Origin of the sequence: Streptomyces sp. NPDC004609 (assembly GCF_042873655.1) — a bacterium.
Taxonomy (GTDB): domain Bacteria; phylum Actinomycetota; class Actinomycetes; order Streptomycetales; family Streptomycetaceae; genus Streptomyces.
The window spans coordinates 55,563-110,887 of sequence record NZ_JBIALS010000015.1 but is presented as its reverse complement, the minus strand read 5'-3'; the positions used below and the strand labels follow the sequence as shown (position 1 = coordinate 110,887).

Genomic DNA, 55,325 nt, shown 5'->3' with positions numbered 1-55,325 from the left:
GCCCCCGCAATGGGCGCCGCGGCGCTGCAAGCTCTGGAAAGCGGACGGGGCGCAGGAGCGAAGGTGCTCCTGCGCCCCGTCGACGGCGAGCGCTTCCGCGTGTACCTGGAGGGGGCTGCCGGTGAAGGCCGACCCCTGATCCCTACACCTCTTGGACTGCCCGGATTTCCCGAGCCCCGGTAGCTCCCGCCTCGAGAAGTCCTGCCGTACCCAACCAACCCGACCAGCCAGGATCTATCCTGCCCGCGCGCCCGAAGGACAGAGCGACGCCACCCGGGCGGAGTTCACACCGTGAGTGCCAGCGGGGCCTCAAGCCGTTCCCAGGCGCCGAGGACGGCTTTGTGGGCGTCGGGCTGGAGGTGGGCGTAGCGCTGGGTGGTCTGGAAGCTTTCGTGTCCGAGGAGGTGCTGGACTTCGTAGAGGGAGACCCCGCTTTGGACGAGCCAGGAGGCGCAGGTGTGTCGCATGGAGTGGGGCGGATAGTGCGGCACGAGTTGCTGGTCGCCGTCGGTGTCGAAGTAGTAGGCGTACTCGACTGCGGGCCACCAGGTCTGTCGTCGCCAGTTGCCGTCGTCGAGGAGTCGGCCGACGCGCCCCTTGGTGAGGGTGGTGAAGATCACGGAGTCGCGTTCGAGTCGGTGGATGTGCCGTTCCAGGGCCTCCAGGACGTGAGGCGGGAGCGGGACCTCGCGTCGGCTCTTGGAGCTCTTGGGGTACTCCTTGATGCCGCTCTTGGTGTTGACCTCGACGACGAAGAGGCGGGAGCGGCGGCGGTCGATGCGGTGGTGGTGGAGTCCGGAGAGTTCGCCCCAGCGGAGCCCGGTGTAGAAGCCGAGCAGGCACATGGTGCGCCATGCGGCGGGGAGTTCGTCCAGGATGCTCTGCGCGTGGTCCGGGGCGAACCACTGCGGGGGTTTGGTGGCGATGGTGGGCAGGTCGATGCTGCGGCAGGGGCTTACCGCGATGATGTCGTCGTCGACGGCCGCGCGCATGACCGAGGACATGAGGTTGTAGGCGCGCTGAATCGCCGAGGCCCCTGTCCCCTTCTCCATGAGGGTGCGTATCCAGCTCTGGATGTCCATGCGGGAGATGGCCCGCATTTCCCAGTGGTCCCAGTGCGGCGTGATGTGGTTCCTGATGCTGGAGGCGTCACCGCGCAGCGTGTGCGGCTCGACGACCCGGGCGTCCCACCACTTCTGGTACCACTCGGCGAACTTCATCCGGCCGACATGGGGATCGTGCAGCGCCCCGCGCCTGAGCTTGGTTTCCATCTCCAGGCCCCAGGCACGGGCCTTCTCTTTCAGTGGAAAGGATTCGCTGAATCGATCGCCTGCTGTGTTACGTACCGTGCACTGCCAATTGCCGGACTTCAACTTTCGGAGGTACGAGGGAACCCACTCCAATTTCGGCTCACGGAGACGTCCGGGCGTTCGTGGTCAGCGGCTGGGCAACGGTCCGGCGGCCATCCTGTTGGCGATGAACGCGTCAAGGCTGGCGGCGGGGACGCGCACGCGGGAGCGCCCCTGGCCTGTACGAAGGTCGACGATGTCCAGTTCGCCAGCGGCGATGAAGCGGTAGACGGTACGCCGGTCGACGTCCAGAGTGGCGGCAACGGCAGGGATGGACAGCAAACGGGAAGACACAAAAGGCCCTTCGGTGACAGAATGGACAAACAGCCAGCCCGGCACCTCTGTTTGCGGTGCAGCGCTGCCCTTTTCGTTCGCCGCAGCTCCACCGCCAAGCGGGTCCGGGCGAACGACATCAAGGATCCGGACGATCGCCGATTTCGCGAACCGGGGATCGTCGGCTAAATATCCGCCTCCCGGACGACCGCTCGGCACGCACTTCGGTGCCGACTGTCCGCAGGCACCGTCAAGGGCAGGTCGGTCTTTGACAGGGCATCGGCTCACCTTAATGAGAATTCGGCGATTGCTAACGGGTGTTGTACGTTGACATAGCTTTCGACCGATATCCAGTCGGCAGGGCGACTTCCCTGTCTGCCGTGAGCGGATCTCCGAACCACCCCACGAGACGTCTACCTCGATTGTTTCCTTGATGACATTTCCGCGCCAGTAGCCGACTTTCGAGCTGACGGACACGGTGCTGTTGCGCCGGGGCAGTGCTCTCGGCAGTGGCGCTGACGCTGTTCTGGTCAGCGCAAGCGGGTGGCGGTGACGACCTGGCGGCGGGTGGTGCCCCCCAGGACGTCGCCGGTGAGTTCGGCGACCCAGGAGCCGTCGCGGATCGCGCCGTCCGCCTCGACGGCCGGCGTCCAGGCCGATGCCAGAACCTTCAGCACATGCTGGTGGACCTGCTCGGTGATCGCCATGCCGACGGAGTAGGACAGCCACCGCCCGCGCTGGGCGATCCAGGCGACGAAGTCGTGGGTGCCGCCCGCGGAGTCGGTGCGGATCAGGGTCCGGCGCCCGCGCCGGTACTTCTTCGGCAGCTGGGCCAGGGCCAGGCGGGCGGCGGTGATGTGGTCGGTGGCCGTGTTCGATCCCGCGTTGCCCGGTCTGAGCAGGGCCGCGACCGGTTCACCCGTGCCGCCCGGTCCGTGGTCGACGAACCCCATCAGCGGGTGGTGGCCGTAGTCCGCTTCCACGTGGGTGCGGCGCCCTCCTTGTCCGAGTGCGCGGTCACCAGCACCCCGTCGAGGTCCACGGTCACCGTCTCGCCCGCGTCAGGCGCATCCCGGTCGGCCAACCGCCAGACGTGCTCACGTACTCCGGCCCGAGCAGCGCGGATCGCCGTCGGCGCCTTCTCTCCCGACATGGCGGGGGTGTCGATGAGGCGGGAGACCGTCGGGTCGGAGGCCACCGGCCCGAACACGGCCGGCTCGGCCCGCAGCATGGCGACATCCGCGAGGCAGTCCCCGCCCAACGCGACCGCCAGGGCCACGTCCGGCAGGATCTTGCCCGGATCGTGCACTGCCCGAGCCTTCCGCCACGGCGTCAGCGCCGCCGATATCGCGGTGTCCAGGCCGGCCTTGCGGACCGTCTCGACCAGCAGCACGCCCCCGGCCTGCGAGACCACCGCCCCGCAGCCGCCCTCGATGCGGACACGCGGGTACGACCCGATGGCGGTCACCGCGGCCGTGATGTTCGGCCGTGGACTGCTCCGTCCTCCACCACTGCTACGACCACCGAACAAATGGCTGAATCGTCCACACGAAAATGCCCAACGCCTTACGTCACCGGAGATAGACTCATCAATGTCCGGCAGCGGGCCCCCGAGCGCCGCGGTCACAGACGGCATTGGACAGGATTCGTCGCCCCCTGGGAGCGCCGCCTCGTGACGCACACGCCCACGTATATGCCAGAGCCGACTCGCCGACGAACTCACCCGTGCTGGCGTCGAGCACCTTGGCGCGGTTCCAGGCCGACTGGAGGCCACCGTATACCAACCACTGGCCTTGGCCTGTTCCGTCTCACTGAGCACTCTGCTGCACGGCCCGACACCGGGGCCGCGACCCGCAGTCGACGAGCTGGAGCCCCAACCACTCCTGCGGGGGAAGCAGATCTGGTTCCGGATCAGCGGCACCGCCGCCGAGGAGAGGCGTTACCGACACACCGCAAGGGCTGTTCTTACAGTCCATCTCGCCAATTCCGTAAGCCAGTTCGACCACTCTCGGGCTGTCTTGATGTGCGGTCGCGCGGCCTAGACTCAAGGTCGTTTGCCCGGCGTCGGCCGCCCGTCATCATGGGGTGCCGGCCGTGCACCCCGGCTTTGGGCGCCGCCGGATGCGCGACCGATTCCATCGAATGAAGAAGGGTGTTGTCGTGCCCGCAAAGGTCGCAAGGAGGCCCCGGGTGGAGTGGACGCCGATGCCGGCGGCGCGTATTTCCATTGCCGCCGATGTGGCGCATGCCGATGACGACGGAGTCCAGCGCGACGTTCACGCGTCGGCACTCGCCCACGAACCGCCTGGCCCATGGCGACGGCGGTACGTCGGCCAGGGGCACCACCCGTTAATGCCCCCTGAGCAGTTGCCCGACCCTGGCCCGTTTGCCACACGACGTTCTGGGCCAGGTCTCCTGCCAGCCGCTTCCTGCTCTCACCGGAGGCACGGGGAGCGGCTTTGAGTGACGGGGTCACGACAGGAAGGAGGGTCATTGATGACTACGCACCACGACGTGCACGCCCGGTCTGCCGCCCGTGCGCCCGGCGGTTAGCCAAGCGGGCATCGACCAGTGCGGGCCCTCGCGGTGAATTGTCATGAAATCGCCAAACTCATCACAGAATCTTGGCCAGTATCGACATCGACTGGGAGTTCTCGCATGTCCAATGTGGTGCAGACAAATCCGCTCGCTCCGTTCGTCCGCAGTGACCTGCCCGGTCGCTTCAATGAACTCGACGTGCTTAGGCGGCACTGGGCGCGGTTCGCTGCTGTGTCCCAGGGTGCGATTGTTCCCCCGTACGAGGTCTTGATTCATCCGACGAGCGGATGCAATCTGCGCTGCGCCTGGTGCATCGGAGACCACGTCCCCCTTGAGCTGTGGGACGAGCAGCGGGAGCAGTTGGTGATGCTGGACGCAGCCAAGGACGCACCGGACCGGCTCCCGGACCATCTGGCGAGCCTGGAGAACATGCTCAAGCTGATCGGCGGCATCGTCGACTACGAGGTTAAGGCTCCCTACCGGCAGGGCAGCGAGGACCGCTCTGGTGTCTTCAAAGTGGAAGCGGTGTCGTTCTCCGGACTGATCGGCGAACCGCTTGTCGCCCGCAAGGCACTGATCCCGGCATTCACCCTCCTAGCCGAGCGCGGGATCCGCTACGGGATCTTCACCAACGCCGTGCTGATGGATGACGCCTGCATAGAAGCTCTGCTCCCGGCGGGATACGTGCATATCAGCATCGACGCCGGCACGCCGGAGACCTACGCCGAGCTGAAGTACGGCGGCCGCAAGGCCGGCAAGGTCATGTTCGAGCGCGCGATGGCCAACCTGACGCGGCTCGTGCAGCGCCGAGCCGAAACCGGATCGGACGTGGAGATCAACACCTCGTTCGTCATGTATCCCGAGAACTACCACGAGGTCTACACGGCTGCCCGTCTGATCCGCCAAGCAGGCGCCGACAGCTTGCGCTTGAAGCAGGACAACTCCGGCGAGCGTCCGCTGACCCCCGAGCAGGCGAGCCATGCGTCCCGGCTGGTCGAACAGATCCGCAGTGACCTGACGACCGAGACGTTCCGGCTGCTTGAAATCCACAGGATCGGCCAGACCGGCGAGATGGCGCGGACGTGTTCTACGTGCTCGATCACCGACCTGATGGCCGCAGTGGGCTCGGACGGATGCCTGTACCCGTGCAACTACCACCCCCGGCCCGGCGGCTTCAGCTACGGCAGCGCGCTGGAGGAGTCCTTCGCGACGGTCTGGGAAGGCGCGCTGCGCCGACAGCTGCGCAGCCAGCTCCCGGTGATCTGCCCCAAGGTATGCGACCCGTTCAAGAACCGGTCGAACCGTCTTCTGGCAGAAGCGAAGCAGGTCGCGGCGACCAGCGGGATCGATCATTTGGAGGGGCAGGTGGCCGACTTGGTCAACGGCGGCGCCTACCTGATCGAGAGGTGACATCCGTGCAGAACAGCCTGTCGGTCAACGATCTGGACGGCTGGGCACGACGCCCCTCCACTTCCCTTCGCCGAGACCGTTTCGGCCTCAAGAGGGCTGGGGTTGAAATCCTCGCTCCGTCACCGGTCGTCGACTACGTGGCGTGGTACACCGAAGGCTTCTTCGCACGAGGAGATTCCCCGGCCAGAGCACGGCTTGTCATTCATGACGCGCACCCGGAACGGATCGGCTCGGTCAAGGACGCCCGGCTCACACCTCCCCTGCGCCGAGCAGTTCTGCCCACATCGCCGGACACGGTCTGCTTCGTGGATGACACGCACTCGACGGTCCATCTGTTCCTGGCGGCAGCCACCACGGACGAGCCCATGCTGGTGGCGGTCCGGATACTGCGCGCGCTCGTACTTCGCGCACTCCTCGGGGACGGCTGCCCGTTCTTCCACGCGACGTGTTTCACGCTGCACGGGGTGGGCGTGGCCTTGGTCGGGAGGCGGACAGCCGGCAAGACGACGCTGCTACTGCACTGCCTGGACAGCCTCGGGGCGGTTCTTGTAGGCAACGACAAGTTCGCCCTCGTCCAGGACGCCGACTCGGACGCCGACGACGCTCTCGGCTTCCCCATTCAGATCGGGATCCGTGCGGGCAGCGTGCTGGCCCTGGGCAACGGCCCACTGCGGACCTCTCTCACGCGCCGGTGGTCGCAGCGGTTCGGCGGCGTCGAAGCCCACCGCGATGACCTGGAGACGCGTCTGAGGATACGCCCGCAGGAGTTGGCCGCCGCGGCAGACAGCACGGTGACGCCTCGATGCCGTCTCGGCCTGGCCATCGAACCGTACGTTGATCCACTCGCGGTCACACCGAGTCTGGAGAGGCTCAGCGATGACGAACGCCGGACGCTGTGGACGCACAACCTGCTGCCCCGTGCAGCCGACGTCTTCCCCCAGCAGGCTGCCTTGGCCGGCCCGGCGAGCGAGACCGAGCTGCGGATTCCGCAGGTTCCGGCGTACCGGCTGGTCCAACCGCCGGCCGCGGGCCCGCTGACGAGCCGAGTGATCGAAGACCTGGTGTGCCGCGTGTCGGTGGAGGGATGAGGAAAATGCGCATTCTCGGAATCGCCAGCGATCTGCACATCTCCTCGGCCGCGCTGATCGAGGACGGACACGTGGTGGCGGCAGCGCCGGAGGAACGCTTCACCCGGCGCAAGCACGCGCGCGACTTCCCCGCCCGCGCGATCGAGTACTGCCTGTCCACCGTCCCAGACGGTCTGCGTGGCGTGGACCGGATCGCGGTGAGCACGAACCCGACAATCGACTTGAGCGTGCCCGACGGCCGCTATGCCGGACGCGCCCGCTGGCATCCCGAAGGGCTCTACTCGATCCCGAACAACCTCGCCGCTCTGCTGGACGCGCCGTATCAAGGGTGTGCCACGCAGATCCTGCAGACCGCCGGTGAGCCGCTGACCATCGACTACGTCTACCACCATGATGCGCACGCGGCGAACGCCTTCTTCCTCTCCCCCTTCGAGTCGGCCGCGGTCCTGACCGTCGATGGCCGGGGCGAGGACTGCACCGCGTTGCGCGCCGTCGGGAACCGCAACTCCTTCACCACGATGGACACCATCCCCTACCCCCACTCGGTGGGGCTGCTGTACGGAGCGGTCACCCAGTATCTGGGCTTTAGGATCGACCGGGACGAGTGGAAGGTGATGGGGCTGGCCGCCTACGGAGACCCCAGCAGCAGCGCCTACAAGCTGCTCCGGGACCTCGTCGACTTCAAGGACGGCACGATCCGCCTCGACCTCAACTACTTCGGCTACTACCTTCGTCCCTCGCGCGGTGCCGTGAGCGAGGCGTTCGTCCACCGCTTCGGGCCGCCGCGCCGGCCGGACGAACCCATCACCGCCCGGCACCATGACATCGCCGCGGCCGTCCAGCATGTGCTGGAGGACGCCCTCCAGTACCTTCTCGCCGACCTGCACCAGAAGACGGGGATGAGGAGGGTTGCCTTGGGCGGAGGGACATTCATGAATTCCGTCTTCAACGGGAAGATCACGTCCTCGACGCCGTTCGACGAGGTCTTCATCTCAAGCTGCCCCGACGACAGCGGCACCTCTATTGGCGCGGCCCTGTACGCGCACTGCGTCCTGTCTGAGGGCGAGCGCGGTCCGGCTATGGAGCACAACTACTACGGCCCCTCCTTTGAGCAGACCGCGATCGACGAGGCACTGACCCTAGCCAAGCTGCGCGCACTGCCTGTGGACGATCCGGCCGATGCCGCTGCGCACGCTCTGGCCGAGGGGAAGATCACCGGCTGGTTCCAGGGAAGCATGGAACTCGGGCAGCGGGCGCTGGGGAACCGCTCCATCCTCGCTGATCCCCGCAGCGTGGGCATGCGTGACCAGGTGAACAACGCGGTGAAGTTCCGTGAGCCATGGCGGCCCTTCGCCCCGGCCTTGCTCGCCGAGGATTTCGCCATCTACTTCGGCCCGGAACCGGCGGTGTACTTCATGGAGCGCACGCTGCCGGTGCGGGACGAGGCTCGGAACCTCATCCCGGCCGCGGTCCACGTCGACGGCACCGCCAGGCCGCAGACCGTGGCCGTGGACACCAATCCGCTCTTCCACCGGCTGATCACGAGATTCCGTGACCGCACGGGCGTTGGCGCGGTCCTCAACACCTCGTTCAACCTGGCAGAGGAACCGATCGTGTGCAGCCCGCAGGACGCGATCCGCACCTTCTATTCTTCGGGACTGGACGTCCTCGTCATAGGGAATCGGGTGCTGACGAAGTGACGACGACGATGGGCGCGACGGAGCTGTCCGCGTGCCTGAGCCAGTACGGATTACAGGCGAGCGGACCTGCCCGGCTGCTTCCCGGTGGGCATGTCGGACAGTCCGTCGTGGTTCCCACGGCCCAGGGGCCGCTCGTCGTCAAACGGTTCAATCGGCGGTTCGACCCGGCACGCGTTCAACTCGCGGCTCAGGCACACCAGCACGCGGCCCGGGCCGGCCTCGCCCCGCCCCTGCGGCTCACTCGCGATGGCCGACGGACCGCCCAGGTCGCCGACGCCACGTACACCGTGGCCGAGTACGTCGATCAGGCGGAGCGGGCTGGGCCAGCCGCCTTTGCCTCCGCGCTCGCCACACTGCACAACCATCTCGAGAGCTTCAGCCCGCAGAGCCCCTGCGCGGACTTCCTCCAACTGCCTGACCCTCCCGCTGCAGACCTGGAGCGGGTCCGGCGGCAGACTGACGATGCAGCCAGCCGGGAAGCGATCGACTGGCGCATCAAGATCCTCGCGGAGTTCGGGCTCGACACGCAGTCGCTGGCTGCCGTGCCCCGAAACTGGGTACACGGCGACGCACGCCCCGACAACCTGCTCATCACGCGCAGCCCGGACCGTCGCCTGTTCATCGACTTCGATCAAGTCTCCCGCTTTCCGCGACCCTATGAGATCGTCCGGGCCTTCATGGCCTGCATCAGCCCACGCCTGTCCGCGCACCTGCTGGGCTCGACGTTCCGGGACTATCTGAACGCGTACCAGGCCGTCGCCCCGATCCCCGCAACGGACCGCGCAATCATGATCGATCTGTACCTCACCATTCAGGCGGCGGAGACGCGCACCTTCACCACGCCCGAGGGCGAGATCCGCGGCATGCCGGATTTCGCGCGGGCCCGCCACGAGCAGTTGACCTGGATCGTCGAGCACAGCGGCCTCCTGCGCGGGGTCGCCAAGGAGGCTCAGCCGTGACCACCCTCGCCCTCTACGGTGGGACGCCTATACGGACCCGTTCCTTCCAAGCCTGGCCGCATTCCGACCAGGCAGAACTCGGTGCGCTTGCCGGTGTCCTCGCCAGCCGCCGCTGGGGCGGGATCCACAGTGGATCACAGGGTGCGGCGTTCGAAAGGGCGCTCGGCGAGTACCTTGACGTGCCGCACGCGACGGTAGTCTCGAGCGGCACTGCTGGACTGATGATCGCTCTGAGAGCACTGGGCGTCCGGGCCGGTGACGAGGTCGTCGTCCCCGCCATGGCCTATGTGGCGACGGCCACCGCAGTGTCCGTGCTTGGCGGTGTGCCGGTGTTCGCGGACATCGACCCTGACACCCACACGATCGACCCCTCGTCCGTGGAAGCCGCGATCAGCGAGAAGACGAAGGCAATCACCGCCGTTCACCTGGGCGGTCACCCGGCCGACATGGATCGCCTTGGGCTCATCTCCGCCGAACACGGTGTCCCAATCGTTGAGGACTGCGCCCAGTCTCTCGGCGCGACCTGGAACGGCGCTCACACCGGATCGCTGGGCAGGGTCGGCGTGTTCAGCTTCGCCAGTACGAAGAACATCTCCGCCGGAGAGGGCGGAGCGGTCGTCACACAGGATGGTGAACTCGCAGCACGTATCACATCGCTACGCGATCACGGCCGCCCCCTCGGCATCACCGGTCACCACCCCGAACTTGGCTGGAACCTGCGGCTCAGCGAGTTTCAGTCCGCCATACTGGGCGTCCAGCTCGAACGCCTGGACCCCCAGCTCGCAGCGAAAACGAAGGGCGCAGCCTTCCTTACGAGCGCGCTGTCCAGCGTGCCAGGATTGCGGCCTGTGCCCGCCGATCTCGACCCGCGGGTGACCAGACACGGACGGTTCTCCCTCGCGTTCACTTTCGCTTCTGAAGCATTCGGCAACATCCCGACCAGCTCCTTCCGCGCCGCGCTGAGAGCGGAAGGCATCCCTGCCGGTCTCCGCGACCTCATCGCCTGTCCCGACGAGCCGGTCTACGCCGACGCCACATCCCAGGACTACACGCACTCACGGACCGTGTCGTGTGCGCGGGCCCGTGCCGCCTGTACCAGGCTGGTGCTGTTCGGACAAGCAGCCGGGTCGGGCATGCTGCTCGACGACCCGACGGAACTCACCGATGTCGTACGTGCAGTGGAGAAGATCCACGACAACTGCGACCAACTCCGCGAAGCGGAGCGTCAGCGCACAACGACCCGTGTTCCATCCGATTTCTAGCCAAGGAGAAGAGCCACATGCCCCGTGCGCCATTCCAGATCCTCGTCGTACCGTTCCGCCGGGTCGGTGAGCAGATCGAATTCGCCGTTCTGCGCCGCCAGGACATGGACGTCTGGCAGGCAGTCGCCGGCGGCGGTGAGTCAGGCGAGAGCCCGCAGCAGGCCGCCGTACGCGAGGCGCGTGAAGAGCTCGGCCTCGACCGGACCGTCGCGCTCTACCCGCTGCAGACCACCGCCAGCATCCCCGCACGATTCTTCGCCGATCGAGACAGCTGGCCGGCAGGAACCTACGTTGTGCCTGAGCACTCGTTCGCCGCGGACCTGACCGACGTCGAGATCAAGCTCTCCGACGAACACACCGCCGTCCAGTGGCTGGACTACAAAGCGGCCAGCAACCTGCTGCGATTCGACAGCAACCGCACAGCTCTGGGGGAGCTCCACGAGCGTCTGCTGGCCGCCGACCTGCCCCGACCGGTCGAGTGACAGTGGCCGACGCACGCTCCGAGCCGCTGCGCACCGTGATATTCGGCCAGGACTACGTCGGCCTGCCGCGAGCCATCCGGGCAGCGCAAGCCGGCGCCACCAGGTCGTCGGATTCGACACGGATGCAGACCGCGTGAAACGACTGCGAAACTCCTGGAGAACACCTTCCGCCAAGTCCACATCGCCATGGTCAACGAACTCGCTGTCCACTCCCGACAGCTCGGCACCGATATCTGGGCGGCACTCGATGCCGCATCCACCAAACCGTTCGGCTTCATGCGCTTCACACCCAGCCCTGGCACCGGCGGGCACTGCCTGCCGGTCGAACCCACCTACTTGTCCTGGAAAGTCCGGAGGCAGACAGGCCGGGCACTGCGGCTCGTCGAGGCGGCCGACGAGGTCAACTCCGCGATGCCCGCGTGTATCGTGCAGCGCCTAACCAGCAGCCTCCGACGCGTTCGTTCCGCTGACCGACCACGATGCATTTGATCTCCGGCTCGCCGAGGACTACACGCGGTACGTCTTCGACTGCCCAGCACGCCTGAGCGGCGCGAACGTCGAACGCCTGTGACCTGCCTATCCGACTGCCTCTTACCCCGAGGACATAGCCATGCCCCACGCCCCCTCAACGACGAGGGATCTCGCTTCGAGTGACCGCGGGCTGGCGAACCTGCCGAAAGCCGACCTTCACCTCCATCTCGAAGGTGCCATGCGGCCCGGGACCCTCGCGGATCTGGCAAGCACCTATGCCGAGCCGCCGCAGGTTGGTTGCTACCGCTCGTTTGACGAGTTCCAGCACTGCTATCGAGCGGTCGTCAAGCTGATTCGAACACAAAGCGATATTCGGCGCCTGGTACGAGAGGTCGTCGAGGACGCGGCAGCTTCAGGCGCTGTCTGGATCGAACCACATTTCAATCCGACGACCTACGCTCCCGCGCTCGGCTCAGCCGAAGACGTGCTTGACCTCGTCTTGGACACCGGAACCGCAGCGGGCAGGTCCATCGGCGTCGGCTTCGGACTCACGCTCAGCGCAAGTCGCAACCGCGATCCGCGAGATGCCACTGTCCTCGCGAGACTCGCCGTCGACTACGCCGACCGCGGCGTTGTGGCCTTCGGCCTTACCGGTGATGAGGCCGCCACTCCTCCGGAGGCGTTCAGTGAAGCCTTCGCGATCGCCCGGGACGCAGGACTGATCACCGCGCCGCATGCAGGCGAACTCATGGGCGGACCGAGCATCCTCAGCACACTCGACGCATTGTCCCCCGACCGGATCGCCCATGGAATCCGAGCCGTCGAACACCCGGCACTCATGGAACGCCTTGCCGACGAACGGATCACCTTGGACGTGTGCCTGACATCCAACCGCGTTCTGGGAGTCGTCAAGCACATCGAAGAACATCCCCTACTGCACCTCCTCAAAAGCGGGGTGCCCTGTTCCCTGGGTTCCGACGACCCACTGCTGCTGAAAACCAGCCTGCTCACGGAGTACCAGATCGCCCGGACCCAACTGTCGATGACGGACCGACAACTGGCTGCAATGGCCAGCACATCAATCCAATCGTCCGGAGCACCCGCCGATTTCATCGCACACGCCTTGACCGGAATCGAGACTTGGATGAAACGAGATATCCCAGGTCCATCCGAAGAACATCCCCACCGGGCCTGGGACAACTGCGATACGCGTTGAATTCACGGAACCTCCAGCGACGTCAGTACGGGGTGCCGGCATCGAGCAGTACGCGAACATGCCCGTCACCGACGTCGCGTACGGCCTCCATCACGGGCCGCAGCCCCCGACAGCTCCCGCCCGCCGACTCCCACGCGAATAGGGTTGGAATCTGTGACGACGAAATACAGTATCGAGTGCTGGATCACCAACCCTGACCAGGACGTCCTCCTCCAGGTACCGGCCCGGCAAGCACGTAGCTTTCTGGCAGCCGATCACCGGCGGCATCGAGGACTGCGAGGCTGCGCGCCGTACGTCGACCGGCTGCTGGATGAGGTTGCGGCCGATCCGGTCACTTGGGGCGCCTGGTGGTGGTGTCCCGGCAGGTTGCGCTCCGTGTGTACCGGGGGAGCTTCCCGGCCACATGACCGACGAGGCGGACCGCTTCGGCCTGGCCGCGCTGCAGTTCAAGCCCCTGCTGCGGGCCGTGGACGACCTCTGAACCGGTGGCCGAGGTGTGCGAGCAGCTGACGCCCACGAGCGGCGGGATGCGGCCCGCCACGCCCTGGAGACGCTCACACACCGGAATACTGGTCATCGCCGACGAGGAAGGAATCGCCCCGTGCCAGCCCGCCCCGGCAGGGACTTCTTGTACTGCGAGTTCGTCGTGGAGACCGAGACAGTCAAGGGCAGCTTCCCCGTCTATGTGACGTCCGATGACCTCGATCACTGGCAAGAGGCTCTGGGGGTGCTCGCGGGGAATCGGTTCGTGTCGTGGTTGAACTCGGGACGGACGGTGCAGTTCAAGATCAAGCCGGTGAGCCCTGGTGTGATCGCGGTGTTAGTCCATGACGGTCCGTCGTCACAGGTGACGGTCAGCCTGCCTCTCTTTCCGGCGACTGGCTGGATCGATGATCAGCGTGCGCGCCTCGAATAGGTGCGGCGGTTGCTCTCTGGCTGACCGTCCTGTGCGGTGCTGCTCGGCGTATTCGTCAGCCGGCTGCCTGCTGTTCGGCTCGGGCCCTGGTAGTGGCCAGGCGGTAGGAGTCGGTTCCGGTCTCGATGATGTTGCCGCCGATGGTGGGGACGCCGCTGTGCGCGGCGGCCTGGTGGGGGCACACGGAAGCAGCCCGTGAACTCCTGGAATCCGGTGCCGATCCCGGTCGGCGGGAAGACGCTGGAGAGGGCCGGTCGCCGCAGGAATGGGCGACGGCAGGCGACCACCCGGAGATCGCAGCCCTCCTCCAAGGCTCCGCTCGCCCCCCGCCGAACGGCCTGACGGGGCCGACCCGTTGTCGTACAAGCCGAATCTCCTGGTCACTGTAGAGAGGCAAGGTCCGGCGTGCGCAGGGCATCAGCCGGGTCGGCGGGGATGCGGCTGCGCCGGCTCGTGTGTCATGTCGACCGTGAGTACCGCAGTGTGGGCGCTGAGCGTTTCGAAAGCACGGCGGTAGGCGTCGGTGATCGCGGCGCAAGTGCAGGGGTTGCACTGGTCGGGGCGAGGGTCGGGGCAGGACGGGGCCGTGGTGACGACGTGGATGAGGACGCCGTTGCCTCGGGCGACGGTCTCGGCGAGGTCGAGAGCCTGGCTCCAGGTGAGCCGGCTGCTTCCGGTGAGGAGGGGCTCGAGTACGAGGTCGCTGACGAAGCTGCCGTCCAGGATCAAGGGGCCGGGCCGGTCCAGAAGGTTCCGGTAGTAGTCGTGGAGGTTCCAGTGGTCCGCGATCCGTGACAAGCGGACGAGGGGATGTCCGTGTCGCTCGGCGAGGGCACTGGTTCCGGCGGCGGAAGCGCCGTCCAGGAACATGAGCGGCGGGCAGCTTTGGGCCAGGGGGGAGACGTGGCTCAGAACTTGCCCGTCTGGGGAGCCCTGACGGGGCGGCTGACTTGCCTGTCCGCCCTCGATACGGGATTGCAGCGGCCTCTTCGGCCACGCCACGCGGGCCGCTGAGGCCGCCCTTCGGCGGGGCTCCTCATCAGCAGATGGTCGGCCTTTCATTCCGGGTACCGGGCTCCCTTGGTGATCGCGCGGTTCACTGTCGCCTTCCGTTCTGCGCCCTGCTGTCGCGGATCTGTGAGGACACCGTGGTGCGCCCAGTGTCTGCGGCGGGTCCTCAACCCGGATAGATGCAGCAGGGGTTGGACGGTTTCACACAGGTTGCAAACTGCCGCTCTCATTGCCGAAGGGTGGTACGCGGTGTGAGGGAGCGGGCATCATCGGGTGATGAACGGTGACACGGGGGCGTCGCGGGCCGGGGCGGCTCTGCAGCGTCTGATCGCGGAGGCGGGCTGCTCGAATGCCAAGCTGGCCGGGCGGGTGAACGATTTAGGGGCCCGGCAGGGTGTGCTCACCCGCTATACCAAGGCGTCGGTGACTCACTGGGTTCAGGGGATGGTGCCGCGGGGCCGGGCGCCGGAGTTCATCGCGGCCGCGCTGTCGGAGTTCCTTGGCCGGGCAGTGACGCCCGCGGACGCCGGGTATACGAGTGAGCCGGAGAAGCCGGTGGTGTCCCGTGCGATCGCCTATCGCGACGATGTGGGTGAGACCTTGCATACCTTGGCGGAGTTCGGCTCCACTGATGTGTCCCGGCGCAGTCTGCTGGGGGCAGTCCCGTTCCTGGCGGCCGGTCTGCTGGATCCCCAGCGGAAGTGGCTGCTGTGGCTGCTGGAAGACGAGGACCGCGGTGCCCGTCTGGCCGCAGTGGCGGACGGCGGCCCGGTCGAGCAGGTGCAGGCGATGATCGGCATGTTCGACGAGATGGACAACCGTTTCGGCGGCGGTTCGGTGCGCGCCAGCATCGTCCAGTATCTGAGCAGCACGGTGGTGCCGATGCTTCAGCGGCTGGACACACCGGCCGGGCAGCGGCGGCAGCTCTTCACCGCCGGGGCGAAACTGGCCGCGATGGCGGGCTGGAGTTCGTACGACTCGGCCGAGTACGGTCTCGCCCAGCGGTACATGGTCCAGGGGCTGCGGTTGTGCGCGGAGGGCGGCGACCGGGTTCTCGGCGGGCAGATCCTGGCCGGCCTCTCTCACCTGTCCACGAGCCTCGGGCACCCGGGCGAAGGAGTTGCGCTCGCGCGGGCCGGGATCGCGACCGCGCGCAGCGCGGGCAGCCCCATGGGGCTGATGAGGCTGCACGCGATGGCCGCCCGCGGGTACGCGGCCCTGGGCCGCGCCCGGGAAACGACCGCAGCCCTGAAGAATGCGGACGGTGCTCTCAACGCCAGTCGGGGTGTCGAGCAGGAGTCGCCGTGGGTCCGGTTCTTGGACCATCACTATCTGGAGGCGGAGTCGGCGCTGTGTCACCGGGATCTCGGGGAGGCCGCGGCGACGGAGCGGCTCGCGTCTGCCTCGGTGACCGCGAACGCGGACCGGCGGCGCCGGCAGGCCATCAGCCGGTCCGTTCTCGCCACCTCCCAGCTTCAGCAGGCCCGGCTCGATGAGGCCCTGACCTCGGCGGGCCATGCCCTGGACCAGCTCGGCGGGGTGCACTCGGAGCGGTCGGTGCAGGCGTTGCGCGACTTCCGGGCCCGGCTCGGCGCCCACCGTGGTGAACCCCTGGTCCGGGAGTTCGAGCGCCGGGCTCTGCCGGTTCTGGGGCCCGCCGCGTAGCCGACAGGAGGCGGTGAATCAGTAGCCGTCCGGGGTCGGCGCGTTCTGCCCCTTGTCGACGGGGATGTGAGCACCGGAGATGCCGCTGGCGGCATCGGAGAGCAGGAACGCGACGACCCGGGCGACCTCGGCGGGATCGACCAGGGACCGGTCGGGGAACTCGCGGGTGAACCGGTCGAACGCGTCGGGGTCCTCGTGGCGCATCCGGTCCCACCGTTTCCCGGGGATCAGCATCGACCCGGGAGAGACGGCGTTCACGCGGATGCCATCGGGCCCCAGTTCCCGGGCGAGCGATGCGGCGAGGTGGATCTGAGCGGCCTTCGCCACGCCGTACTGCGCCTGCGGGGCGGGTTTCCATCCGCTGATCGAGGAGATGAAGACCAGCGACCCGCCGCCCGCCGCCCGCAGATGGGGCGCGACGGCCGTGGTGAGGCGGACGCTGTGGCCGAGGTTCATCTCCCAGGTCGCTGACCAGTCGGCCGGGCTCGCTTGTGCCAGGCCGCGTCCGCGGGCACCGCCCGCACAGGCCACCGCGCCGTCCAGCCCTCCGAACGGGGCGGCCGCACGGGCGACGAACGCCTCCAGCTCGCCTTCCGCGGTCACATCCGCCACGCCGGTCATCAGGCGTGACCCGGCGCCGGCCGAGGCGGCGAGGTCGTCCAGGCCGCCGGGGGTGCGCGCGCAGGTCGCCACCCGTGCGCCTTGGGCGAGCAGTTCACGGACGATCGCGGCTCCCAGTCCCCGGGAGCCGCCCGTCACCAGATACCTGGGCCTCCTCCGTGATGCGGAGGGGGCGTCATTCGGATGCGTCACAACGGAACCGAGTCCTCTCTCGCAGCCGGGCGCCCCGGCTGCTCGGGGCGGTTGAACGCCCCGCGAATGTACCGCGTCGGCGTCCCCGGTCCGGGGGTGTGCCGTCGCGCCCGGGTGCCCGGAGGGCGGGGTTCCCCGCGGGGTTTGCGGCCGGGTGGTCGTTACCGTTGAGGTCGTGGGGCCGCTTGCGAGGTGGCGGGGGCCGGGACGATCACCATATGTCTGAGAGTGCGCTCGTGAAAGGTCAAGATGCGGCGGACGCCAGCCCGGTAGGCGGCCGGACAGCGATGTGGCGTGCTCATCGGCAGCTGGCGGCGCGGGAGGTGGCGGCGCGCGCCGGAGTCTGTGAGGAACTGGTGGCGCGTTTGGAGGCGGGCGGTGACTGGGTGGACCGGTGGGGTGTCCTCGGCGGCCTCGCGCGGGCGCTGGGTGTCGATGCCGGTGCGCTGACGGGTCAGCCGTATCCCCCAACGGGCAGTGGGCACGTCGTGATCCACGGGTTCGCCTTCGCTGCCCGGCAGCTGCTCATGCGGCCTCACGTGTCCGGCGGCAACGCCAGCCGGGGGCGGCTGGCCGCAGCGCGTGAGGCTGAGGACGCCGGGGACGAGGAAGCGCTCGCCCGTGCCCTGCCCGGGGTCCTCGCCGGGTCAGGCACGCTTCCGAGCCATGAGGGGGGCGAATCCCCCTGTGCTGGGCTGGTGATGGCGGCCGGGCTGCTGCGGCGACTGGGGTACCGGGATCTGGCGTGGGCGGCTCTGGAGCGGGCACGTGCCGTGTCCTCTCCGGTCACGGCGGACGTCGTCGCTGAGGAGGTACGGCTGCTGAGCGAGTGGGGGCTTGGGGAGCAGGCGTTGTCCCGGGCCGGTTTCCATCCGGGATCCGATGTGGAGCGGGAGATGGCCGGTCCGGTGGCGCTGGCCCTGGCGGGGTTGGGGCGGGGGGATGAAGCGGACCGACTGTTGACCCGTTCCAACGGGGAGACGCTGGTGGCGCGGGCCGAGGTCGCGCTGGAGGCCGGCCGTCCCGAAAGGGCGGCGTCCCTCGCCGCCCGCGCTCCCGCAGGCGGTGTGGGGCCGTCGGGATGCGTGCGTCTGCTGGTGGTGGACGCGTTGGCCCAGGCCCGGTTGGGGAATGCGGCCGGGGCGACGGCCCGGCTGGTCGAGGCGGAAGCCGTGGCGCCGCTGCGGATGCGCCTGCACCCCTTCGTCCGGGACCTGGTGGCCGTCCTGCCCCACCGCGGAGGCCCGGCGGCCCACCACGAGGCTCTGTCGGGGATTGCCCGGCGCGCCGGGTTGATCTGAAACCCGCACGGGTTCCGTGAAGATCATCCGGTCAGGGTGCATCGGGCCCTAGTGTGGTTGCTCTGAGTGAGCGCGCGGGGACGGGGATGCGGGATGGATGAGTGGAAGCGCGAGGCGGCCGCGGTGATCGGAGCGCGGCTTCGGTCCTTACGGCTGCGGCGCGGGATGAGCCAGCGGGCCCTGGCGGACCGGTCGGGTCTGTCCGCCGGCTATCTGTCGATGGTCGAGAACGGGCACCGGCTCCTGGACCGGGCCAGCTACATCACCGCTCTCGCGGACGCGCTGCGGGTGGCCCCCTCGGAACTGGCGGGCGCCAGCGGGTCACTGGACCAGCCCGGCCGGGCTACCGTCCACGACCACATCCCAGCTCTCCGCCTCGTCCTCATGGGATTCCCCCCTTCCGGCCGGCCCCTCCAGAGGCGGCTGGAAATCGAGCCGCCCGCCCGGCTCTCCCAGCGCGTCCGAACGGCGAACGCCCGCTACCACGCCGCCGAGTTCGACACCCTCGCGGCAACACTGCCCGACCTGGTTCACGACCTCCGTGAAGCGTCCGGTACCAGCCGCGGCAAGAACCGGATCCGCCTGCTGCGGCTGCTGGCCGACGCCTACCACCCTGCCTGCGCTCTGCTGCTCAAATCCCTGGGCTACGTCGACCTGGCGTATCTTGCCGTGACCCGCGCCGCCGAGGCGATCGCCGAACTCGACGACCCCGTACGCGCGGCAGTGTCCGACTTCTTCCACGCCCACGTGCTGCTGTCCGCAGGCAGTCCGTCCCAGGCCCTGGCCCGCGCGGGCACGGCGGCCGACGGCCTCCAGGGCCGCCTCGGGCACCGCGGGGCCAAGGCGCTGCTGGGCGAGCTCCACCTGATCTCGGCGACCTCCCTCACCCAGACCGGCCAGCGCAGCACCGAGGAGGTCGAGGGCCATCTCGCGGAAGCATCGCGGCTGGCCGTCCGGACCGGTGAGACAAAGGCGTGGCACCTCAACTTCGGACCGGCCAACGTCGCCGTCCACCAGGTCAGCCTGAACACCGCGCTGGGCCGCCACGGAGAAGCGGTCCACGCCGGACATGGCGTTCACCCAGCAGGGATCGCCACGGCCGGGCGCCGTGCGGCATTCCACGGCGATCTCGGACGGGCGCTGACCCAGCTGCCCCACCGGCAGGCGCGCGCCGTGGAGGCGTTCCTCGACGCCGAGGAAGCCGCCCCGCAGCGCGTCCACGCGGACCCGCTCATCCGGGACTCGGTGGGCCACCTCCTCGGCAAGACCCTGCCGTCCTCCACCCGCCGCTCCCTCGCGGGACTCGCCCACCGTATGGGTCTGCCGGTGTAGGAGTCGGGGCCGTAGCGCATCGCGTGGCGGGCCCGGCGGGGAGCCGAGGGGCGGCCGACCGGGTTCGGGGCAGACGATAGGGTCCGCACGGCGCGAATCGTCCTGCCCCACGGCGCGGCCAGTCTCTCGGGCTGGTTGCCGTCAGTGTCAATGCCGTCCCCAGCGGGCGGTATGTCGGCCGATCTACAGAGTGTGCAGGCGGTGGCTGAGTCCATTGTGGCGTTGCTGTCGCTGCGGTCTGCTCGGCGGATGACGGTGACGACCCGGCCTGGCTGGCTTACTTCGCCTCTGCCGAACTCAAGGGCGAACTGTCGCACTGCTTCCGCGACCTCGGCCAGCATCGCGGAGCCGTCCTCCACGCTCAGAGCGCCGTCAGCGCAACGGACCCTCAGTACGCGCGCACCCTCGGCTTCTGCCGGATGGTCCTCGCCCAGAGCCAGCTGCTCCACGGGAAGCTGGAGGCCGCCGTCAGTACGGCAACGCTCGCCATCGACGAGTGGGGCTCGCTCCAGTCCGCCCGACCAGCGGCCCGGGCAAAGACATCACCGTCGTTCTGCTCAGCCCTGCCCCGGTCGAGGTCTCCTCCCTCCAGTCCCGTCTCCACCAAGCCGCCTGACCGGATACGCACCTGGAATGTCCTGAAGCCACCCGTCCCCGGGCAAGGTTCACAACGGTGAACATTCCAGTGCCTCCGGTCTCTAACCTCCGATGGCTCAGGGCCCTCTTCCCTAACTCTGAGCTGAGACGTCGCCGATTCCGCAGGACTCTCACAAGGCTGTGATCCCATGACGCGACTTCTGCGGCGTCCGACCCCGCCGACGTCCACCGTCCGGCGCGTCCTGCTCCCCTGCGGACGACGCGGGACGGTGGGTGACACGGGTACCGAACCGGCTTCCTGGGCGAAGCCGCGGCCCTGGCTCGCGTCGGGTGATCTTCATGGCAACGGTCGTGCTCACGAACAACCCCCGTGCCCTCTGCCCCACCGTGAAGAAGCGCGGTTGGGTAGGGCCTCCGAAACCGACGGCAACGACCAACGGCCGCCCGACTCGGGCACCGGCTTCTGAGACCAGGCTCCCCGTTCCCCTTCTCTGACCCGCGCTGTATCCGTCCGCCGGAGGCCGACGATGCCCACCAGTCTGACCAACACCGCGCTCGTCTACACCTGTACCCCCGCCCCGGCCTGCGCGATGGCATCCCTGCGGGAGCTGACGGCCGAGACGGAGAACGAGCTCGGCTACACCGTCCGCGCGACCGTCGCCGACACCGCACCCCCCGCCATCGCCCTCGCGGACCGGGCCGGCTGGAGCGAGGTCGTCGTCCCGCTCGTCACCGCCGGAAGGGTCGGTGCCCTGGTTGTTGCCTCCGTCGGGGACCTGGCTTCTGAGCCCTTTGAGCGCGCGTCCGGGATGGCCTGGCTGGACCAGCACGATGTCACCGTCACAGCGCTGCGGCCCCGCGCGTGGGAGATGCGGGCGTGGCTGGAGCTGTGGAGCGGCACCGCGCCGACGGGAAGTGAGGCTCCCCGGAGAACCGCGCGCACGCGCAGTCGCGACCGGGTGTGCCGGTTCGCGTTCCCCGCCGACCGGCAGGGCATCGGTCCCGCCCGGGCGGTGATCGCGGACCGGCTGCTGGCCTGGTGCCCCGCCCGGGCGGACGACGCCATCACGGCCGCGAACGAGCTGGTCGCCAACGCGGTCGTCCACGGCTCCACGCAACCGGACCAGTCGGTGACTGTGACCCTGGAGCGCCGCGGCCGGGAGCTGCGCATCAGTGTGGCGGACACCTCACCGCGCCCACTCCCGCCCGCGCCCCGCGACGACTCCGTGTCAGCGGAGGCGGAGTCGGGGCGGGGTCTGCTCATCGTCGACGCGTTCACCGACCGGTGGGGCTGCGACCTCCTCCCGGACGGCACGGGGAAACAGGTCTGGGCCTCGATGAGCCTCCCGGCCTCCGCCCGCTGCCCCCGCGGCACGCGGTCCTCATTAGCCCTGTCCCACGGGCCCGATGCCCGTGCCGGTCCCGCGCACCCCGCGGAGACGGCCTGACGGTACCGCCGCGCCGGGCACCGGCCCCGTTCCCCACGGTTGTCCACCCTTCCTCACTGATCTGTTCCTGCAGCCGGAGCCTGTTGATGACCGAGACCCTCACCCCACCCCTGGCTCACCCCCTCACCAACCCGATCCCCGATGTCGTCTTCCGTCCTCATCCGGCCGGGGCGGGCCGGGAGTTAGACGACGTGATCGGAGACCCCTCGGGACTGTCACCCCGGGTGCAGCCTCCTACCCGGCCCCGGCGTGCCCGTGCCGGGTCGGATGCCCGTGACGGGGCCGGGCACGGGGGCGACGCCCGAGCCCTTCTCTCCCACGATGCGTGCCAGCCACCCGGCCCACCACCACATCCCAATCACCCGTTACTTCCCCATGGCGGATCTGATCACGCTCCGGAGACGCTGATGACCGAGACGCTGTCATCTCCCTTGCTGCTGAACACCTCTGTGGCACCGGCGCTGGGTCTGCCCGTCGCCCTGCGTACGCCCGCGGAGCGGGACGCCCGGCCGCGGCCGGGCGCGGGTGGGATACACGGCCCGGCACGGGACGGGTCGGCGCCCGCGGTTTCGGATGCCCGCTCGACGGCTCCGGAACGGCCGGATCTTCGCCAGGAGTTGCTGGATCGGGCCTTCTCGGTCCGGCAGCGACACCGCCACTGGGCCCCCTCCGATTCCGAATGTCCCGATGGGCCTGCGTGCTTCTACGCGCGCCTTGACCGGGCAGACGCCCGTATGCTCCGTGGGATCGTTCTGCGGCACGGCTGGCCCGGCTACCGTCTCGTCGGCCGGGATGGTGCCGAGGCCGCGGTGGACATAGCGGCCAACGGAAGCGACCCTCCCCTGCTGCGCAGGCTCCTGCGGCTCCTCGCTCAGGCTGTGTACGAGGACGACGCCCCCTGGTCGGGCCTCCCCCGGCTCTCCAACAGGCTCACAACCCTGGAACGCGGCTTCCCTCCCCTGGGCAGCCTGCCTGCCCGCGTCGATCTGTCGTGGGGTTTGGAGTCTTCCGCGTCTCGTGCGAGGCCGCATACCGAGGAGGTCGCCGAGGAGGTCCTGTCCGCGCACGACCCGCCACTCCTACCGGGCTCGTTCTTCGGTGCCGTTGTCGCCCTGTCCCGCAACGACAGGCACGGCTGGTGACGGCAGCCCCTCCCCCACCAGCTGTGTCAAGGGCGCCCGCCTCCCCCCGTTCGTCCGGCCGCCCCACGACCCGGCGTGCTGCCGCACCGAGCAGCCCGCGCCTTCCCCCGCCCGCCGCCACGGACACAAGCTCCGGGCCGGGGCAGGCACCACCTACCGCCACGGCACGAAAGAACATGACGAACCATCGACAGCGTACGCAGGGAGCGGTGAAGGATGCGCGGGAGCGCATGCTCGGCCTGAGAATGAGTGTCGAGCAGATCGCCGGAATGCTCGTGCTCCATCACGGCCTGCGGCCCCGGGCAGCGTTCCGGCATGCCCTGGGCTGGACTCAGGAAGAGGCCGCCGAGCACATCAACAAACACCTGCCGGACGCCGGCGCCTTGTGGGCGACGCATATCTCCCGGTATGAGACATGGCCCCGGGGCGGCCGCAAACCGAGCCGACGGCATCTGCGCGCGCTGGCCCTCGCCTACGGAACCTCGGCCGGGGACCTGCTGGACGACCTGGACCGCGCGGAACTCACCCCGGCGGAGGCCAGTCAGCTCACCCGGGACATCCCGGGAACACCAACGGAGGCTCTGGCGCGCGGGCGCGGCACTGCCCCGGACAGGCTTGACAGCGGGTCTGGAGAGAGACCGGATGTATCGAGCACACTGGATGTCCTGGAGGATTGGGACATGCTGATGCGACGACGCTCTCTCCTGGCCGCGGGCGGAACGGTGTCAGCCGCCTTGTTGATGCCCCCGCTCACCGGGTTCCTGCCAAACACGCGTGGGAGCACGGAGGTGTACCGGGCGTGGGCGGAGCTGACGGATGCCTATCGCCGGCTGGACAACCTGCTGGGTTCGGCGGCCGTGGTGGAACAGGCGCGGGAGCATCATCGTCAGCTGACGGACCGGATGAACCAGGTTCCGGGGGCGGAGCGTGCGCGGGTGGCGGTGCTGGTCGCCGATTCGGGGTCGCTGATGGGCTGGCTGAGTGTGGATCTGGAGCGGTACGGCGAGGCGGGTGCCTACTACCGGCAGGCGGCCGGAGCCGCGCGGGAGGCCGGCGACGAGGGCCTGTACGCGTATACGGTCAGCCGATGGAGCCGGGTGCTGGCCGAATGCGGTGCCCACACGGACGCGCTGCGCATCGCGGACGCGGCGTGCACCGCGGCCATGGGTGCACATCCGGTGGTGCGGTCCTGGACGGCGGTCACCCGGGGATACGCCCACGCTTGTCTGCGGAACGAGCGCTTGTGCCAGAAGGACCTGCAGACGGCGCGCCGGCTGCTGGAATCGGCCGCCGGACATGAACCACCGCCGACGTGTGTGCGGTTCTTCGACGCGGCGCATCTGGAGAAATGGGTGGGGTACGCGCTGATGGAACTCGGCTCGGTGCACTGGACCCCGGCCGCGCGGCACGCGCTGGACGCGGCGGCGGCCAGCTGGTCGGAGAAGATGGTGCGGGGGGAGGCGGAGGTCAGTGCGGCATGCGCCGCAGCCCGGATCGCCCAGGGGGAGATCGAGGAGGCCGCCCAACTGACCCGCCGGGCCTACGACGTCGCCGCCCGGGCAGGCTCGCCGCGGAGTCTGCGGCGCATCGCCCGGGTACGGTCCCAGCTGGTTCCGTATGCCGGTACCTGGGCGGTGCGGGAACTGGACGCGTATCTGCTGACCGGGGCGGGTAGCCTGCCCCGGTGACGCGCCGGGACACGGCCCTGCTCCTGATGCTCGGCGCTGTCTGGGGCGCCGTGTTCCCCCTGGCGTCGATGGTTCTGGAGGAACTGGCGCCGGTCACGGTGGCCGTCGCCCGCACCGGCCTGTCCGCGCTTCTCCTGATCCCCCTGGCCGTCCGGGGCGGGGCGTTCCGGCGTGAACTGCGCCGCCGGCCCGGCCCGCTGCTGATCGCGTCCGTGCTGCAGATGACCGTTCCCGTCCTGCTCCTCACCTCCGGCCAGGCACAGGTGACGGCGGGACTGGCGGGCATCCTGCTGGGGACCCAGCCGGTGTGGGCGGCGGTCCTCGCCGCCGGGCTGGACCGGCGGCTGGAGGCCGGGACCGCGTCCGGGGTCCTCGTCGGCGCCGCGGGCACCGTGCTGCTGTTCTGGAAGGACCTCGACGGCACCTCCACCGTGTCGGGCGGTGTCCTGCTGGTCACCGCCGCTGCCTGCTACGCCGCCGGAGCCCTCTACATCCACCGCGTGATGCCGGACGCGCCACCCGTCACGGTGGCGGCCACGGTGTGCACCGTGAGCTGTCTCCTCCTCGCCCCCTTGCTGATCGTCACCCCTGTCCGGGTACCGGGCTGGCCGGTCGCGGTCTGGCTCGTCGTCCTCGGAACCCTGGCGACCGGCGGAGCCCTGGTCCTCTTCTACTTCCTCATCGGACGCATCGGCGCCGTGCGGGCCAACCTCGCCGCCTACCTGGCACCCGGGTTCGCCGTGCTCTACGACATACCGCTGGGACACCGACCGACCGCCACCGCCCTGACCGGCCTCACACTCGTCCTCGCCGGGTCCGCCCTCGCCACCCGCTCCCGCCCCACCCCCCAACACCCGGACCCCTGACACCTGACACCGCAGGCAGGGCGGACCAGCGGTGGTCCCGCTTCGCCGCCAGAAGGCAGAGGCGACACCTGGCCACGGCCAAAGCGCGGACCAGCGGTGGCCCGCACCGATGCTGTCAGCAGCCCCGCGCCGCAGCTCGCCTTGTCCCTGGCACCGGGACACGAATTCCGGTAGCCCTCGAGACCAGCCGCGGCCTGCCCATCGCAACCCTGCGGATGCCCCGTCGTGCTGCGCCCAGGGGTACACGCGGACCCTGGGAAACGGCATGCGCGGACCAGGGCCTCGACGGCCGGATGCAGCTGGTCCTCGTCCAGCCGGACGCCGTGCTGCCCGACGATGTCGCAGCCGACCTCCAAGTACCCTCCGGGGCCCGCGGAGTTCATCGCCGCCAGCTCGCCGTGATCGGCACCGCCGACGTCGTCCAGGTACAGGACGCCTGGTACCCGGCGGATCTCGCGGCCGGCACACCCCTCGAACAGGACGGGAAGATCAAAGGCGGGATCTACGGCGCTCTCACCGCACTCGGCCGCACACCCACCTCAGCACGAGAGCGCATCACCTCCCGTACGCCCACCGCACCCGAGGCAAGCCAGCTGAACATCGGGGGGAAGGTGCCCGTCATCGCCGTGGACCGCATCACCAAGGACCAGGCTGGGCAACCCGTAGAAGTCCTGCGCGTCATCGCCCCCGCTGACCGGGTGGAACTCGTCTACGACGACCTGCCGCTGGGATAGCCGAAGCGGACGGCGGCGAAGCCAGCGACTCCATATGAGGACTACGGATACGCAACGGAGTTCAGAGGCGGTCGTCGTGGCGCTGCTAAGCACAAAACGCAGCATCTAACCGTTCGGAAGCGGAGGCGTCTGCGGCAACAAGCGCGATCTCGAACCAGACCACCTTCCCTCCCACCAGTTGACTGGCTCCCCACCGCTCGGCAAGCCGGTTCACGACCAGCAGTCCGCGTCCGCTTTCGTCCATGTCCTGGACAGGGCGCAAGCGCGGCATGTCAGTCGAGTTGTCCTTCACCTCGCAGCGCAGGACGTGGGTGCGCAGGAAGCGCACCTCAACCGGCCCACCCGCCTTCGCATTCACGGCATTGGTCACCAACTCACCGACGAGCAACTGCATGTCGTCGGACAGATGGGCGAGACCCCATTGTTCAAGTGTCTGATGGGTAAGTCGCCGCGCCTGTCTCGGTGCGATGGCCGTGGTTCCGACCAACCACCCCGCTGCATCGCTTGCGGTGATCCCCTCGAAGCGGGCTGCAAGCAGGGCGGTATCGTCCTCCCGGTCGCCGGGACCGAGCATGCCGAGCACGTCGTCGCAGAGCTCCTCCAGCGGAGGCGACTGGTCCGGCCCGGTGAGTTGGGCCGTCGCCGCGAGCCGCTCCCGAAGCTGCTCAATGCCCATCCACACGTCCCTCATCCTCGACTCCACCAGACCGTCTGTGTAAAGCAGCAGCGTCGCGCCTGTCGGGGCGCCCAGTTCCACGCCCTCGAAGTCGATTCGTGCGCCCGTTCCGATGGGCGCGCCCGGCGGTACACGCAGTACCTCGGCCCGGCCGTCGGGGTGCAGCATGATCGGCGGCGGGTGGCCGGCGTTGGCGATGGTGATCCGGTGCGACACGGGGTCGTACACCGCGTACATGCAGGTCGAGATGCGGTCCCCGCCGAGCCACTGGGCCTGCTCGTCCAGTTGGCGGAGCACCTCCTGCGGCGGCAGATCGAGCCCCGCCAGCGTTCGCACGACAGTGCGCAGCTGGCCCATGATCGCCGCCGAGGTCATGGAGTGGCCCATGACGTCGCCGACCACCAGCGCGACCCGGCTGCCGGGCAGCGGGATGGCGTCGTACCAGTCGCCGCCGACCCGCGCGGTCTCGTCCGCGGGCAGATAGCGCGAGGCCAGCCGCACACCGGTCGGCTGCGGCAGCGAGTCCGGCAGCATGGTGCGCTGCAGATGGTCCGCAATGTACGCCTCTCGCCCGTACAGCACTGCCTTGTCGATGCCGAGGGCGGTCTGGGTTGTCAGCTGGGCGGCAACCGGCAGATCGTTCGGCTCGAAGGCGGTCCGGTCGGACCGCCGCAGGAAGACGGCCGCACCGAGAACTCGGCGGCGCCCCTGAAGCGGGGCCAGAATCGTCCGGCTCCTCTCAGGGCTCCCGTACCGGCCGCCGAGCAGCTCGTCCAGTGCGGCGCGGGTCGGCGCGAGGTCGCCGAAGACTGGTCGTACCCCGCGCAGCACCTCCGAGAGCGCACCTCCCGAGCGCACCTCGCACGTCTCTGCAGCCGGAGTCAGTTCGTCGTGCTGGTCGATGACCGGAAGCACACTCAGACCGCCGAACCCCATGCCGTCCTCAGCTAAACGCATCCTCTCCGTGCGGCGCAGCCTCAACAGGAACGGCGAGACGGGACGCTCGTCGCCCACCGGCAACGGATCACGCAGATAGACGAGGATCGCGTCGCAGAACGTCGGCACCGTCGACCGGCACAGCGCCTGCACGATCTCGTTCAGGTCCATGGCCCGTGAGATGCGGCGGGTAGCTGAGCCCACGAACCGCATGCGGTCGCTCTGTCGATGCAGAACGATGTCGGTTCCCGGGCCGTCAATGTTGTGCGGGGTTGTTCCGAACAACCCCTCGTCGGAGTCGGCTGTGCCAGCCGCAGGCCTGCCGAAACGCAAGACGCGGGAGAAGGGCGCCGTGCCGTCGTGTTCCTCGGTGGTGCCATCGGCGCCGAGGACGCTGGCGATCTCGGTGACGGTGTCATGTTCGCGGTCGAGGACCTCGCGCGCCTTCCGAAGCGTTGCGTCCACCTCGTCGAGCTCGATGTCCTCGTCTCGGTGACCAGCAAGCTGCTGCGGCAGAGCCACGGCGCCGGGCGCGCCGGGCGCGGCGGAGCTGCCCACGTCGCGGACATCACGGAGCTCGGACTCCAGCATCTGGATGCGCCGCGCAGCCAGATCGGCCACGGCCTGGGCCCGATTCCGTTCAGCTTCCGCGCGGGCGAGCTGTGTCCGCAGATCGTCCTGCTGTGTCGCGGCGCGCACCAGTCGCATCTGCGCCGATTCGATGTCCCCGCTCAGCGCGTCAGGGGCAGCCTGGAGGGATTCCAGGCGACGGGACAGTTCGGCGACTTGCGCCTGGGCCTGGCCCAGCAGCGCGAACAGCACCGTAGCCACCTGCAGCGACTGGTTACGGGCCCGTTCACTCGCCTCGTACGCCTTGCGGACCTGGTTGAGTTCTTCGAGCGCACCGATGGCGCGTTCCTGGGCGTGAAGCAGTTCCCGGGCAGGAACGGCGGGCTCGCCGTCGGGTCCGACGACCGTGGGATGTTCCTCGGCGGCCTTCCAGAGCGCCCTCGGCTGCTGAAGGCGTTGCCCCGTCACGGCCTGGGGCTCGTCACGGAAGCAGATGTCGGCGACTGCTTCAACCGTGTCCCACGTCAGGTCCACGCCGGCGAGCCGCTCACGCAGCTTCCGCTCGTCAGGCACCATCGCGTCAGCGAAGTGATCCGGCGTGAGCGCAGCATGAAGCCCTCTGACGCTGATACCGGCCTCGTCCAGCCAGCCGCGCACGATACCGACAAGGTCGTTGATCTCCTGGCAAGGCCCCTTGGGCGCGCTCCACGGACGCCCTGGACGTTTCCCCCCTGACACTGGACACCCTTTCGGAGTTATCACGGACAACCCAGCGTTGTCGGCCGTACAACATCCAACCGGCACAAGGCGCGCCGCCGCAGGGGATCCTCGAATCTCCCGCCCCGGGCGCGCCCGGCAGGGAAGCCCGCGTACGCGCACGTGTGAGGAGTACACCGTCCATGAACGTCTTCGTCGAATCCCTGCCGGAGCTGATCGGCGCGCTGGGCTCGGCCGGAGCGGTCGGCATCGTGGTCTGGTGCGCCCGCCGCTGGCGCCGCAGCCGCGACCGCCCCGACCCGGCGGTCCTGGAGCAGCGCGCGCGGTCGGAGCTGGTGACGGATTACCAGACGGTCCGCCGGTACACCCTGCTGGGCACGACAGGCCGGGACGGAGGGCCGATACAGGTGATCAGCACCCGTCCGGTAGGAACGTTCCTCATCTGGCCCGTCGGGCGCCAGCAGGAGCGGTTCGAACTGACCGACGTCCGGCTCTACGACGGCACGTTCGCGGCCGAACCCGTCGACCGGTACGAGACGGTCCGCTGAAGCGCGACATGGTGGTGGGCGGCACCGCGCCTGGTGCCGCCCACACCGTGATCAGGCATGTGCCCGACGATCCGCGTACCGGACTCGATACGGTCGATGTCGACCAGCCACTTCTACACGGCAGCTGCGACGTCACCGCCAGCGGCAGCGAGCTTGTCCGCCAGGGTCTGTGCGCGGGGTTCCTTCCACTCCTCGGTGGAGGCGGGAAGGTCGTCCTCACGGCCGTCCAGGAGCCGGGGCGGGAGAGTGCGGATCGCGGGGCGGCCAGGCGCGGCACCGGCAGGGGGTCCCAGTGGTCCCCCACGGTGCTGAACTCGTCCTCCAGCGGCGCGTAGGCCCATCCGTCGACGCCGTCCCAGTTGAGCGCGAGGCCGTGCGGCCACGCCCACCCGTTGACGACCGGGTCCAGGGTGCGCTCGACGCCGTGGTGGTCCTTAACGGTCATCGGCTCGGTGCGGCGGTAGTAGAACACCGCGCAAAGCACCCGAGTGTCGCTCCTGAACGCGTTCCACTCGTCCGGCTGGTAGAGACCGCCCGGCCCGCCGTCGCAGTAGGCGACGGCTTCGGCGTAGGCATGGTGCCGCAGCCCACAGGCATCGGTCAGGGAGGTGTCGGTCACGACGGCCGGATCCTCTTCTGTCGGCTCCGGCGGGTTGATGCGCCACCCTAGGGTGGGCGAAAACAGGGGGCGCAGGTACGGAATGGATTCCAATCTCGTCAAGGAGCACCGCAGTGGTGAGCACACCATCGCCGACCTCGCCGAACTCTTCATCCGTTAGCAGGGCGACGGTCTATCGCGTCCTCGAACGCACTCGCCCACACTGACCGCGTACATCCTTCGCCAGGACGCGGGTCAAAGATCTGCACCGTTCGCCCACGTTCGATGGAGAGTCCCGTGAGAAGCCCGTACGGCTCCGCCTTCAACCTGTTCGCCACCACTTTCGGGTCATGCTCGGAATGCCTCAACAGCCATCCCCTGTGGCCGGAGCGGAAGCGCCACGTGGACTGGGATGCCTCGGAATCAATCGAGCATGACCCCGACGCGATCCGCAGTGCCCTTGAGGTCTTGGCGGCAGCCGCGGATGGATCACCTGGATGCAATGAACCGTTCGTGCGCACTCTGGTTACCTCGACCTATGGGGCTATGGCCCAGATGCGCATGGGGGGATGGGCGCAGCGTCAGTATCGCAAGCGGCGCCAGAGCGGGCAGGACCCGATGCTCGCTCAGGAGACAGTGCTGTATGTCTTCCTCTCGATGACGTTGATGTGGTCTTCGATCTACGCCGCGGCGTCCGGGCAGGGCGTGGACAAAGTGCTTGAGTCGGTCACAGATCATGCCAATGCTGCCGCGACGTCCCTACCTCAAGAGCAGCGACAGGCAGCTGAATCTCTGCTGGTGGCTGCGGTACAACAGGCACCAGAACAAGGCGAAGAACTCGAAGGACTGTTCTCGGCGTTGCGGCTCAGCTGTCGAATGCTTGAGAAGCTGTCCCTGCGCCTCCGGGGCAACAAGATCGACAATCAGGTCGGCATCCTGCTCGCCGCGGGAAACTACGCCCTCTGCGCTGGGGTGTTGGTGGCCAGATTGGACACCGAGTAGAGGACTTCGGATATTTTCGCCGCGATGGCCGAGGTCGAGCGGGAGTTCATCCACGAACGGACCCTCGTCGGCCTGGCCACCGCCGTGGCGAACGGCAAGCACGGCGCCCGCCAGCCGTCGCCAGCGACATGCTCACCGTCGCCCTGAGGTGCCGCGACACGTAGGAGTCGGTCACCGCCATCCGCGCGCACCTCGGCATCGGCCGGTCCATCCTCTACCGGACCCTCGCCGCATACGAGAAGCCAGCGCCACCACGTCCGAAGCACGTCGGCCGATGAGGAATGAGCCCAGCCCATGAGCGACCAGTCCGCCAGCACCTGCCCCGCCTGTGAGGACAAGAGGTGGGCGTGGACCGGGCGGCAGCCTGGCTACGACCACATCCACCGGGTGACACTTCTCCCCGACGACGCCAGGGACATCGACACCCACCTCGTGACGCGCGGCTTCGCCGTAGGGTTCGCGCGGGCAGGCGGTGGGCTGCCGCAAACCTGGGTCTTCTTCGAGCACCTGGAGCCCGCGCTCGTCTTCGGCCGGGCCGGACGGATGTCCATCCACGACATCTCTGGTTACGGCGTCTACCAGGCAGCCCACGAGACCCGCTTCGACTTCGAAACGGAAGAGCAGGTCACCACGCTCTACGTCAGTGGCCGTGCACTGGAACGTGAAGCCGGGGAGGACAAGCACTTCGCCCAGTGGGTGCGCGGCGTCCAGCTCGACTCCGCGTACTACGAGCCTCCAGCGTCATGCCGCTGACCGCACGCCACCCCGACCGCGGGCTGATCGCGCGTGACTTGCAGCCGACTGGGCAGGGAGCGGCCTTTGCACAACGAGGCCGCCTTGTCGCACGGGTGTTTGCGCCGCTTACCGCCGAGTAGCCACGCCACGGAGCCCTGAAAGTCACACGTTTAGTACTCCAGTCTGGTTTCGCGATCTTGGATTGGACCCGCGTGAGAACTGGAACGGCCACCGCGTGATCATCAAGGGTTGTGTGGACTCATGACGATCGTGCGGTGGCCGCAGGTGACAGCATAGACGGCACTCGCTGGCGGGCGATGTTCGACCGGGTGATGGCGCGGATCGCGGGCCGTTTCGGCCGGGTTGAGCCGAGGGCGTGTGCCCGTGCCTATGTGCTCGGGCTGCTGTCGAAGACGGAGCGGAAAAACTGCTGGCAGCTGGCCGAACAGGCCGGACTCGCCCGGCCGGGACCGATGCAGCGGCTGCTGCGCTACGCACGCTGGGACGCCGATGCCGTCCGCGACGATGTCCGCGCCTACGCCGTCGACCACCTCGGCACCGACGGCGCGGTGCTCATCGTGGACGAGACCGGCTTCCTGAAGAAGGGCCGTGCCTCGGCGGGCGTGCAGCGGCAGTACACCGGCACCGCCGGGCGCATCGAGAACGCCCAGGTCGGCGTGTTCCTCGCCCTGGCCACCAGCCGGGGGCGGGCCCTGATCGACCGTCGGCTCTACCTGCCCGGGCAGTCCTGGTGCTCCGATCCCGAACGCCGTCAGGCGGCCGGGATACCCGACGAAGTGCAGTTCGCGACGAAGCCCCGCCTGGCCTGGGACATGATCGCCGCCGCGCTGGACGCCGGGGTGAAGGCACCGTGGGTGACCGGTGACGAAGCCTACGGGCAGGACCCCCACCTCCGCGCCGCGCTGGAGGCACGCGGGACCGGCTACGTGCTGGCCGTCGCCCGCTCCACCCGAGTCCGGATCAACCACGGCCGCACCCCCGTCCGCGCCGACACCCTCGCCGAACGCCTGCCCGCCACCGCCTGGCAGCGGCACAGCGCAGGCCCCGGCGCGAAAGGCCCGCGGTACTACGATTGGGCCTGGATCCACACCGGCACCGGCGAACACCGCCACCTGCTCGTCCGACGCAACCGCATCAGTGGTGAACTGGCCTTCTACCTGTGCTGGTCACCCACCAAGGTGCCCCTGTCCGAACTGGTCCGCGTCGCCGGTGTCCGCTGGAGCGTGGAGGAGTGCTTCCAGGCCGCCAAAAGCCAAGTCGGACTCGACCACTACCAGGTCCGCAACTGGACCGCATGGCACCGGCACATCACCCTCGCCATGCTCGCCCTGGCCTTCCTGACCGCCGTCGCCGCCGACGCGGCACCGCAGCGGCCCACCGGTCCGCACCACCCCGCCCGCAGCCGCGACCCCATCGCACTGACCGTCCCGGAGATCCGCCACCTGCTCACCACCGTCTTCGGCCCACCAGCCGCAACCGCGGCCAGACTGCTGCACTGGTCCACCTGGCGCAGACGCCACCAGGCAACAGCCCGACACAGCCACTACCAACGACGATCCCCCGACGAACCGGCCGGATAGATCACGAAACCACACTGGAGTATTAGGCGACCTGTCGCAATGGATCGCGCAGGGGGCGCAGACGGCCGTTTTCGCCCCCCGGGTTCATTGGACCTCGACCGCACTGCGAAGGCACTGTCAGTCCAGAGCTGACAAATTCTGCTTGTCAGCTTGCCGACCAGGTTGAGCAGTGGCGCGCGCCGTTCGATGAGCCGGAGACCGTCCGTCTCGACGGCACCGCAGAGGACCCCCGCATCCCGGAACCGGCCGACCGCCCCGAGGAAGCCGCCAGGCACCTCGACAGTTGGCTTCTCGATCGCACCGCGCCGCGCGAGGCTTGGGCCGACTGCCCACAGCCAGTCAGCGACCACTTGGAGCGGCACAGCACCCTCAGCGCAGTGATCATCGTCGGGAAGTACACCTCCAGGCTCCTCAAGGACCAGATGTTCCCCGACCCGCACAAGCAGGCCGACGCTACCGATCTGCGCGCCGACCTACTGGAGCGTCTCGACCGCGAGGGTGGCGGCGGCGCCGACGCGGCGAAGCAGATCGCCAAGGAGCGAGCCCGCGCGCAAGCCCTGCGCCAAACGCCCGGCCACGGCGTCACCTGGGAGGCCATGGCCAGCCCTGGCCACCCGCCTGCCTTCCTAAGGCGCGTCGCCTCGCCAAGGCAGCCACGCCCCGGCGAGGACTATTCCGTGGGTGGAATACCGTGGCCGCTGTCCTCGTTTCCGGGGTCCGTGCGGCGGGCGCGGAATCTTTGGATGGTCCAAGCGCCGGCGGCGAGGAGGAGTCCGGCAGCGAGGCTGCCGAGGAACTCGGGCAGGGCGGCATGGAGAACGTTGTACACGGGCAGGACAGCGCGCCTAAGGGGGCCGACCGCGCGCTGCTCTCCATCCGATACGAGCGAGCACTGTTTCGGCACCAGCCCCGACCCGAGGGCTGTTGAAGGTCAGGAGCATGACTCATTTGGGAGTGAAGACGTTGGGAATGCTCCCCGTGCCGAAAGCAGTGTTTCTGATCATCGGTCTGGCGGATCGTTTCGTCTGGGGAAGTAGCCCGGTGACTTGTATCACTGGGGCAGGTCCTTTCCCTAGTGGGACCGAGCGAAGGTCAGGTGCGCTCGGGCAGGAGTTCGGCGAGCAAGCCGCGGATGCGCTGTTCGATCTGGTCGCGGATCGGCCGGACGGCGTCGACATCGCGCCTGGCCGGGTCGTCGAGCTTCCAGTCGAGGTAGGTCTTGCCGGGGAAGACGGGGCAGGTGTCGCCGCAGCCCATGGTGATCACCACGTCGGATGTGCGCACGGCCTCGGCGGTCAGCACCTTCGGCGTCCGGGCGGACATATCGATGCCGACCTCCGCCATCGCCTGCACGGCGGCCGGGTTGACGGTGTCGGCCGGCGCGGACCCGGCGGAGCGGACCTCGACCCGGCCCTGGGAGAGGTGGGTGAGGAAGGCGGCGGCCATCTGCGAGCGTCCGGCGTTGTGGACGCACACGAACAGCACCGACGGCTTGGACACGGACGGCTTGGACTCAGACACGGGCGGAATCCTCCGGGACGACGACGACGACGGCGGCGGCCGGTCCGGCCGCCGAGGCGGGCCGGGGGAAGAAGCGTCGGGCGGCCAGGGCGACGTAGACCAGACCGATGAGGACGGGTACCTCGATGAGGGGGCCGACGACTCCGGCGAGGGCCTGGCCGGAGGTGGCGCCGAAGGTGGCGATGGCGACCGCGATGGCGAGTTCGAAGTTGTTGCCCGCGGCGGTGAACGCGAGCGTGGTGGCCTTCGGATAGTCCAGCCCGGCCGCGCGGCCGACGGCCATGGACCCGGCCCACATCACGGCGAAGTACACCAGCAGGGGCAGCGCGATCCGGGCGACGTCCAGCGGCTTGGAGGTGATGGCGTCGCCCTGGAGGGCGAAGAGGACGACGATGGTGAACAGCAGCCCGTACAGGGCGAACGGGCCGATCCTGGGGATCAGCTTCGTCTCGTACCAGTCGCGGCCGCGTGCCTTCTCGCCCAGGCGGCGGGTGAGGAACCCGGCCAGCAGCGGGATGCCGAGGAAGATCAGCACACTGCGGGCGATCTCCCACACGGACACGTCGAGCGCGGTCTGCTCCAGACCGAGCAGGCCGGGCAGCACGCTCAGGTAGAACCAGCCCAGCAGGCTGAACGCGAAGACCTGAAACACGGAGTTCAGCGCCACGAGAACGGCGGCGGCCTCGCGGTCGCCGCAGGCGAGGTCGTTCCAGATGATGACCATGGCGATGCAGCGGGCGAGGCCGACGATGATCAGACCGGTGCGGTACTCGGGCAGGTCCGGCAGGAAGAGCCAGGCGAGGGCGAACATCAGGGCCGGGCCGACGACCCAGTTCAGGACCAGGGAGGGGATAAGCAGGCGCCGGTCGCGGGTGACGGTGTCCAGACGGTCGTAGCGGACCTTGGCGAGCACCGGGTACATCATCACGAGCAGGCCGAGCGCGATCGGCAGCGAGACGCCGGTGACGGTGACCTTCGCGAGCGCGTCACCGAGGCCGGGAACGAGGCGGCCGAGCCCGAGACCGGCGGCCATCGCCAAGACGATCCACACGGCGAGGAACCGGTCCAGGAACGACAGCCGGGCGGCCACCGTCCCGGCCGGTGCGGCGGTGTCGGTGCCGGTACCAGTGCCGGTGCTCACGAGGCGGTCCCGGCGGACGCGGCCTGCGAAAGCGGCGCGCCGGCGGGGCGGGTGAGGATCTCGGCGAGCCGGTCGGTCATCTGCGGCAGCAGCCGGTAGTACACCCACGTCCCGCGTCGCTCGGAGTCGATGAGACCGGCCTGCTTCAGCAGCTTGAGGTGGTGGGAGACCGTCGGCTGGGACAGGTCGAAGGCCGGGGTGAGGTCGCAGACGCAGACTTCCCCGCCCGCGCGGGAGGCGATCATCGACAGCAGCCTCAGCCGCACCGGATCGCCCAGCGCCTTGAACACCTTGGCCAGCGTCTGGGCCTGGTCCTCGTCCAGCGGTGCGGTCAGCAGCCCCGGGCAGCATCCGTCGGCACCGTCCTGGCCGAGCACCACAAACTCTTGCTTCGACATGCTTCTATGTTGACGTTCTTCGATTCAAGGCGCAAGGTTGCATCGACAGATATCGATGCAACCTGATCGGGGAGACCGCCATGCCCCGTGTGCAGCTCGCGCTCAACGTCGCCGACCTCGAAGGGTCGGTGGCCTTCTACTCCAAGCTCTTCGGCGTCGAGCCCGCCAAGCGCCGTCCCGGCTACGCGAACTTCGCCATCACCACCCCGCCGCTCAAGCTCGTCCTCATCGAGGGCGAGCCGGGACAGGCCACCCGCCTGGACCACCTCGGCGTCGAGGTCGCCTCCACCGAGGAGGTCACCGCCGCCACCACCCGGCTCAAGGACGCCGGGCTCGCGACCCTCGAGGAGAACGACACCTCCTGCTGCTACGCCCTCCAGGACAAGGTGTGGGTGACCGGCCCCGGCAAGGAACCGTGGGAGGTCTACGTCGTCAAGGCCGACGCCGACCAGCTCGGAAAGAGCCCCGTTCTCGGAGGCGACGACTGCTGCACCAGCCAGAGCGAGACCGCCGACACCGTGACGTCCGAGTCGGCGGCGGGCTGCGCCTGCGGCAGCTGAGCTGCCCTGTCGGCAGCCGTCCCGGCGCTCGTCACACCGGGGCGGCTGCCCCCTCGTCCTGTGGGCCGCGCTGACCGGGCAGCGTCGCCCGTATGGACAGGCCCAGGGGGACCAGGGGTCGGCAGAAGGCCGGTTCAGGCGCCGACTACTTCCTGGGGAGCACCCTGAGCAGCAGCGCCCGCACGGTGCCCCGTCGGCTTGCGCCAGACCCGTACGATCCCCGCCATGACGACCCGCCGCCGGCCTCTGGGGCCCGGACCCGAACACCGCCCCCGTGAACTCCAGGACGGGCCCGCCGGACCCGGCCGGGACCGCGTGCAGGCCACCGCCGCCGATCTCGACAACGGGCCCCTGTACCGGCCCGATATAGAGGTCGGGGATCTGCGGGCCCGCGGCGTGCTCGGAAGAGCCCCGCTCGCCCCCAGCTCCCCCCGCGACGCGGACGGCCTCTGCGGCAGCCCGAGTGAACGGTCAGGGCCCGCGCCGGTGCAGGCGCGGCCCCGGCTTTCGTCCCGGACGGAATCCAAGTCGCAAGATCTGTCAGACCGTCCGTCTACCGCCCGCGCCCCCGGTGAGCAGCAGGCCGCCAGCTGAGCAGCGAGAGACCACCCGGCCCTCAGTTCTCCAGCACGACCGCATCAGCTCGGGGCCGGCGCTCCTTCAGTTGGCGCCGACGCCTGGCGCGTGCCCCGCAAGGATGATGAGACGGACAGGGCGGGGGCCGGAACCCTTGCCCCGTACAGTCGGATGCGGTCCGGGTCCGGAGCCACCATCCATGGTTCCGGACCCGGACCGCATTCCGGGTGCAATGCTCAGGAGGGCCGCCGGGCGGGGATCAGGCCGTCATTCGGCCCGTCGCCAGTCCCGCGGGCGGGCCGTGCCGGTCGGCAGTCCCGCGTGTCAGCGGGACAGGTGCCCGAAGAACAGGCTGCCCGGGGCCTCCAGGTCCGGGGAGTAGAAGAACTCCCGGACCGCGCGGATGAACTCCTGCCGGCTGATGGATCCGTCCCCATCGGTGTCCAGCATGGCAAAGGTGTCCATGGCGCCGGGGTCGGTGACGTTCCAGACCTCGAGGTACTTCTTGGACTCGGCCTTGCTGATGGTGTTGTCGCCGTCGGTGTCCATGATGTCGAAGACGGCGTGCGGAACGCCCTCGACCATGTTGAAGCGGCTGGTGTCCACGCTCGCCGCCCGGCTGGCGAAGTGGTACTGCTCCTTGGAGAGGCGGTTGGCGCCGTCCGCGTGGCGCAGCAGTTCGGCCCACTGCATCTGGTACGAGATCAGCAGCGCCTGCGCCCGGCGGTCGCTCTTGTCGATCTTGTAGGTGCTCAGGTAGCGGTCGACGAGGTGCTGGAAGTCGCTCCAGTCGACGTAGCCGTCGTTGTTGGTGTCGATGGCGGCGAACAACTGGTCGAGCTTGATGGAGATCGGGTCAGTAGTGGCGGTAGCCATGATCGCCCTTTCGCGGGAGTGATGTGCGGGCGCATCGGCGCGCGCCCGCCCCGAGGCTAAGCGCAAGATCATTACCAAAAGCCGCTAAAGGCCCACATCGGGAGCGAGTTCGCCCGATCATGCGAGCCCTCTTCCTGACCGGTGTGATCCCGGACGGATCGGGTACTGACGGCCCCCGTCATCACCAACGACATGCTCCACACCGTGCTCCGCCGCCGCGCGGCCGGCGAGTCCAGCGAACTCCCCGGACCCCGCCACGCTCTCCCTGACCGAAAGTCACTCTGATTACAGAGAGCTACCTTTCACTTCGCGGCGGCCTCGGGAGAACAGGGCCTTCACGTCGCGCTCCTGGTCGCGCTTCTGGTCTCATCGGAGGATGCCCGGGCGGGGCCTTGGAGACGTGCTCTGACCTGCGGGACCAGGGGTCGGCAGAAGGCCGGTTCCGGCGCCGACTACTTCCCTGGGAAGCACCCTGAGCAGCAGCGCCCGCATGGCGCCCGATTCGAGCTGACTGACGTCCGGCTTTACGACGGCACGTTCGCGGCCGAACCCGTCGACCGGTACGAGAGCGTCCGCTGAAGCGCGACATGGCGGTGGGCGGCACCGTATCTGGTGCCGCCCACCGTGATCAAGCATGTGTGGTTCAGCCGTCCGGCTTCCAGGCGCGGCTCTCCAGGCCGACGATCCGAGCACCCGGCTCAATACGGTCATTGTCGACCAGCCACTTCTGCACGGCAGCTGCGACGTCACCGCCGGTGGCATCGACCATGGCCTTGAACTCGCGGCCATCGAAACCCTCCTCGCCGGAACGGGCCGCCGCGGTTGTCGGCGTAGACCCGCTCCTCCGTGCCATCCCGCCGCTGGACGACATTGCATCGCACACCTGGGGAGTCGACCTGGCGCCCCGCATCATGCTCGAAAGACCCCTTGCGCGCCGCGCCCGCACCGTGAACGCGATCTTCCCACCGAACTGTGCCGCGTCCTCCACGACCGACCGCAGCCTGCTCGCGCCGGACGCGATGTGCTGACGGCCTGCTTTGGCCAGCGACGACGACCACGCCTTGACGGGCTTGCCGTCCGGACCCATCACCGACTTTCCCTTACGGTCCTCGACCGTCTTCACGGCCCGGACGCGGGCCTTGAACCCGGCCTTGTTCAACCGCGGCTGGACGTAGCCGGCCGCCAGAGCCTTGAGGCTCGTGATATCTCTCGGCCCGCCGGCCTGCACCTCCTGGACCATGCCCGCAGCGCCTCCACCAATGACGCGCCCTTGTTCTTGGTGAAGACTGGCTGACCAAAGACGGATTACGGCCCAGGATCTCCCCGACCTGCTTCTTGTTGAAGCCGACGTCCAGCAGCTGCTCGGTGAGCCGCGCCGCCTCATTGCGCTGCGCCCGACGACCGCCGCCGGTGCCCCGCCTTCTGCGCGGCGACACGCTGCCGCCTCCTCGTCCTCGTCCACTCGTGATCGGCGTACGTCGTTGTGTCGTTGTCGAACTGGTCGTCACCACTGGCACCCCATTGCGGGGGCCACGAAAGAGGTAACGGGGCGGCAGCCGCGGCATGAATCAGCCAGAGCGCCATCACCCAACCATTACTCAGCGTGTCTTCATCACAGAAGTTGAGCCGGAACCGGATCTCGCGAACAGAGCCACCCACTCCCGCGCGGGACGCAGACGCATGCCGTCGTGGGCAAACGCTCCTGACTGCAGACTCGCCGAGCCGGCCCCCGCTGCGGTGAGCTTCGAACCCTGCCCGGGTCGCAGCTCCCAGCCTCCGTTCGGTTTGTTCCGTCGCGGCCTGCGGCCAGTGGGGCGGCCTCTCGTGTGACGACTGTCAAACAGCAGGCGGCTCCGTCGGGCCAGTTGGTCATCCCGTTCCCCGCATGGCTGAAGTCTGTGCAGGTCAGCGGCTTCCCGGGTGTCATGTTGGTGATCTTGCCGCTGTCATGGTGCTGCCCCGGCGCAGGGATGAGAATCGTGTCGCATCGGCTCACTGACGGCGGGTGGATGTGAACGGGGAGGCCGCGTGGAGGTGCTGGTCAACGCCGGGCTGCCCGTGGTGCGGCCCCGGTTGACACGGGCCGGCCCGAGCGTTCCGCCTTCGGGGCTTGTTGTCTGCGCGTGTTCCCCCTCTGCCTCTTCCCGGTTTCCAGGCTTGATCCGTTCCAAGGACGCTGCTGATGTCTGCTCTCCTTCCCTCCCCCGAGTCAGATGCGCGCCGACGGCGCGGACGGCGACGGTCCGCGCCGGGCACCGCTGTTCCGTGGGGGCGAGAGAAGTGGTCCGCCGCCTTGGCGGTGGCGGCGGGGTGGCTGGCCGATGGCGTGACCACGATGCCCACGTCCGCCGCGGTCGCGGGGGCTGCTCTGACCGGCGGCGGGTTGCTGCTGGTGGCGACGCGGCGTGAGCGTGGGGCCCGCGCGGCCGGGGCCGCGGATCTGGCGGCCGCGCGGGCCGAGCAGAACCGGCTGCTGGAGGCCCTGCAGCGGCTCGCGACAGGGATCGACCAGAGCAGGGCCGGGATCGCGCAGACGCTGGTGCAGGTCCGCTCCGGTCACATCCCCGACGTCATGCCCCGCATGGCCGCGCCTCTTCCGACGGGCGACCTGGGCCGCGACCTCAGCGCCGCGCTCACCGTCGCGTACGAGGAAGCGCGCCACGCGGTGGTGCATGCGGCCCAGGTCCAGACCCGGCTGCTGAGCGGGGAGCGGGAGCTGGCCGACATCGTCCGGTCGATCGCTCCTCGGCTGATGACCACCGTCATCGAGACCCTTGCCGTGATCGACACCGTCGAGGACGCGGTGGAGGACCCCGACCTACTGCACGAGCTGTTCACGATCGACCATCTTGTCATCCAGGTCCGGCGTGCGGTGGAGAGCCTGGCGGTGCTGGGCGGCAGCACGCCGTCCCGCGAGGCCGAGCCGGTCCTGGTGCCCACCGTGGTGCGCCGGGCGGTCCAGGAGATCCGCGACTACACCAGGGTGCGCCTGACCCAGGTGCAGGAGCACGTCTCTCTGCCCGGGTACGTCACTCCGGCGCTGGTGCATCTGCTCGCGGAGCTGATGGAGAACGCGACCCGGTACTCGGCACCGGACACGACGGTGGAGGTCAGCACCACACACGTGTCCGAGGGCCTGGCGGTGGACGTGGAGGACTGGGGCCTGGGCATCTCCGCGCCACGGCTCGCAGCGCTGAACGCGCTGCTGGCGGAACCGGAAACGGTGGACACCCGGCAGTGTCTCGTGGAAGGGCAGATCGGGCTCCTCGTCGCCGCCCGGCTCGCCGCACGGCACAGGATCACCATCCGGCTCCAGAGCACGACGGCCGGTACCCGGGCCAGCGTGATCGTGCCCGCCGCCCTGCTGTGCGCCCCGGACCCGGAGCCGCGCTCTGCCGTGCGCCATTCCGCGCCGGGTACGGCCGGCCCCCGCCCCACCAAACCGTCTCCGAGTCCGTCCGGGCTCCCCCGGAGTTCCGGACCCGGGTCCTCGTTGCCCCGGCAGCACCCCGATCACGACGCCGGCGACAGCCGTCCCCCACTGCCCCTGCGCAGCCGGACCCCCGTCACCATGCCCGAGGCAGGTGCGGACGCGGTGTCCGCGGCTCCGACCGGCGAGCCGACCGCGGGACTCGCGGCCCGATTCCTCTCCCGTACGCCGCGCGAGCCGGACCCCGGCTGAGCTGCGCGGCCGCCCCCACCACTCCGTCGACCAGGAGAATTCACCATGAGCGGCACCTCCCTGCCCGACAACGAGCGCAGCAGCCTGGACGGGCTCCTCGAGGCTCTCATCACCCGTTCCCGGGGCGCCATCGTCCGGGTCCTCCTCGCCACCGGCGACGGCCTCAAGCTCGCCTCCGCCGGCGCGACCGCCCAGGAGGCGGACACGATGGCAGCCCTCATGTCGGGCCTGTACTCCCTGAGCAGGGAAGCCTTCCGCACCGCCGGCCCCGGCGGCATCCGGCAGATCCTGGCCGAACACGACCGGGGAACCCTGATGGTGATGAGCGCCGGCACGGCCGCAGCCAACGCCGCCCCGAATGTGCTCGGCACGTCTCTGGGAGTCCTGACCACACCGGCCGCGGACGCGGGAGCCGTCGCCTACGAGATGACGGCCCTGATCCGCAGCCTCGACGAACACCTGGTCACCCAGGCACGCACCGAGGCGGCCTCCGCCCAGTTCCGGCAGGAGATGTGACGTGGTGTCACCCCGCGCGGCGTGGCCCGATCAAGGCATGCACGAGCTGCGGCCCTACGCGATCACCGGCGGGCGTACCCGCCCGACCGCACGGCTGTCCCTGACCACCCGCCTGTGCACCCGCCCCGCCACCCGCCCGGTCCAGGCCACCCCGGAGGGCGAGACCCTGCTGCTGCTGTGCAGCGGTGAACCCCGCTCCGTCGCCGAACTCGCCGCTCACCTGCGCCAGCCGGTCACCGTTGCCAGAGTCCTGATCGGCGACCTGCTCGACGCGGGCGCGCTCACCACGTCCGACAGACCGACCCCGACGCCGCCCACCCGCGACACCGACCTTCTGGAGGCGGTCCTTGTCGGCCTACAAGCCCTCTGACGGCCCGCCCCAGGAAAGCGGGCAACCCGCGGCAGAGGTGAAGATCGTGATCGCGGGCGGCTTCGGTGCCGGCAAGACCAGCCTGGTCGGGGCCCTCAGCGAAATCGAACCCCTCACCACCGAAGGGGTCCTGACCGCCGCCGGCGCCGCCACCGACGACCTGGACGGCCTCGGGCACAAGACCACCACCACCGTGGCGATGGACTTCGGCCGGATCACCTTCCGCAAGCCAAGGCCGATGGTCCTGTTCCTGTTCGGCACCCCCGGCCAGCCCCGGTTCTGGTTCACCTGGACCGACCTGTCCCAGGGAGCCATCGGCGCCGTCGTCCTCGCCGACACCCGCCGCCTTCAGGACTCCTTCCCCGCCGTCGGATTCTTCGAGCAGCGCGGCACGCCCTTCGTCGTCGCCGTCAACCAGTTCGACAACTCCCACCGCTACACGCCCGACGAAGTCCGGCACGCCCTCGGACTCCCGCCAGAGGTACCCGTGCTCACCTGCGATGCCCGCGACCGCCAATCCGCCCTCAACGTCGTGATCACCCTCGTCCGCCACGCGATCACCACCCTCAAAACCCCACCCGGAGCGCTCACATGACCGTCCCGCCTTCCCTCCACGACATCCACTCCACGCCCGCCGCCGCCGCGCTCCCAGGCCGTGCCGACCTGCTCCGAATCCTCGGACTCACCGGGCCCGATGACGAACTCGACGCCCTCGCCGCACGCCTCGCCGCCGACGCCGACGTCCCGTACGCGATGGTCAACGCCTTCGGCGACGAACAGCACTTCGTCGGACTGCACGCCATCCAGGGCCCCGGCCTCCCGGACGTCGGCCGCAGCATGGCCCTGGACCACGGATGGTGCCCCGAAGTCGTCAGAAGACGGCTCCCGCTCGTGCTCCCGGACGTGTTCGCCAGCCCCAGGTTCGCCGGAAACCCCGTGGTCGACGCCATCGGCATCCGCACCTACGCCGGAGCCCCCGTGATCTTCAACGGAACCGTTCTCGGCACCGTGTGCTTCGTCGGCCCCCAGCCACGGCACCTCAGCACCGGCAATGCCGCACTCGACCTCATCAAAACACACCGCGACGAACTCCTCGGCCTCCTGCACCACCGCGCCCGGCACCCCGCGACGTAGGCACACAGGCGCTCAGCTCACCGCCCGCCGGCAGTCACCGCACAGAGGGGATCCACGACGATGTCCCACGACCCGCTGGTCACCGATGCCCACCAAGACCTGCGCCAGCTGGTGCGCACCTTCGCCGACACCGAAATCGCCCCCGAAGTCACCCGTCTGGAAACCGGAGAGATCGAGCGCGAACTGGTCACCGCGATGGCCCGCCAAGGCTGGATCGGCGTCACCATCCCTACCCAGCATGGCGGGATGGGCGCTGGTCACGAGGCCAGGACCGTCATCATCGAAGAGATCTCCCGCCGCAGCGCCGCCATGGGAGCCGCCGTCCAGGCGTCCATCCTGGGCGTGGCGAAAATCCTCCACTTCGGCACCCCGGAACAGCAGCAAACCTGGCTCCCCCAGATCGCCGGGGGCACGCTCCTGCCGACCATCGCGGTCACCGAGGCAGAGTCCGGTGGCCATGTCCTGGGCATGGAGTCCACCGGCCGCCGCAAGGGCAGGGGATGGGTTCTGACCGGGCGCAAGGTGTTCGTCGGCAACTCCCACCTCGGACACCTCCACGGTGTCGTGGTCCGCACCAGCAGCGACCGGGGCAGCAGGAACCTGACCGCCTTCCTCGTCGAACACGACCGCAAAGGCGTCCACCTCACCCCCCACACACCCCGGCACGGGCTGCGCGGATTCTCCTTCGGCGAACTGGTCCTCGACCACGTCCGGATACCCGACGACCACCGCATCGGAGACATCGGCGACGGACTCGACGTCGCCTACTCCTCCAGTGTGCTCTACGGCCGACTCAACCTCGCCGCCGTCGCACTGGGAATACACCGCGCCGCACTCGACCAGACCACCGCCCACGTCGCCAGCCGCCCGCGGATAGCCCGCGAAGGCGTAGTCCGCGCCCGTGTCGGCGAAATCGACGCCCTCCTGCGGGTAGCCCGGCTTGCCGTCTACCACGCCGCACGCCGGCTCGACCTCGGACAGCCCTGCGACATGGACCTCATCGCCGCCAAGTACCAGGCCGTCACCGCGGCCCTGCGGGCCACCGCACTCGGGATGAGAACCCACGGCGCCGCCGGACTCCTGACCGGCACGCCCATGGAGCGTTACCACCGCGACGCCCAGTGCGTCGAACCCCCCGCCGGCACCAGCGACATCCAGCTCCACCGCCTCGCTGAAGAAGCCCTCACCCCGGGCCGGCCGCAATGGTCCCGCCAGTTCGCCCGCCCCCAGCCCACCCAACCCATTACCGCCTGACCACCGCCGCTCCCCAACCACCCGAGCCAGGCCGTCCCCGCGCCCCCAGCAGCCTGCCTGCGCACGCCAGCCTCAGCAACACCTGCAGGCACAACCCTCACATCCTCGACCACACCCTGCGAGAACCCTCATGCCCGCACCCGGTACGCCCGCAGCCCCCGACGACCCCGCCCAGCCGCCGAACAGCGTCAGCACCGCCCGCCTCTACAGCGCCGCCCAGGGCGGCCCCGCGGCCCGCGACGCCTACCAGGCGGATCTCGACATCGCCTCCCAGCTGGCCGACCTCGGGCTCGACCCACAGGTCATGGCCCGCGAGAACCGCGGCTTCCACAACCGCGTCACCCACTACGCCGCCTGCGAGCTGGGCATCCGCCAGGTCCTCGACGCCGGCTGCGGGAACCCCGCCCAGGCGGGACCCGACACCCACGACATCCTCCAAGAGATCCACCCCGACTACCGGGTGCTGTACGCCGACAACGACCCCGTCGTCGTCGCGCGTGCCGCCGCCCTGATGGTCGACAACCGGCGGCCCACCGCCACCGCCGCCGCCCAGGCCGACCTGCGCGACCCCGACCAGACCCTGCGTACCGCACACGACCAACTCGACTTCGACCACCCCGTCCTGCTGCTGCTGATCGCCGTCCTCCACTTCATCCCCGACACGGACGACCCCCACGGCCTGGTCCGAACCCTGACCGACGGCCTACCCCCGGGCAGCGCCGTCGCCATCAGCCATGTCACCGACGACTTCGCACCCGAGACCATGCGCCGCGCCGAAGCCCTCCTCGCTGGCCGCGCCCTGCAAGCCCGCACCCGCCCCCACCACGCCATCGCCCAGTTCTTCGACGGACTCACCCTCATCCGGCCCGGGGTCGTCCCCGTCCACCACTGGCGCCAGCCCGCCCCCGCCCCCGCCCTCGACACCGACACCGAGCAGATCCCCCCGGCCAAGGTCCACCTCTACGGCGGACTCGCCTTCAAGGCAACCGGCTGGGCCGCACTGTGACGATCCGTCCCATCCCGTCGTCCCGGATGCTCCGGCACCGGGACAGCGGCGACGCCGAGCGGCGGCTGGCGCGGTGACCGCACACGTTCACCTGGCGGCGCAGGAGGAGAAACGGCTGCGCGGGGATCTGCAATGGGTGGGCCGGGTGCCGTCTCCCGGCAGCCGCGGTGCTCACCTGCTGGGCCAGGTGACACGGGTGCGGGAACGCGGCACCCGGTGGATCGGCGCGGCCCGCGCGTGCAGAACGGCGGAGGCGGCTTCTCCCACCGCCGTCGCACGCTGGGACCGCCTGATCGCCCAGGCCCAGCAGCCGCTGCCGGCCCCGCTGTCCACACGGGACGCCGTGGTGTCGGCCGCCGGGGTGCGGGAGCTGCTGCGCGCCGTGCGGGACTCGACCGCCGGCGGCCCGCCCCTGGCCGAGGTCCTTGACCGTCTCACCGGCGCGATCGCCCAGGGCGCCCTTCCCGTGTGGTCGCACCTGGCGCCCGGACCGATCGCCCGGGAGTTCGGCTGCCCGGAGGGGCGGGTGGAGACCGCCCTCGACGACCTCACCGCCCAGGGCGTGCTGGAACGGCACGGGCGCCGACTGGTGGTGGCCGCGGGCGTGAACCTGCTCACCGTGCAGGCCGGCTACATCGCCGACCGGGTCACCGCGCGGATCGCCGCCGGTCTCCATCCGCCGGCCAGCCTGCTCCCGCCCGTCAGCGACCTCGCCCGCGTCTTCGTCACCCGGACGGAAACCGCGTCCGCCGGGCTGCGGCTGCTCGCCGCCCGCGGCACGGTGCACACCGCAGAGGTCACTCTGGATCACGTCCATGGGCTGCGACGGTGGCGGCCCGGGCGAGCAGACCAAGGCACTCGGCCTGGAACTCAGGGGCGCGGTCGGCGTGCTGTGCGATTCACTAGTCAAGTCCTCTGTCGGAACGGGCGTTGTCGGATTCCGGACTGAGGTGCCGCGAGCCCATCCCGGCACGCTATGGGCGCTGAGTTTGTCGAGGCGCACCGGGTCAGCTGACCGGTTGGGCTTGGGGATGGGCCTCGTGCCAGGCGTCCCAGATGTCGCTGCGGAGTCGGCCTCGTGGTGGCACGTCCAGCCCCTGGTCCTTGGCCCACCGCCTCACCTCGGCCACCGGCGGTGTCGTCGCAGATCGTGAGGGCTCCGGTCGGCGGCGCGGGGGGACAACGGGGTGGGCGGACGGCTGGGGCAGGTTGTTGGCGGTGGTGGCGGTGAAGCCGCGGCGTTCGAGGATTCGGCGCCGCTTGTGGTGCATGCGTTCCAGCCAAGGCACGTCCGCGTCAAGGTAGTCGTGCGCCTCGACGTGGGACTTCTTCGTCTCAGTGTTGCGCATGATCCGGCCGACCTGCTGAATCACCCGTCCCTTGAAGGAGACCGGGCTGGTGAGGAACAGGGTGTCGAGCCTGGGGGCGTCGAATCCCTCGCCGGCGAGCTTGTCGATGGCCAGCAGCACCAGCGGGGTGGCCGTCTCGTCGGTCAGGCGGGCGCGGACGCGGGCCCTCTCGGCCAGTGGCATGCCGCCGTGCAGGAGCAGCGGTTCGATGCCGTGCGCGGCAAGGGCCGTGGCGAGTTGGTGGAGGTGTTCGACTCGGTTGCTCAGGGCCAGGCTGCACCGTCCGCGCCGAGAGGCGTCGGCGATGTCGGCGGCGATCTGGGTGTTGCGGTCGCAGTTCGCGGCGAGTTCGCTGTAGATCGCCTGGAAGGAGGCGCCGTCGTTGCCCGGCTCGTCGGTGGTGAACGAGGTGGGGTGGACGATGAGGTGCTTGGCGAAGGCGCTGGCGTCGGCGATCTCGTGTCGGATGGGTCCGCACTGCATGGTGATCAGCGGATCCATCTGATCGGCCCGGTACGGTGTGGCCGACAGACCGATCCACCGTGGGGCGCGGGCTTTGCGGATCGCGGCCTCGGCCCCCTGGGCGCCCACGGCGTGGCACTCGTCGACGACCACCAGGCCGTAGCCGTCCAGCAGGCCGTCGGGGGCGTCGCGGTGGCTGAGTGTCTGCAGCATGATCAGGTCGACCACGTGGCCGCGGCGGTCCTTGCCCGCGCCCAAGGAACCGACATGCCCCTCGCCGAGATCGAGGAACGTGGCCAGACGGTCCTGCCACTGGGACAGCAGCTCGGAGCGGTTGACGATGATCGCGGTGGGCGTCTTGTGGTGGGCGATCAGCGCGCAGGCCATCACGGTCTTGCCCGAGCCCGGCGGCGCCACGAGCACCCCGCTGGCGTGGTCCTTGACCGCGTCGACTGCGCGGGCCTGTACGTCGGTCAGCTCGCCGGTGAAGATTGCGCTGATCGGCGCGGCGTCCGCAAGTTCGCTGGTGACCGTGAGTGTGCCGCCGGCGGTGGCGATGAGCTGGGCCGCTTCGTCGCGCAGCCCTCGCGGCAGCTTGAGCCAATCCGGGTCGGTGGCGTCGAAGGAGCAGACCAGGCGCGGGGTGTCCCAGGTGGAGTACCGCTGGCTCTGGCGACGGTAGAACTCCGGATTGTGGAACGACGCCGTGTGCTTGAGCGCGGCGAGCAAAGCGGCCGGCAGGCCCTTGGTGGAGATCGCGAGCATCGCCGAGAAGCGTGCCTCGACGGCCTCGGGGGCCTTGCCCAGCGCGCGCCGCCGGGGTTTGGGCGGCAGGACCGGCGCGGTCGCCGACGGGCCCGCCTTGACCTCGCCGAGCTTGTCGACGAGCGCCTCGACCTGGGCCGGGGAGAGCCGCTCGGCCTGGGCCAGGTGCGCGAACTGGTCGGGGTACGGCTCCCAGGTGTGCGGATCACAGAACACCGTGGTGCCCTTGAGGCGGGAGGCCCCCTGCAGCGGGAGCGCGATCAGGTTGCCGAACCGGGCGTTGCCCTTGGCGTTCGTCGGCAGCAGGTCCTGGGCGGGGAAGAGCCGGTCGTAGCTGGACAACGTCATCTGTCCCCGGACGTCGATCGCCCGCCGCAGCAGCGCCATCCCCAGCGTGCGGGCGGTGACCGCGGCGACGGGGTCAGTGAAGAAGGTCCACACGTGCGCGCCCGCCCCGGAGCGGGAGACCTCCACCAGGGCGGGGACACCGGCGTCGCGGCAGGCGGAGGCGTAGGCGGCCGCATCGCCGCGCCAGTCGCTGCCGTCCTTGCCGTCGAAGTCGACCGCAAGGAGGCGGCAGGTGTCATCAGCCAGCAGCGGGTACAGCCCCAGGTGGGTCTCCCGGGCACCGGGCTCGGGGCGGGAGAGGTGGTTGTAGACGGCCCGGTCCGTCAGCGGCCAGAACACCCGCTCGGCATCGGCCTTGTTCTTGGTGAACGGGTTGTCCTCGGCAGGGCTCCAGCCCGTCCGGCCCGTCTTCGCGCTCACCCACCGGGTGGCGTAGACGTCCTCGCGGCCGGCGAACAGGGCCCGGAACAGAGCGATCTTCGACTCCGTGCCGGAGGTCGCGTCCGCGTACGGCAGCCCGTGCCCGCCTTCCGTGATGACCGGTGCGGGAGGTTCAGGGACCGGGGGCAGCGCCTGCGGCGCGTCGGCGGCGGGGATTCCCCGTCGGGTGCGCAGGCGCAGGTTCTCGACGCGCACCCCGGCGAGCTCCGCGCGTAGTTCGGCGTTCTCCTCGAGTGCCACATCGAGGCGGATGCGCAGTTCGGCCGGGTCGCTGCAGTCGTACCAGTCCTCCACCCCTCCATGATCCGGATTCACGTCCGTGTAGGGGCTGTTTCTGCCGAGATCCCACCCTCTGCCATGGAGCGATCAAGCCGATGGCCTACCCACCAGGCGACCCAGGCTTGCACGGCCGCGAGGTTCGGCTCGGTCCCATCGGGCACGCACGCGAAGCCATCCCAGGACTCCAGGGCCCTCGGCACCTCGGGCCGCACGTGGCTGGCCCTGCCGCCGACGGGCCGGTGCCGACAGTAGACGCCCATCGACGCTCGCTTGCACAGGTGGTACAAAGCGAGCGGTTCGTCGGGGTCAGTGCTCGGGACCGCGCGGGACAGCTGGTCCGGCGGTCCGGGACGGGCGCGACCGCCCACGGTCGTGCCCTGCCGCTTCTCCTCGTACGACCAGGCCGGACAGTAGCCTCGGGACTATTGCGGTACTCCCCGACGGGGATCGGCCTCACGCCGGGCCGCATCCGGTTCAGCAGCAGAAGTCCGTCGAGATAGTCAAACCTGTGTGCGATGAGCCGCGCCTCGCCCCGTTTGTAGACCGCGGCCGCTGATCCGTCCTCGCCGATCTGCACCGGGTGGCCGGCATCGAGCCGAAGGCTGTGCGCGACGACGCCCAAGCCGCCGCCCCGTTACCTTTTTCGTGGCCCCGCAACGGGCACGGGGCTTGGCCTCCGGGTCCGGTATGGCTGTGTGCCCCTGCCTTCGAAGGAGTTCCGGCATGACCCGCCGACCGGTCCGCTTCGCCCTCGGCTATGACAACGTCCTCCTGGTCCCGCAGCGCACCGCTGTGACCAGCCGCAAGAACACTGCCCCGTCCACCGCCCTGGTGCCCGGCCTGGACCTGGCCGTCCCGGCGCACTCCGCGAACACCCCGTGGTGCACCGAGGGGGCCACGGCGATGGCCCCGGCCGGCGGGCTGGGCGTCCTGCACCGCGCCTGCACCACCGGCTGACGGCGGGGGGTCGAGGGCGTGCGCAGCGAACTGGTGGGTGGAGTCAGATCTCGTCCGCCGGGTGCCAGGTGTCTGGCAGGGTTTGGCCGTTGTCCCGCAGGTCGTGCTGGATCTCTTCGAGGATCCTGATACGTGTTTTCCATTGGGGTAGGAGGGTCTGGATGCGGGTGGCGGCCTCGGCTTCGTCTGCGGGGAGGACGGCGCGCGTGAGTGCCTTCAGCTCTTCGCCCGCGGTCTCGCGGGCGGCTGCGTGGGGAAGGAGCACGGTCACTGTGTAGGGGTCGACCTCGGTGACGTTCCATCTGCCGTCGTCCTCTCTCGTCGCCCAGATCACGGTCCGGGTCTGCGGTGAGAGTGTCAGCTGGCACCCTGGGCTGATCATCTGGCTGAGGACGGGCAGGGGGATGCCGTCGTCGCCTGCCAGGGCGGCGGCTGTTTCCGCTGTGGCCACGGAGAGCCGTCCGGCCAGCCGGCGCGCTGAGGTTTCCGGCCGGTGCGCCGGTTCGTCTTCCTCTGGCTGCGCTTCGGTCGGCAGTGTCCCCTGCCCCTGGTACTGGGAAGTGCTGTGGGCTCGTTTGGCGTCGTCGTCCTGGAGGCGTGTGATCACAACGAAGCGGCAGTCGGGCAGGCTGGCGGGGTAGAGGACGTGGCTGATGACGTCGACGGGTTCCCAGCCCAGGGCGGGCACGCTCATGCGGAAGACGTGGCCGTCGCGGTTCTCGCTCACCTGTACGCAGGTCTCCCAGAGACTGCGGACGTCCCGGTCCTTGCAGACGTCACCGATCAGCCGGGCCAGATCGGCGCTGTGTCCACGGCTGGCCGTTGCGAACTTCAGGAGCCTGATGCTTGTCAGTGCGTGACGGTGCCAGTCGTAGATCCGGGAGCGGGCCTCGGGGCTGACCAGCAGCCAGCGCATGGTGTTCGCACCGGGGTCCAGCACCCAGGGCCACCACTTGGCCATGGCTTCGTTGTGGCTGAGAATGTTCCAGTTGTTGTCGGTGACGTAGGACGGTGACGTCTGGCTGCCGACGAGTTGGCGCATGGCGTCCCAGTCGCGGAGGCTCCTGCCGCGGGCGGAGGCAGCCTCCGTGGACCCGACGTTACAGAGGAGCAGCAGGGCCAGCCGCTCTTCGGGACCCAGTTGAAGGACTCTGGCAAGGGCCTGGCACTGCGTCCGGTCGAGTCGTCTCGGGGCGCCGTTCTCCAGGTCGCGGTACCAGCGCTCGGACCGGCCCACGGCCACGGCTGCGTCCTTCTGGGTCACCGGGCTGCCGAGTCGCATGCCGGCTGCTGCCCGCCATGCGCGGAGCAGGGGGCCCAGGCCCACGACGTGTCCGGCCAGTGGCCTCTCGGACTGCCTTTCGTTGTGGCCGGCGTCGTCGCTGTGCGAAATCGCGGTGCCCATGTGCCCTTCTTGTTGTCATCTCGGCCGAGAGTTTCTCCCTCAGGTGCCCGCAACGGGGGTGCGGGGCATACCGGAAGGAGGTCCGGCTCCGGGGCCTGCGGTCGATGGCTTTCCAGGACCCTACGCAATCTCCAGCCCGTCTTGAACGTTAGTCAAGATCCCGGTGGCCGAGATCACACAAGAGGGCCTGATTTAGTTCCACGCGACATCAATTCATAGGGCATCCTGCCCCGTTCGGCGCGAAGCGGACAGAATGGCCGGAAATCTTCTGCCGGTCCGATGGCCGGAAAAAGATTGCCGGTCCCCAATCCCCTTCCCCCCGCCCTCCCTTTCCCTCGGGCCGTCATCCGGGGCGAGAGCATTACCTGCAGCCCCATCTCCCTTGCAATAAAGGCGAGTTGACTTCCCCCGACTCGGGAGCAACGGGTTCCCTATACACGGGTCTACGCGTGTCACTGACGTCGGTGCATGCGTTGACTACAGCGAGTGGCGAGGCTTAAATCCTTGATCAGCCGGTACAGCGCCGGCGCATCGGACAGGGGGATCCGGGGGTGCGGAGCGTCATTGATTCCATGCGGCACCCGGCGTCCTCGCCTGGGCCACGGCCCCGCAGGCCCGATCGCGCCCTTATGCCCTTGTGGAATTTCAGAGTTGTACAGGGAACTAGAGCTATGTATGGACTTCGGCGCGGGGGGTGTGCGTATGTTGCTGGTCGCCCGCCGGGGATCATCCCTGGTACCGGGGACCGGACAGCGAGGAGATCCACGATGCCCAGCCCACCGCCGACACGCTGACAGCAGCCGGAAATGACGGTGGCGCCTGAGAGCTGCGAACTCTCAGACGCCGACCGCGCAATGGAACTCCGGCCCCGGCAAGGGCCTGAGATTCACCCACCAGCACCGCACCGGCCCTTCTCACAGGACACACCGGCGCGGCATCACTTCACAGGAGAGTGTTGCATGCCGACTGCCCCGCGCAAAAGGCCGACCGTCCCGGCCAGCACGGCGGCCCGCGCCCCTTCCAGCACCAACCCCCATGGGACAGCAGCCGATCGGGAGCCTGCCCGCCGCTTCCGGGGTGCTGCCTGATGGCGCGGATCCGTACCGTCAAGCCGGAGCTGTTCGAGTCCGAGGACATCGCCTCCGTCTCCGTGACCGCGGTCCTGACCTTCATCGGTCTGCTGACCCTCTCCGACGACTCGGGGCGCTGCCGTGACCATCCGGCGATCATCGCGGGTCGGCTGTGGGCACTGCGCCCCGAGCACACCCCGGGCCACGTCGCCCGGGATCTGGAGGAGCTGGCCGCCGCGGGTCTGATCTGCCGCTACACCGGCTGCGACGGGCGCGGCTATCTGCACATCGTGAAGTGGGAGCGGCATCAGAAGATCAACCGGGCGACCGACTCGCGTCTGCCGCGCTGCCCGGGCCACCAGGGGGACCGCAAGTGCGGCCGGTGCCAGGAGACCCGGTGTTCCGGCGTCTCGCCCGCTCAGTGCGCTGCGGCGAGCCCCGGCCCCGCTGCCTCCGGGGACTCCGTGAGCCCTCACGAAGGACTCGAACCCCCGGTTCCGGCCGCTTCGCCGCAGGGGACGGCCCCGGCGGATTCCCCGCCCGTCCCTGAGCAGACCTCGCCGCCGCCCTCGTCGGAGCATGAGCGTGCCCCGACCGCGCCATCCGGAGAATTCGCAGGTCAAGACAGTGCATGCCCGGATGCGAACGGGGCTCACGCCGGGCTCACTGAGGGCTCACTGCCTGGATCTGGGATCGTGGATCCTGGATCTTTCCTTACGGGGCGCGCCGCGCCCGCACCCGGCGCGGTCGTGGAACGGGTCTCCGCGAAGGGCCTGGTGGCCGAGTACGTCAAGGGCTGCACCCGCCGCCCGCCCCAGGACTTCCTCGGCCTGCTCGGGCGGAAGGCGAAAGCACTGCTGGACGAGGGCTTCGAACCCGCGGACATCCGCGCGGCGATGGACCGGCTGCGGACCAGGGCGCTGCACCCGAGCACGCTGGCGAGTCTGGTGAACGAGGTCGTCAACGCACCCGCCCTCGTCGGTGCCGGGGCACCGGGCGCCTCCGGCGGGGGCCCTTGGGCCAGCACCGGATCCTCCGCCTACCAGCCGTACTTCAACCCCACCCCACCGCCCGAGGGCGCCGTATTCGGGAGGCCGCTGTGACCCGCACCCGCACCTGGTCCGCCGATCCTCAGCCCGCTGTGTCCGACCGGCTCCGCCAGCGGCTGGAGGCCCAGCTCGCGGCCCGCGGGATCGCTCCGGGTGCAGGGAGGTCCCTGCCCGCCGACCTAGCACCGGCACCCCTCCCGGCGCTGGAGGCAGCCCAGCTGCGGATACCCGCCGACTACCGGGACGCGGTCGCCGACCACCCGGCCGTCGCCGCCTGGGTCCGCGCCATCACCGGCTCGGCGACCGCCCCCTACGCCGGGGACCGGCACGCCCACTACGGCCGGCCGGGACGCCTGGAGATCCGCAACGGCCCGTCGCTGCTGCTCTGGGGTCCGACCGGCACCGGCAAAACCCGGCAGGCGTTCGGCGCGATCCGGTCCCTGACCGCCGCCGGATGCGCGGTGCGCTGGCACGCCGTCAAAGCCGCCGACCTCTACGGCCAGATGCGCAGCCAGAACACCG

50 protein-coding genes and 2 pseudogenes (1 of these 52 only partly in view) are annotated in these 55,325 nt (G+C 69.4%); 36 read left to right on the top strand and 16 right to left on the bottom strand.

What is annotated here, in order from left to right:
• Positions 1–284: 284 nt before the first annotated feature.
• The 3 genes and pseudogenes from ACFYT4_RS17225 to ACFYT4_RS17215 form a co-directional block, all read right to left on the bottom strand.
• Positions 285–1,271, bottom strand: coding sequence for a tyrosine-type recombinase/integrase (locus tag ACFYT4_RS17225; protein WP_389269188.1), 987 nt, complete (start codon positions 1,269–1,271; stop codon positions 285–287).
• Positions 1,272–1,436: 165 nt separating this feature from the next.
• Positions 1,437–1,841: a helix-turn-helix domain-containing protein gene (locus ACFYT4_RS17220; RefSeq protein WP_389269186.1), complete on the bottom strand. Its 405-nt coding sequence runs from the start codon at positions 1,839–1,841 to the stop codon at positions 1,437–1,439.
• Between the two features lie 353 nt (positions 1,842–2,194).
• Positions 2,195–3,090, bottom strand: a pseudogene (locus ACFYT4_RS17215) (IS1380 family transposase); the annotation flags it as partial.
• 1,190 nt (positions 3,091–4,280) lie between these two features.
• Here ACFYT4_RS17215 and ACFYT4_RS17210 point away from each other — a divergent pair.
• The 8 genes from ACFYT4_RS17210 to add all read left to right on the top strand — a co-directional run bounded on the left by ACFYT4_RS17210 (position 4,281) and on the right by add (position 12,748).
• Positions 4,281–5,570 (top strand): hypothetical protein, encoded by a 1,290-nt coding sequence (locus tag ACFYT4_RS17210; protein WP_389269184.1) that lies wholly within the window; start codon positions 4,281–4,283, stop codon positions 5,568–5,570.
• Between the two features lie 5 nt (positions 5,571–5,575).
• Complete coding sequence (locus ACFYT4_RS17205) at positions 5,576–6,658, top strand: hypothetical protein (protein ID WP_389269182.1); 1,083 nt, start codon at positions 5,576–5,578, stop codon at positions 6,656–6,658.
• Positions 6,659–6,663: 5 nt separating this feature from the next.
• A complete protein-coding gene (locus tag ACFYT4_RS17200; protein WP_389269180.1) occupies positions 6,664–8,358 on the top strand; it encodes a carbamoyltransferase in 1,695 nt (564 codons plus the stop codon).
• Complete coding sequence (locus ACFYT4_RS17195; RefSeq protein ID WP_389269178.1) at positions 8,355–9,317, top strand: phosphotransferase; 963 nt, start codon at positions 8,355–8,357, stop codon at positions 9,315–9,317. Before ACFYT4_RS17200 ends, ACFYT4_RS17195 begins: the two co-directional genes overlap by 4 nt.
• On the top strand, positions 9,314–10,579 hold the full coding sequence (locus ACFYT4_RS17190) for a DegT/DnrJ/EryC1/StrS family aminotransferase (protein ID WP_389269176.1): 1,266 nt from the start codon (positions 9,314–9,316) through the stop codon (positions 10,577–10,579). The genes ACFYT4_RS17195 and ACFYT4_RS17190 overlap by 4 nt, the downstream gene beginning before the upstream one ends.
• A gap of 17 nt (positions 10,580–10,596) precedes the next feature.
• The gene (locus ACFYT4_RS17185; RefSeq protein WP_389269174.1) at positions 10,597–11,061 is read left to right on the top strand and encodes an NUDIX pyrophosphatase; all 465 of its coding nucleotides are present in this window, start codon (positions 10,597–10,599) and stop codon (positions 11,059–11,061) included.
• 186 nt (positions 11,062–11,247) lie between these two features.
• The gene (locus ACFYT4_RS17180) at positions 11,248–11,550 is read left to right on the top strand and encodes a hypothetical protein (RefSeq protein ID WP_389269172.1); all 303 of its coding nucleotides are present in this window, start codon (positions 11,248–11,250) and stop codon (positions 11,548–11,550) included.
• 121 nt (positions 11,551–11,671) lie between these two features.
• Positions 11,672–12,748 carry an adenosine deaminase gene (gene add, locus ACFYT4_RS17175; RefSeq protein WP_389269170.1) on the top strand — a complete coding sequence of 359 codons (1,077 nt, stop codon included), beginning with the start codon at positions 11,672–11,674 and terminating at the stop codon, positions 12,746–12,748.
• A 331-nt stretch (positions 12,749–13,079) separates the two neighbouring features.
• Here the strand turns inward: add and ACFYT4_RS17170 are convergent, their stop codons facing one another.
• Positions 13,080–13,325, bottom strand: a complete 246-nt coding sequence (locus tag ACFYT4_RS17170) for a hypothetical protein (protein WP_389269168.1) — start codon at positions 13,323–13,325, stop codon at positions 13,080–13,082.
• Between the two features lie 24 nt (positions 13,326–13,349).
• Here ACFYT4_RS17170 and ACFYT4_RS17165 point away from each other — a divergent pair, with 24 nt between their 5' ends.
• Positions 13,350–13,664: a DUF5959 family protein gene (locus ACFYT4_RS17165; protein WP_389269166.1), complete on the top strand. Its 315-nt coding sequence runs from the start codon at positions 13,350–13,352 to the stop codon at positions 13,662–13,664.
• Positions 13,665–13,719: 55 nt separating this feature from the next.
• Here ACFYT4_RS17165 and ACFYT4_RS17160 read toward each other — a convergent pair.
• Positions 13,720–13,809, bottom strand: a pseudogene (locus tag ACFYT4_RS17160) (AAA family ATPase); the annotation flags it as partial.
• Here ACFYT4_RS17160 and ACFYT4_RS17155 point away from each other — a divergent pair.
• Positions 13,790–14,053, top strand: a complete 264-nt coding sequence (locus ACFYT4_RS17155; protein WP_389269164.1) for a hypothetical protein — start codon at positions 13,790–13,792, stop codon at positions 14,051–14,053. The pseudogene ACFYT4_RS17160 and the gene ACFYT4_RS17155 overlap by 20 nt on opposite strands.
• Positions 14,054–14,081: 28 nt before the next feature.
• Here ACFYT4_RS17155 and ACFYT4_RS17150 read toward each other — a convergent pair whose 3' ends face one another.
• Positions 14,082–14,462: a hypothetical protein gene (locus ACFYT4_RS17150; protein ID WP_389269162.1), complete on the bottom strand. Its 381-nt coding sequence runs from the start codon at positions 14,460–14,462 to the stop codon at positions 14,082–14,084.
• Between the two features lie 489 nt (positions 14,463–14,951).
• Between ACFYT4_RS17150 and ACFYT4_RS17145 the strand changes: the two genes are divergently transcribed.
• Positions 14,952–16,340: a hypothetical protein gene (locus ACFYT4_RS17145; RefSeq protein ID WP_389269160.1), complete on the top strand. Its 1,389-nt coding sequence runs from the start codon at positions 14,952–14,954 to the stop codon at positions 16,338–16,340.
• Between the two features lie 18 nt (positions 16,341–16,358).
• On the opposite strand, the gene ACFYT4_RS17140 is transcribed toward ACFYT4_RS17145, so the two are convergent.
• On the bottom strand, positions 16,359–17,099 hold the full coding sequence (locus ACFYT4_RS17140) for an SDR family NAD(P)-dependent oxidoreductase (RefSeq protein ID WP_389269158.1): 741 nt from the start codon (positions 17,097–17,099) through the stop codon (positions 16,359–16,361).
• A 341-nt stretch (positions 17,100–17,440) separates the two neighbouring features.
• Here ACFYT4_RS17140 and ACFYT4_RS17135 point away from each other — a divergent pair, with 341 nt between their 5' ends.
• A complete protein-coding gene (locus tag ACFYT4_RS17135) occupies positions 17,441–18,454 on the top strand; it encodes a DNA-binding protein (protein ID WP_389269156.1) in 1,014 nt (337 codons plus the stop codon).
• Between the two features lie 93 nt (positions 18,455–18,547).
• A complete protein-coding gene (locus ACFYT4_RS17130) occupies positions 18,548–19,786 on the top strand; it encodes a helix-turn-helix domain-containing protein (RefSeq protein WP_389269154.1) in 1,239 nt (412 codons plus the stop codon).
• Positions 19,787–20,174: 388 nt separating this feature from the next.
• On the opposite strand, the gene ACFYT4_RS17125 is transcribed toward ACFYT4_RS17130, so the two are convergent.
• Complete coding sequence (locus tag ACFYT4_RS17125) at positions 20,175–20,414, bottom strand: hypothetical protein (RefSeq protein ID WP_389269152.1); 240 nt, start codon at positions 20,412–20,414, stop codon at positions 20,175–20,177.
• 496 nt (positions 20,415–20,910) lie between these two features.
• On the opposite strand from ACFYT4_RS17125, the gene ACFYT4_RS17120 reads away from it, so the two are divergent.
• The 5 genes from ACFYT4_RS17120 (at position 20,911) to ACFYT4_RS17100 (ending at position 26,261) form a co-directional block, all read left to right on the top strand.
• Positions 20,911–21,831, top strand: a complete 921-nt coding sequence (locus ACFYT4_RS17120) for an ATP-binding protein (RefSeq protein WP_389269150.1) — start codon at positions 20,911–20,913, stop codon at positions 21,829–21,831.
• A 734-nt stretch (positions 21,832–22,565) separates the two neighbouring features.
• The gene (locus ACFYT4_RS17115) at positions 22,566–22,973 is read left to right on the top strand and encodes a hypothetical protein (protein WP_389269148.1); all 408 of its coding nucleotides are present in this window, start codon (positions 22,566–22,568) and stop codon (positions 22,971–22,973) included.
• Between the two features lie 230 nt (positions 22,974–23,203).
• Positions 23,204–24,661 carry a helix-turn-helix domain-containing protein gene (locus ACFYT4_RS17110; RefSeq protein ID WP_389269146.1) on the top strand — a complete coding sequence of 486 codons (1,458 nt, stop codon included), beginning with the start codon at positions 23,204–23,206 and terminating at the stop codon, positions 24,659–24,661.
• On the top strand, positions 24,658–25,527 hold the full coding sequence (locus ACFYT4_RS17105; protein ID WP_389269144.1) for a DMT family transporter: 870 nt from the start codon (positions 24,658–24,660) through the stop codon (positions 25,525–25,527). Before ACFYT4_RS17110 ends, ACFYT4_RS17105 begins: the two co-directional genes overlap by 4 nt.
• 215 nt (positions 25,528–25,742) lie before the next feature.
• Positions 25,743–26,261 (top strand): UTRA domain-containing protein, encoded by a 519-nt coding sequence (locus tag ACFYT4_RS17100; protein ID WP_389269142.1) that lies wholly within the window; start codon positions 25,743–25,745, stop codon positions 26,259–26,261.
• Positions 26,262–26,346: 85 nt separating this feature from the next.
• On the opposite strand, the gene ACFYT4_RS17095 is transcribed toward ACFYT4_RS17100, so the two are convergent.
• Positions 26,347–28,464, bottom strand: a complete 2,118-nt coding sequence (locus tag ACFYT4_RS17095) for a SpoIIE family protein phosphatase (RefSeq protein ID WP_389269286.1) — start codon at positions 28,462–28,464, stop codon at positions 26,347–26,349.
• 878 nt (positions 28,465–29,342) lie between these two features.
• On the opposite strand from ACFYT4_RS17095, the gene ACFYT4_RS17090 reads away from it, so the two are divergent.
• The 6 genes from ACFYT4_RS17090 (at position 29,343) to ACFYT4_RS17065 (ending at position 33,644) form a co-directional block, all read left to right on the top strand.
• Entirely contained in the window at positions 29,343–29,708 is a 366-nt protein-coding gene (locus ACFYT4_RS17090) for a hypothetical protein (protein WP_389269140.1), read from the top strand.
• 8 nt (positions 29,709–29,716) lie between these two features.
• Positions 29,717–30,043, top strand: coding sequence for a hypothetical protein (locus tag ACFYT4_RS17085; RefSeq protein ID WP_389269138.1), 327 nt, complete (start codon positions 29,717–29,719; stop codon positions 30,041–30,043).
• A 560-nt stretch (positions 30,044–30,603) separates the two neighbouring features.
• The gene (locus ACFYT4_RS17080) at positions 30,604–31,308 is read left to right on the top strand and encodes a hypothetical protein (RefSeq protein WP_389269136.1); all 705 of its coding nucleotides are present in this window, start codon (positions 30,604–30,606) and stop codon (positions 31,306–31,308) included.
• A 12-nt stretch (positions 31,309–31,320) separates the two neighbouring features.
• Entirely contained in the window at positions 31,321–31,455 is a 135-nt protein-coding gene (locus tag ACFYT4_RS17075; protein WP_389269284.1) for a recombinase family protein, read from the top strand.
• 147 nt (positions 31,456–31,602) lie between these two features.
• On the top strand, positions 31,603–32,061 hold the full coding sequence (locus ACFYT4_RS17070; protein WP_389269134.1) for a hypothetical protein: 459 nt from the start codon (positions 31,603–31,605) through the stop codon (positions 32,059–32,061).
• A gap of 314 nt (positions 32,062–32,375) precedes the next feature.
• Positions 32,376–33,644 (top strand): IS701 family transposase, encoded by a 1,269-nt coding sequence (locus tag ACFYT4_RS17065; protein WP_389269282.1) that lies wholly within the window; start codon positions 32,376–32,378, stop codon positions 33,642–33,644.
• A gap of 1,092 nt (positions 33,645–34,736) precedes the next feature.
• Here ACFYT4_RS17065 and ACFYT4_RS17060 read toward each other — a convergent pair.
• The 3 genes from ACFYT4_RS17060 to ACFYT4_RS17050 are packed head-to-tail and all read right to left on the bottom strand — an operon-like array spanning position 34,737 to position 36,704.
• Positions 34,737–35,165, bottom strand: coding sequence for an arsenate reductase ArsC (locus ACFYT4_RS17060; RefSeq protein ID WP_389269132.1), 429 nt, complete (start codon positions 35,163–35,165; stop codon positions 34,737–34,739).
• Positions 35,158–36,306, bottom strand: a complete 1,149-nt coding sequence (gene arsB, locus ACFYT4_RS17055) for an ACR3 family arsenite efflux transporter (RefSeq protein ID WP_389269130.1) — start codon at positions 36,304–36,306, stop codon at positions 35,158–35,160. The genes ACFYT4_RS17060 and arsB overlap by 8 nt, the downstream gene beginning before the upstream one ends.
• Positions 36,303–36,704: an ArsR/SmtB family transcription factor gene (locus ACFYT4_RS17050; protein WP_389269128.1), complete on the bottom strand. Its 402-nt coding sequence runs from the start codon at positions 36,702–36,704 to the stop codon at positions 36,303–36,305. The genes arsB and ACFYT4_RS17050 overlap by 4 nt, the downstream gene beginning before the upstream one ends.
• An 80-nt stretch (positions 36,705–36,784) precedes the next feature.
• Here ACFYT4_RS17050 and ACFYT4_RS17045 point away from each other — a divergent pair, with 80 nt between their 5' ends.
• Positions 36,785–37,264: an ArsI/CadI family heavy metal resistance metalloenzyme gene (locus ACFYT4_RS17045; RefSeq protein WP_389269126.1), complete on the top strand. Its 480-nt coding sequence runs from the start codon at positions 36,785–36,787 to the stop codon at positions 37,262–37,264.
• A 900-nt stretch (positions 37,265–38,164) separates the two neighbouring features.
• Here ACFYT4_RS17045 and ACFYT4_RS17040 read toward each other — a convergent pair.
• Both ACFYT4_RS17040 and ACFYT4_RS17035 read right to left on the bottom strand, forming a co-directional pair.
• On the bottom strand, positions 38,165–38,716 hold the full coding sequence (locus tag ACFYT4_RS17040; protein ID WP_389269124.1) for an EF-hand domain-containing protein: 552 nt from the start codon (positions 38,714–38,716) through the stop codon (positions 38,165–38,167).
• 643 nt (positions 38,717–39,359) lie between these two features.
• Positions 39,360–39,956, bottom strand: a complete 597-nt coding sequence (locus tag ACFYT4_RS17035) for a hypothetical protein (RefSeq protein ID WP_389269122.1) — start codon at positions 39,954–39,956, stop codon at positions 39,360–39,362.
• 1,095 nt (positions 39,957–41,051) lie between these two features.
• On the opposite strand from ACFYT4_RS17035, the gene ACFYT4_RS17030 reads away from it, so the two are divergent.
• From ACFYT4_RS17030 to ACFYT4_RS16995, 8 genes are all read left to right on the top strand, one after another.
• On the top strand, positions 41,052–42,398 hold the full coding sequence (locus tag ACFYT4_RS17030; RefSeq protein ID WP_389269120.1) for an ATP-binding protein: 1,347 nt from the start codon (positions 41,052–41,054) through the stop codon (positions 42,396–42,398).
• A 45-nt stretch (positions 42,399–42,443) separates the two neighbouring features.
• Positions 42,444–42,914, top strand: a complete 471-nt coding sequence (locus ACFYT4_RS17025) for a roadblock/LC7 domain-containing protein (protein ID WP_389269118.1) — start codon at positions 42,444–42,446, stop codon at positions 42,912–42,914.
• A 1-nt stretch (position 42,915) separates the two neighbouring features.
• Positions 42,916–43,284, top strand: coding sequence for a DUF742 domain-containing protein (locus ACFYT4_RS17020; protein WP_389269116.1), 369 nt, complete (start codon positions 42,916–42,918; stop codon positions 43,282–43,284).
• The gene (locus ACFYT4_RS17015; protein ID WP_389269114.1) at positions 43,262–43,879 is read left to right on the top strand and encodes an ATP/GTP-binding protein; all 618 of its coding nucleotides are present in this window, start codon (positions 43,262–43,264) and stop codon (positions 43,877–43,879) included. Before ACFYT4_RS17020 ends, ACFYT4_RS17015 begins: the two co-directional genes overlap by 23 nt.
• On the top strand, positions 43,876–44,418 hold the full coding sequence (locus ACFYT4_RS17010; RefSeq protein ID WP_389269112.1) for a GAF domain-containing protein: 543 nt from the start codon (positions 43,876–43,878) through the stop codon (positions 44,416–44,418). Before ACFYT4_RS17015 ends, ACFYT4_RS17010 begins: the two co-directional genes overlap by 4 nt.
• A gap of 60 nt (positions 44,419–44,478) precedes the next feature.
• On the top strand, positions 44,479–45,672 hold the full coding sequence (locus ACFYT4_RS17005; RefSeq protein ID WP_389269111.1) for an acyl-CoA dehydrogenase family protein: 1,194 nt from the start codon (positions 44,479–44,481) through the stop codon (positions 45,670–45,672).
• A 130-nt stretch (positions 45,673–45,802) separates the two neighbouring features.
• Complete coding sequence (locus ACFYT4_RS17000; protein ID WP_389269109.1) at positions 45,803–46,678, top strand: SAM-dependent methyltransferase; 876 nt, start codon at positions 45,803–45,805, stop codon at positions 46,676–46,678.
• 73 nt (positions 46,679–46,751) lie between these two features.
• A complete protein-coding gene (locus ACFYT4_RS16995) occupies positions 46,752–47,627 on the top strand; it encodes a hypothetical protein (protein WP_389269107.1) in 876 nt (291 codons plus the stop codon).
• 58 nt (positions 47,628–47,685) lie between these two features.
• Here the strand turns inward: ACFYT4_RS16995 and ACFYT4_RS16990 are convergent, their stop codons facing one another.
• Positions 47,686–50,337 carry a DEAD/DEAH box helicase family protein gene (locus tag ACFYT4_RS16990; protein WP_389269105.1) on the bottom strand — a complete coding sequence of 884 codons (2,652 nt, stop codon included), beginning with the start codon at positions 50,335–50,337 and terminating at the stop codon, positions 47,686–47,688.
• A gap of 708 nt (positions 50,338–51,045) precedes the next feature.
• On the opposite strand from ACFYT4_RS16990, the gene ACFYT4_RS16985 reads away from it, so the two are divergent.
• The gene (locus tag ACFYT4_RS16985; protein ID WP_389269103.1) at positions 51,046–51,279 is read left to right on the top strand and encodes an IMP dehydrogenase; all 234 of its coding nucleotides are present in this window, start codon (positions 51,046–51,048) and stop codon (positions 51,277–51,279) included.
• Positions 51,280–51,322: 43 nt separating this feature from the next.
• On the opposite strand, the gene ACFYT4_RS16980 is transcribed toward ACFYT4_RS16985, so the two are convergent.
• Positions 51,323–52,684, bottom strand: a complete 1,362-nt coding sequence (locus ACFYT4_RS16980) for a helix-turn-helix domain-containing protein (RefSeq protein ID WP_389269101.1) — start codon at positions 52,682–52,684, stop codon at positions 51,323–51,325.
• Between the two features lie 1,087 nt (positions 52,685–53,771).
• Between ACFYT4_RS16980 and ACFYT4_RS16975 the strand changes: the two genes are divergently transcribed.
• Both ACFYT4_RS16975 and ACFYT4_RS16970 read left to right on the top strand, forming a co-directional pair.
• Positions 53,772–54,857 (top strand): hypothetical protein, encoded by a 1,086-nt coding sequence (locus ACFYT4_RS16975; protein ID WP_389269099.1) that lies wholly within the window; start codon positions 53,772–53,774, stop codon positions 54,855–54,857.
• On the top strand, positions 54,854–55,325 hold the 5' portion of the coding sequence (locus tag ACFYT4_RS16970) for an ATP-binding protein (RefSeq protein ID WP_389269097.1). Its footprint extends 296 nt past the window's final position; 472 of the gene's 768 nt are visible here — the first part of the coding sequence; it begins with the start codon at positions 54,854–54,856; its stop codon lies beyond the right edge, outside the window. The genes ACFYT4_RS16975 and ACFYT4_RS16970 overlap by 4 nt, the downstream gene beginning before the upstream one ends.

Excerpts from the sequence above, each read along its gene's own strand:
- ACFYT4_RS17225 (WP_389269188.1), bottom strand. The coding sequence starts at position 1,271 with ATGGAAACCAAGCTCAGGCGCGGGGCGCTGCACGATCCCCATGTCGGC.
- ACFYT4_RS17085 (WP_389269138.1), top strand. The coding sequence starts at position 29,717 with ATGGTGGTGGGCGGCACCGCGCCTGGTGCCGCCCACACCGTGATCAGG.
- ACFYT4_RS17090 (WP_389269140.1), top strand. The coding sequence starts at position 29,343 with ATGAACGTCTTCGTCGAATCCCTGCCGGAGCTGATCGGCGCGCTGGGC.
- ACFYT4_RS17000 (WP_389269109.1), top strand. The coding sequence starts at position 45,803 with ATGCCCGCACCCGGTACGCCCGCAGCCCCCGACGACCCCGCCCAGCCG.
- ACFYT4_RS17155 (WP_389269164.1), top strand. The coding sequence starts at position 13,790 with ATGATGTTGCCGCCGATGGTGGGGACGCCGCTGTGCGCGGCGGCCTGG.
- ACFYT4_RS17170 (WP_389269168.1), bottom strand. The coding sequence starts at position 13,325 with ATGACCAGTATTCCGGTGTGTGAGCGTCTCCAGGGCGTGGCGGGCCGC.
- ACFYT4_RS17185 (WP_389269174.1), top strand. The coding sequence starts at position 10,597 with ATGCCCCGTGCGCCATTCCAGATCCTCGTCGTACCGTTCCGCCGGGTC.
- add (WP_389269170.1), top strand. The coding sequence starts at position 11,672 with ATGCCCCACGCCCCCTCAACGACGAGGGATCTCGCTTCGAGTGACCGC.
- ACFYT4_RS16985 (WP_389269103.1), top strand. The coding sequence starts at position 51,046 with ATGACCCGCCGACCGGTCCGCTTCGCCCTCGGCTATGACAACGTCCTC.
- ACFYT4_RS17065 (WP_389269282.1), top strand. The coding sequence starts at position 32,376 with ATGGCGCGGATCGCGGGCCGTTTCGGCCGGGTTGAGCCGAGGGCGTGT.
- ACFYT4_RS17100 (WP_389269142.1), top strand. The coding sequence starts at position 25,743 with ATGCCCCGTCGTGCTGCGCCCAGGGGTACACGCGGACCCTGGGAAACG.
- ACFYT4_RS17115 (WP_389269148.1), top strand. The coding sequence starts at position 22,566 with ATGCTCCGTGGGATCGTTCTGCGGCACGGCTGGCCCGGCTACCGTCTC.
- ACFYT4_RS17010 (WP_389269112.1), top strand. The coding sequence starts at position 43,876 with ATGACCGTCCCGCCTTCCCTCCACGACATCCACTCCACGCCCGCCGCC.
- ACFYT4_RS17030 (WP_389269120.1), top strand. The coding sequence starts at position 41,052 with ATGCCCACGTCCGCCGCGGTCGCGGGGGCTGCTCTGACCGGCGGCGGG.
- ACFYT4_RS17025 (WP_389269118.1), top strand. The coding sequence starts at position 42,444 with ATGAGCGGCACCTCCCTGCCCGACAACGAGCGCAGCAGCCTGGACGGG.
- ACFYT4_RS17045 (WP_389269126.1), top strand. The coding sequence starts at position 36,785 with ATGCCCCGTGTGCAGCTCGCGCTCAACGTCGCCGACCTCGAAGGGTCG.
- ACFYT4_RS16980 (WP_389269101.1), bottom strand. The coding sequence starts at position 52,684 with ATGGGCACCGCGATTTCGCACAGCGACGACGCCGGCCACAACGAAAGG.
- ACFYT4_RS17145 (WP_389269160.1), top strand. The coding sequence starts at position 14,952 with ATGAACGGTGACACGGGGGCGTCGCGGGCCGGGGCGGCTCTGCAGCGT.
- ACFYT4_RS17200 (WP_389269180.1), top strand. The coding sequence starts at position 6,664 with ATGCGCATTCTCGGAATCGCCAGCGATCTGCACATCTCCTCGGCCGCG.
- ACFYT4_RS17210 (WP_389269184.1), top strand. The coding sequence starts at position 4,281 with ATGTCCAATGTGGTGCAGACAAATCCGCTCGCTCCGTTCGTCCGCAGT.
- ACFYT4_RS17070 (WP_389269134.1), top strand. The coding sequence starts at position 31,603 with ATGAGCGACCAGTCCGCCAGCACCTGCCCCGCCTGTGAGGACAAGAGG.
- ACFYT4_RS17095 (WP_389269286.1), bottom strand. The coding sequence starts at position 28,464 with ATGCTGGAGTCCGAGCTCCGTGATGTCCGCGACGTGGGCAGCTCCGCC.
- ACFYT4_RS16975 (WP_389269099.1), top strand. The coding sequence starts at position 53,772 with ATGGCGCGGATCCGTACCGTCAAGCCGGAGCTGTTCGAGTCCGAGGAC.
- ACFYT4_RS17180 (WP_389269172.1), top strand. The coding sequence starts at position 11,248 with ATGGTCAACGAACTCGCTGTCCACTCCCGACAGCTCGGCACCGATATC.
- ACFYT4_RS17120 (WP_389269150.1), top strand. The coding sequence starts at position 20,911 with ATGCCCACCAGTCTGACCAACACCGCGCTCGTCTACACCTGTACCCCC.
- ACFYT4_RS17040 (WP_389269124.1), bottom strand. The coding sequence starts at position 38,716 with ATGGCTACCGCCACTACTGACCCGATCTCCATCAAGCTCGACCAGTTG.
- ACFYT4_RS17005 (WP_389269111.1), top strand. The coding sequence starts at position 44,479 with ATGTCCCACGACCCGCTGGTCACCGATGCCCACCAAGACCTGCGCCAG.
- ACFYT4_RS17110 (WP_389269146.1), top strand. The coding sequence starts at position 23,204 with ATGCTCGGCCTGAGAATGAGTGTCGAGCAGATCGCCGGAATGCTCGTG.
- ACFYT4_RS17130 (WP_389269154.1), top strand. The coding sequence starts at position 18,548 with ATGGATGAGTGGAAGCGCGAGGCGGCCGCGGTGATCGGAGCGCGGCTT.
- ACFYT4_RS17050 (WP_389269128.1), bottom strand. The coding sequence starts at position 36,704 with ATGTCGAAGCAAGAGTTTGTGGTGCTCGGCCAGGACGGTGCCGACGGA.
- ACFYT4_RS17135 (WP_389269156.1), top strand. The coding sequence starts at position 17,441 with ATGTGGCGTGCTCATCGGCAGCTGGCGGCGCGGGAGGTGGCGGCGCGC.
- ACFYT4_RS17035 (WP_389269122.1), bottom strand. The coding sequence starts at position 39,956 with ATGGTCCAGGAGGTGCAGGCCGGCGGGCCGAGAGATATCACGAGCCTC.